27 protein-coding genes are annotated in these 40,380 nt (G+C 72.2%); 17 read left to right on the plus strand and 10 right to left on the minus strand.

All coding sequences use genetic code 11. The features are described from left to right. Positions 1-225 precede the first annotated feature (225 nt). The gene (gene glgX / locus ACZ6Z8_RS32935; protein ID WP_465613699.1) at positions 226-2,412 is read left to right on the plus strand and encodes a glycogen debranching protein GlgX; all 2,187 of its coding nucleotides are present in this window, start codon (positions 226-228) and stop codon (positions 2,410-2,412) included. Here glgX and ACZ6Z8_RS32940 read toward each other — a convergent pair whose 3' ends face one another. Continuing rightward, positions 2,413-3,837 (minus strand): family 2B encapsulin nanocompartment shell protein, encoded by a 1,425-nt coding sequence (locus ACZ6Z8_RS32940; protein ID WP_465613700.1) that lies wholly within the window; start codon positions 3,835-3,837, stop codon positions 2,413-2,415. A gap of 232 nt (positions 3,838-4,069) precedes the next feature. Here ACZ6Z8_RS32940 and ACZ6Z8_RS32945 point away from each other — a divergent pair, with 232 nt between their 5' ends. Beyond that, positions 4,070-5,890 (plus strand): ABC transporter ATP-binding protein, encoded by a 1,821-nt coding sequence (locus tag ACZ6Z8_RS32945; protein ID WP_465613701.1) that lies wholly within the window; start codon positions 4,070-4,072, stop codon positions 5,888-5,890. Further along, positions 5,887-7,740, plus strand: a complete 1,854-nt coding sequence (locus tag ACZ6Z8_RS32950) for an ABC transporter ATP-binding protein (RefSeq protein ID WP_465613702.1) — start codon at positions 5,887-5,889, stop codon at positions 7,738-7,740. Before ACZ6Z8_RS32945 ends, ACZ6Z8_RS32950 begins: the two co-directional genes overlap by 4 nt. A 100-nt stretch (positions 7,741-7,840) precedes the next feature. Here ACZ6Z8_RS32950 and glgP read toward each other — a convergent pair whose 3' ends face one another. Further along, a complete protein-coding gene (gene glgP, locus ACZ6Z8_RS32955) occupies positions 7,841-10,507 on the minus strand; it encodes an alpha-glucan family phosphorylase (RefSeq protein WP_465613703.1) in 2,667 nt (888 codons plus the stop codon). Between the two features lie 1,132 nt (positions 10,508-11,639). Between glgP and ACZ6Z8_RS32960 the strand changes: the two genes are divergently transcribed. From ACZ6Z8_RS32960 to pyk, 7 genes are all read left to right on the plus strand, one after another. Beyond that, positions 11,640-13,595, plus strand: a complete 1,956-nt coding sequence (locus ACZ6Z8_RS32960) for an alpha-1,4-glucan--maltose-1-phosphate maltosyltransferase (RefSeq protein WP_465613721.1) — start codon at positions 11,640-11,642, stop codon at positions 13,593-13,595. Then, complete coding sequence (treS, locus tag ACZ6Z8_RS32965) at positions 13,592-15,316, plus strand: maltose alpha-D-glucosyltransferase (protein WP_402818973.1); 1,725 nt, start codon at positions 13,592-13,594, stop codon at positions 15,314-15,316. The genes ACZ6Z8_RS32960 and treS overlap by 4 nt, the downstream gene beginning before the upstream one ends. A gap of 251 nt (positions 15,317-15,567) precedes the next feature. Further along, a complete protein-coding gene (locus ACZ6Z8_RS32970) occupies positions 15,568-17,058 on the plus strand; it encodes a maltokinase N-terminal cap-like domain-containing protein (RefSeq protein ID WP_465613704.1) in 1,491 nt (496 codons plus the stop codon). Positions 17,059-17,186: 128 nt separating this feature from the next. Next, positions 17,187-19,610 carry a 1,4-alpha-glucan branching protein GlgB gene (gene glgB / locus ACZ6Z8_RS32975; RefSeq protein WP_465613705.1) on the plus strand — a complete coding sequence of 808 codons (2,424 nt, stop codon included), beginning with the start codon at positions 17,187-17,189 and terminating at the stop codon, positions 19,608-19,610. Between the two features lie 230 nt (positions 19,611-19,840). Beyond that, entirely contained in the window at positions 19,841-21,970 is a 2,130-nt protein-coding gene (gene pta, locus ACZ6Z8_RS32980; RefSeq protein WP_465613706.1) for a phosphate acetyltransferase, read from the plus strand. Further along, positions 21,967-23,190 carry an acetate kinase gene (locus ACZ6Z8_RS32985; protein WP_465613707.1) on the plus strand — a complete coding sequence of 408 codons (1,224 nt, stop codon included), beginning with the start codon at positions 21,967-21,969 and terminating at the stop codon, positions 23,188-23,190. Before pta ends, ACZ6Z8_RS32985 begins: the two co-directional genes overlap by 4 nt. A 94-nt stretch (positions 23,191-23,284) precedes the next feature. Next, entirely contained in the window at positions 23,285-24,712 is a 1,428-nt protein-coding gene (gene pyk, locus ACZ6Z8_RS32990; protein WP_465613708.1) for a pyruvate kinase, read from the plus strand. Positions 24,713-24,825: 113 nt separating this feature from the next. Here pyk and ACZ6Z8_RS32995 read toward each other — a convergent pair whose 3' ends face one another. From ACZ6Z8_RS32995 to ACZ6Z8_RS33010, 4 genes are all read right to left on the minus strand, one after another. Further along, entirely contained in the window at positions 24,826-26,283 is a 1,458-nt protein-coding gene (locus ACZ6Z8_RS32995) for a DNA polymerase III subunit gamma/tau domain-containing protein (RefSeq protein WP_465613709.1), read from the minus strand. After that, positions 26,280-26,981, minus strand: coding sequence for a DUF6114 domain-containing protein (locus ACZ6Z8_RS33000; RefSeq protein ID WP_465613710.1), 702 nt, complete (start codon positions 26,979-26,981; stop codon positions 26,280-26,282). Before ACZ6Z8_RS33000 ends, ACZ6Z8_RS32995 begins: the two co-directional genes overlap by 4 nt. Positions 26,982-27,115: 134 nt before the next feature. Then, entirely contained in the window at positions 27,116-27,787 is a 672-nt protein-coding gene (locus ACZ6Z8_RS33005; protein ID WP_396477004.1) for a DUF6230 family protein, read from the minus strand. A 724-nt stretch (positions 27,788-28,511) separates the two neighbouring features. Further along, positions 28,512-29,507 carry a tetratricopeptide repeat protein gene (locus ACZ6Z8_RS33010; RefSeq protein WP_465613711.1) on the minus strand — a complete coding sequence of 332 codons (996 nt, stop codon included), beginning with the start codon at positions 29,505-29,507 and terminating at the stop codon, positions 28,512-28,514. A gap of 560 nt (positions 29,508-30,067) precedes the next feature. Here ACZ6Z8_RS33010 and ACZ6Z8_RS33015 point away from each other — a divergent pair. Continuing rightward, entirely contained in the window at positions 30,068-30,619 is a 552-nt protein-coding gene (locus ACZ6Z8_RS33015; protein ID WP_465613722.1) for a TetR/AcrR family transcriptional regulator, read from the plus strand. A 72-nt stretch (positions 30,620-30,691) separates the two neighbouring features. Here the strand turns inward: ACZ6Z8_RS33015 and ACZ6Z8_RS33020 are convergent, their stop codons facing one another. From ACZ6Z8_RS33020 to ACZ6Z8_RS33030, 3 genes are all read right to left on the minus strand, one after another. Further along, positions 30,692-32,377, minus strand: a complete 1,686-nt coding sequence (locus ACZ6Z8_RS33020; RefSeq protein ID WP_402818937.1) for an acyl-CoA mutase large subunit family protein — start codon at positions 32,375-32,377, stop codon at positions 30,692-30,694. A gap of 187 nt (positions 32,378-32,564) precedes the next feature. Beyond that, a complete protein-coding gene (locus tag ACZ6Z8_RS33025; RefSeq protein WP_465613712.1) occupies positions 32,565-32,903 on the minus strand; it encodes a DUF3817 domain-containing protein in 339 nt (112 codons plus the stop codon). Between the two features lie 76 nt (positions 32,904-32,979). Continuing rightward, positions 32,980-33,552, minus strand: a complete 573-nt coding sequence (locus ACZ6Z8_RS33030; protein ID WP_465613713.1) for a MarR family winged helix-turn-helix transcriptional regulator — start codon at positions 33,550-33,552, stop codon at positions 32,980-32,982. A gap of 498 nt (positions 33,553-34,050) precedes the next feature. Here ACZ6Z8_RS33030 and ACZ6Z8_RS33035 point away from each other — a divergent pair, with 498 nt between their 5' ends. Next, positions 34,051-35,679, plus strand: coding sequence for a M4 family metallopeptidase (locus ACZ6Z8_RS33035; protein WP_465613714.1), 1,629 nt, complete (start codon positions 34,051-34,053; stop codon positions 35,677-35,679). 237 nt (positions 35,680-35,916) lie between these two features. On the opposite strand, the gene ACZ6Z8_RS33040 is transcribed toward ACZ6Z8_RS33035, so the two are convergent. Beyond that, positions 35,917-36,228 carry a DUF3817 domain-containing protein gene (locus ACZ6Z8_RS33040; protein ID WP_465613715.1) on the minus strand — a complete coding sequence of 104 codons (312 nt, stop codon included), beginning with the start codon at positions 36,226-36,228 and terminating at the stop codon, positions 35,917-35,919. Between the two features lie 248 nt (positions 36,229-36,476). On the opposite strand from ACZ6Z8_RS33040, the gene ACZ6Z8_RS33045 reads away from it, so the two are divergent. From ACZ6Z8_RS33045 to ACZ6Z8_RS33065, 5 genes are all read left to right on the plus strand, one after another. After that, positions 36,477-37,280, plus strand: a complete 804-nt coding sequence (locus ACZ6Z8_RS33045; RefSeq protein ID WP_465613716.1) for a DUF2127 domain-containing protein — start codon at positions 36,477-36,479, stop codon at positions 37,278-37,280. A gap of 80 nt (positions 37,281-37,360) precedes the next feature. Continuing rightward, positions 37,361-37,999, plus strand: coding sequence for an AIM24 family protein (locus tag ACZ6Z8_RS33050; protein ID WP_402818919.1), 639 nt, complete (start codon positions 37,361-37,363; stop codon positions 37,997-37,999). Continuing rightward, positions 37,999-38,649, plus strand: a complete 651-nt coding sequence (locus tag ACZ6Z8_RS33055; RefSeq protein ID WP_465613717.1) for an AIM24 family protein — start codon at positions 37,999-38,001, stop codon at positions 38,647-38,649. Before ACZ6Z8_RS33050 ends, ACZ6Z8_RS33055 begins: the two co-directional genes overlap by 1 nt. Before the next feature lie 245 nt (positions 38,650-38,894). Continuing rightward, positions 38,895-39,695: an AIM24 family protein gene (locus tag ACZ6Z8_RS33060; RefSeq protein ID WP_465613723.1), complete on the plus strand. Its 801-nt coding sequence runs from the start codon at positions 38,895-38,897 to the stop codon at positions 39,693-39,695. A gap of 40 nt (positions 39,696-39,735) precedes the next feature. After that, on the plus strand, positions 39,736-40,251 hold the full coding sequence (locus ACZ6Z8_RS33065) for a MarR family winged helix-turn-helix transcriptional regulator (RefSeq protein ID WP_465613718.1): 516 nt from the start codon (positions 39,736-39,738) through the stop codon (positions 40,249-40,251). The last annotated feature ends 129 nt before the right edge of the window (positions 40,252-40,380 follow it).

Below are 40,380 nucleotides of genomic sequence, written 5' to 3' on the forward strand. Positions count from 1 at the left end.
TTTGAGACTCCACTCGTAAAAAGCCCCCCCACCTGCGGGGTCCCCAGACTCAAACCCCCCCCCCCCCCCCCCCCCCCCCCCCCCCCCCCCCCCCCGGCGTCACCCACCCTCCCGAGAGCCCCCCGACCACCCCCAGCCCCCCATCAGCCTGCTTCCTCCCCCCACATTCCGGGAAAGAAAAGGTGAACGGGTCCCGAGACACCCCCGTCCAGGGAGGCAACGACCATGGCGTCAGGGCAAGAGCCGCAAGCCGAGGTGCGGCCGGGCAGCTGGCACCCACTCGGCGCCCGCGTCCGGACGGACCACCTCGGCGTCCCCGGCACCAACTTCGCCCTCTGGGCAGCCGGCGCCGAGGCCGTCGACCTCTGCCTGTTCGACGACGACGGCCAGGAGAGCCGCCACCGCCTCACCGAACAGGACTTCCAGATCTGGCACGGCTTCCTCCCCGGAGTCCGCCCCGGCACCCGCTACGGCTTCCGGGTCCACGGCCGCTGGGACCCGTGGACGGGAGCCCGCTGGAACCCAGCGAAACTGCTGCTCGACCCGTACGCCCGCGCCGTCGACGGCTGTTACACCTCCCACGACGCCGCCTGCTCGGCCGTCCGCAACTGGCCGGAGGCCGACGTCGCCGACACCGTCCGGGACAACCGCGACTCCGCCCCCTACGTCCCCAGATCCGTGGTCGTCCAGGACGACGACGACTGGTACGACGACCACCGCCCCAAGACCCCCTGGTCCGAGACGGTGCTCTACGAACTCCACGTCCGTGGCTTCACCATGCGCCACCCCGACGTCCCGCCCGACCTGCGCGGCACCTACGCCGGCCTGGCCCACCCCGCCGCGATCGCCCACCTGACCCACCTCGGCGTCACCGCCGTCGAACTCCTGCCGGTCCACCAGTTCGCCGACGAGGACCACCTCCAGGCCCGCGGCCTCACCAACTACTGGGGCTACAACACCGTCGGCTACTTCGCCCCGCACGCCGGCTACTCCTCCTCGGGCTCCCGCGGCGGCCAGGTCGGCGAGTTCAAGCGGATGGTCCGCGCCCTGCACGCCGCCGGGATCGAGGTGATCCTCGACGTGGTGTTCAACCACACCGCCGAGGGCGCCGAGCTCGGCCCGGCACTGTCGCTGCGCGGCATCGACAACGCCGCCTACTACCGGCTGGCCCCGCACCGCCCCCGCGGCTACGCCGACTACACGGGCTGCGGCAACACCCTGGACACCCGCCGCCCGCAGGTGGTCCGGCTGATCACCGACTCGCTGCGCTACTGGGTGACCGAGATGGGCGTGGACGGCTTCCGCTTCGACCTGGCGGCCGCCCTGGCCCGCGGCGGGTTCGACGGCACGGACGGCGTCGACATGGACCACCCCTTCCTCTCCGCCGTCTCCCAGGACCCGCTGCTCAGCCGGGTGAAGCTGATCGCCGAGCCCTGGGACATCGGACCGGGCGGCTACCAGGTCGGCGGCTTCCCCCCGCTGTGGGCCGAGTGGAACGACAAGTACCGCGACACCGTACGGGACTTCTGGCGCGGCGCCCGCCCGGACGTGCGCGAGCTGGGCTACCGGCTGTCCGGCTCCTCCGACCTCTACCAGCGCGGCGGCCGCCGCCCGTACGCCTCCGTCAACTACGTGACCGCGCACGACGGTTTCACCCTGCGCGACCTGGTCTCCTACGACCGCAAGCACAACGAGGCCAACGGCGAGGCCAACCGGGACGGCACCGACGACAACCGCTCGTGGAACCACGGCGTCGAGGGCGAGACCACCGACCCGGAGGTCAACGCCCTGCGGCTGCGCCAGCTGCGCAACCTGATGGCCACCCTGCTGCTCTCCGCGGGCGTCCCGATGATCACCGCCGGGGACGAACTCGGCCGCACCCAGGGCGGCAACAACAACGCCTACTGCCAGGACGGCGAGCTCAGCTGGCTCGACTGGTCGCTGCTGGAGCAGCCCGGCTGGCGGGACCTGTGCGAGCTGACCGCCCGGTTGGTGCGGCTGCGCCGGGCCCACCCGGTGCTGCGCCGGCGGGCGTTCTTCTCCGGCCGGGCCGTCACCCCCGGCGGCCAGCCGGACCTCGCCTGGTTCACCCCGCTCGGCAAGGAGATGACCGAGGCGGACTGGTTCGGCCCGACGGCCTGCCTGGGCATGCTGCTGTCCGGCACCGCGATGTCCGAACGGGACGGCGCCGGGCGCCCGTTGGAGGACGACAGCTTCCTGCTGCTGCTCAACGCGGGCCACGAGCCGACGGTCTTCACGCTGCCCGGCGAGCCCTGGGCGGAGCCGGAGGCCGCGTACGGGACGGTGCTGGACACGGCGACCGCGGGCACGGGCGAGCCGTACCCGCGGGGCGCGGTGGTGCTGGGCGGCCGCTCGCTCCAACTGCTGCGCGTGCCCGCCCGGTCGGCGTGATCAGTTGCGGGCGAGCCCGACCTCGACGTTCTCCAGGATGCCGATCGCGTCCGGCACCAGCACGGCCGCCGAGTAGTAGGCGCTGACCAGGTAGGAGGCGATCGCCTTCTCGTTGATGCCCATGAACCGGACGTTCAGGCCCGGCTCGACCTCGTCCGGGATGCCGACCTGGGTGAGGCCGACCACGCCCTGGTTGTCCTCGCCGACGCGCATCGCGATGAAGGAGGTGGTCAGGTCGCCCGCCACCGGGATCTTGTTGCAGGTGAAGATCGGCACCCCGCGCCAGGCCGGCCGCTGCTTGCCGAGGACTTCGACCGTCCCCGGGTAGACGCCGCGCTTGTTGCACTCCCGCTCGAAGGCCGCGATGGCCCGCTGGTGGGCGAACAGGTAGTCGGTGTCACGGCGCATGGCGAGCAGTTCGTCCAGGTCGTCCGGGGTGGGCGGCCCGGAGTGGGTCTGGATCCGCTGGTTGAAGTCCGCGTTGTGGAGCAGGCCGAACTCGGGGTTGTTGACGAGCTCGTGCTCCTGCCGCTCCCGCAGCGCCTCGATGGTCAGCCGCAGCTGCTCCTCGGTCTGGTTCATCGGCTTGTTGTAGAGGTCGGCGACCCGGCTGTGCACCTTGAGGACGGTCTGCGCGACGCTCAGCTCGTACTCGCGCGGCTTGAGCTCGTAGTCCACGAAGGCGCCGGGCAGGTCGTACTCGCCCCGGTGGCCGGCGGAGAGGTCGATCATGGCCTCGCCCAGCTCGTTCTGCGCCTGGGCGACGTCGGCGGCGTAGCCCAGCAGCTGCTCCAGCAGCGCCGGGGAGCCGTCGACCAGCTCCTGGAGCCGCGACGCGTCCAGCGTCATCACGACGCCGGAGGTGGCCGCCTTCACGGTGCAGGGCCAGGTGCCGCCGGGATCGGTGATCAGCTCCTCGCCGATGTGGTCGCCGTCCGCGAGGGTGCCGACCACCGTCTCCTGGCCGTACTTGCCGGTGCCGATCCGGTCGACCCTGCCGTGCGCGATCAGGAAGACCTCCTCGATCGGCGTCCCCTCCTGCGCCAGGACGTCGCCCGGCCCGAAGTCCCGCTGCACGAACCGGCGGGCCAGCTCGGCCAGCACCTCCTGGTCCTCGAAGCCGCGCAGCGCCGGCAGCTCGGCCAGTGAGGGGGCGATCACCGTCACCTCGGAGCCGGTCTTCGAGAAGCTCACCCGGCCGCGCCCGGTGACGTAGGTCAGTCGGCGGTTGACCCGGTACGTACCGGCGCTGACGTGCACCCAGGGCAGCATCCTGAGCAGCCAGCGGGAGGTGATCTCCTGCGTCTGCGGCTTCGACTTGGTCGTCGTCGCCAGGTTCCGCGCGGCGATGGTGCTGAGGCTGAGGGCCCGCACCTGCACAGTTGTGGAACTGGGTCCGGGGGTGGGCTCGATGTCGACCGTCATGTCCACACTCCTGTCACTTGCGCATCAATGAACACCCGTCACGAGTTGTCATCGGCCGTTCGGCAGGCCCTCGCAAGAGGCGCACGGCGCATTCCTCCCTGCACGAACGACAACGCGCGCCCCGCATACCGCTCGCGCCCCGCCCGAGCGGTGGCCGGTTCTCGCCGGGCGGCAGCGACAGGGGCGAAAAACCGGATGAGAAGTGACGGCCTCTCTGCCTACCCTCACCGCGATGGCCGAGAACAGACAAGACGCTGACCACCCCGCCGGGCGCCACCGCTCCACGGTCCGCTCGCTGCTGCGCCTGTGGCCCTACGCCCGGGCGGTGCGCGGCCGGCTCGCCGTCTCGGTGACGGCCGCCTCGCTCGCCATGCTGAGCACCCTCGCCGTCCCGGTCGTCCTCGGCCGGATCGTCGACGGCCCGCTCGCCCGGCACGACCTCGACGCCCTCTGGCCGCCGGTCGGCCTGCTGCTGCTCCTCGGGCTGGTCGAAGCCGCACTGTTCTACACCCGCCGGGTGGTCCTCTCCCGCCCGCTGGGGCGGCTGGAGGCGGCCATGCGCGCCGACCTCTACGCCAAGCTCCAGCGGCTGCCGGTCTCCTTCCACGACCGCTGGGGCTCCGGCCAGATGCTCTCCCGGGCGACCACGGACCTGAACGCCATGCGGATCTTCCTGGCCTTCCCGCTGGTGTTCCTGGTCGTCAACTCGGTGACCTTCCTGGCCGGCACCGTGCTGATGTTCACCCAGGAGTGGCGGCTCGCCCTGATCGTCCTGCTGCCCTGCGCGCCGCTGATGGTGCTCACCCGGCGCTTCGAGTCCGCCTACTCGGTCACCGCCCGGCTCGCCCAGGACCAGAACGGCGACCTCGCCACCGTGGTCGAGGAGTCCGTCCTCGGCATCCGCATCCTCAAGGCCTTCGGCCGGCACCGCACGATGGCCGAACACTTCCGCGAACAGTCCCACCGGCTGCGCCGCACCGAACTGCGCAAGGCCCACCAGCTCGCCAACCTGTGGGCGGTCATCGTCGGCCTGCCGGAGATCGCCCTCGGCTGCGCCCTGGCCGTCGGCGCCTACCTGGTCGCGCACGACGAGCTGAGCGCCGGCACCCTGGTCGCCTTCCTCTCCACCGCGCTCGCCCTGCGCTGGCCGGTCGAGTCGCTCGGCTGGCTGCTCGCCTACGCCAACGAGGCCGCCACCGCCACCGACCGCTTCTTCGAGGTCATGGACGAGCCCGAGCCCGAGGACCCGGGCACTGCCGACGCGCTCGGCGCCCCGGACGGCATCCGCTTCAGCGGCGTCCGCTTCCGCTACCCCGACGCCCCCGACGGCACCCCCGACGTCCTGGCCGGCATCGACCTGCACGTGCGCAGCGGCGAGACGATGGCCCTGGTCGGCGCCACCGGCAGCGGCAAGACCACGCTCACCGCGCTGCTCCCCCGGCTGTACGAGGCCACCGGCGGCCGGATCACCCTGGACGGCCGGGACATCGCCGAGCTGTCCCGGGAGAGGCTGCGCGAACTCGTCGCGGTCGCCTTCGAGGAGCCCACCCTGTTCTCCGCGACCGTCCGGGAGAACGTCCTGATGGGCGCCCCCGGCGCGGACGACCGGCAGCTGGCCTCCGCCCTGGCCACCGCCCAGGCCGGCTTCGTCGAGAAGCTCCCGGCCGGGGTGGAGACCGAGGTCGGCGAGCAGGGCCTGAGCCTGTCCGGCGGCCAGCGCCAGCGCCTCGCGCTGGCCCGGGCGGTGGTCGGCGACCCGCCCTTCCTGGTGCTGGACGACCCGCTGTCCGCCCTGGACGTGCACACCGAGGCGCTGGTCGAGCGGGCGCTGCGCGAGGTGCTGGGCTCCACCACCGCCCTGGTGGTCGCCCACCGCCCCAGCACCGTGCTGCTCGCCGACCGGGTCGCGGTGCTCGCGGACGGCCGGATCGAGGCCGTCGGCACCCACCAGGAGCTGCTGCGGGACTGCCCGCACTACCGCGAACTGATGTCGGGCGAGGCCGCCCTCGTTCCCGAGGGCCCCTTCGTCCCTGAGCAGGGGGCCGTCCGATGACCACCACCGTCGAGCCCGCCGAGACCGGGTCCGCCGGGACCGGGCCCGCCGAGGAGGAGCTGCCCCCGCCGCCGGCCGACGACGAGGACATCCCGGTCCCGCCCGGCGCGCCCCGGGCGCTGCTGCGCTCGCTGCTCGGCCCGCACCGGGCCCGGATCGCCGTCGCGATGGTGGTGATCCTGGTCCAGCAGGCCGCCCTGCAGTCCGGCCCGCTGCTGGTCGCGGTGGCGATGGACCGCGGCATTCCGGCGCTGCGCGCGCACGACTCCGGCCCGCTGATCGCGGTGGTCGCCGGGTACCTGTTCTGCGCCCTGCTCAGCCCCCTGCTGCAGTGGGCGTTCATCAAGATCAGCGCCCGGGTGAACCAGGACGTCCTGCTGGAGCTGCGCGGCCGGATCTTCCGGCACGCCCAGCGGCTCAGCCTGGACTTCCACGAGCGCTACACCTCGGGCCGGATCATCTCCCGGGCCACCAGCGACATCGACGCACTGCGCGAACTGCTCTCCGAGGGCCTGCAGGAGCTGCTGACCGTCCTGCTGTCGGTCTGCTACATCTCGGTGCTGCTGGTGGTGCTGGACTGGCGGCTGGGCCTGGCCTCGCTGGTGAGCTTCCTGCCGCTGGCGCTGGTCGCCCACTCCTTCCGGACCCGCTCCCGCCGGGTCTACCGCCGCTCGCGGACGGCCGCCGCCTCGATGATCGTGCGCTTCACCGAGACCATGAACGGCATCCGCCCGGTGCAGGCCTTCCGCCGCGAGAAGGCCAACGACGCCGCCTTCGCCGTGGTCAACCGGCAGGCCTCGACGGCCAACGCGGCGGGCTTCCTGGAACTCGCCCGGTATGTCGGCCTCTCCCGGGCCACCGCCAACGTCTGGACCACCGGCATCGTGCTGCTGGGCGCCTACCTGGTCGCCGAGGACTCCCTGGAGCTGGGCGTCCTGACCGCCTTCGTGCTCTACCTGCGCCGCCTGTTCGACCCGATCGACCAGCTGGCGATGTTCCTCAACAGCTACCAGGCCGCCGCCGCGGCACTGGAGAAGATCGCCGGGCTGCTCGCCCACGAGCCGACCGTCGCCGAGCCGGCCGAGCCCCGGGAGCTGCCCGAGGCCGTCGGCAGGGGCCGCGAGGTCTCCTTCGAGGCGACCCGCTTCGCCTACCGCACCGGCAAGGAGGTGCTGCCGCCCTTCGACCTGCTGATCCCGGCCGGTCAGACGGTCGCGGTGGTCGGGGCGACCGGCGCGGGCAAGTCGACGCTCGCCAAGCTGCTCGCCCGCTTCTACGACCCGACCGACGGCCGGATCCGGCTGGACGGCGTGGACCTGCGCGACCTCGCCACCCCGGAGCTGCGGCGAGGGGTGGTGATGGTGACCCAGGAGTCCTTCCTGTTCTCCGGTACCGTCGCCGAGAACATCGCGATCGGCCGCCCCGGCGCCTCCCGTGCCGAGGTCGAGCAGGCCGCCCGCGACATCGGCGCGTACGAGTTCATCGCGGCGCTCCCGGACGGCTTCGACACCGACGTGCGCAAGCGCGGCGGCCGGATCTCGGCCGGTCAGCGCCAGCTGGTCGCCTTCGCCCGCGCCCTGCTGGCCGACCCGGCCGTGCTGATCCTGGACGAGGCGACCAGTTCGCTGGACGTGCCCGGCGAGCAGGCCGTCCAGCGGGCGATGCGCACGGTGCTGGCCGGCCGCACGGCGGTCATCATCGCCCACCGGTTGTCCACCGTGGAGATCGCCGACCGGGTCCTGGTGATGGACCAGGGCCGGATCGTCGAGGACGGCTCGCCGCGGCGGCTGATCGACGGCTCGGGGCGTTTCGCCACCCTGCATCGCGCCTGGCGGGACAGCCTGGTGTAGAACAAGCCCTCAGTGGGCCCGTCCAGGAAGCCCCACAGTTGTGCCCGTCCGGGTGCGCCGTCACGCACCCGGGCGGGCATCCCCCTTTCCGGGGGGCGGCTCAGCGCAGCAGCCCCGCGTCCATCCCCGCCGACTCGGCCGGGAGCGCGACCAGCCCCAGTTCGGCCGGTGAGGCCAGCCGGGGGTGCGCGGGCAGCACCCGGACGGTGTAGCCGAACGGCCCGGTGCGGCCGAGCTCCAGCGAGCCCTCGTAGCGGGTGCGGCCGTCCAGGTCCGGACCGCCGACCGGCTTCAGGGCGAGCGCGGCGGCGTCCGAGATACCGTCCGTCTCGTCCACCCGGCCGGAGACCACCTGCACCTCGACGTCCCCCGGCTGCAGCGCGCCCAGCGCGACCTGCACCCGCAGTGCCAGCGAGCTGCCCAGCTCCTGGGCCTCGGCCGGGCAGTCCGCCTCGACGTGCTCGACCCGCACACCCGGCCAGCCCTCCCGGACCCGGGCCTTCCACTCCGCCAGCTCACGGGCGGCGGCGTGCCGGCGGACCGCCAGCTCCCGCTGGGCCAGCGCCGCCGGGGTGTACAGCCGTTCGACGTACTCGCGGACCATCCGCCCGGCCAGCACCTTGGGCCCCAGGGTGACCAGGGTGTGCCGGACCATGGCGATCCAGCGGTGCGGCAGCCCGTCGCTGCCCCGGTCGTAGAACCGGCCGGCGACCTGCTCCTCGATCAGGTCGTACAGGGCGGCGGCCTCGATGTCGTCGCGCCGCTCGGCCTCGCTGCTCTCCGGGTCGAGCACGCCGTCGCCCTCGTCGGCGGTGGGGATCGCCCAGCCGTTCTGGCCGTCGTACCACTCGTCCCACCAGCCGTCGAGGACGGACAGGTTGAGGCAGCCGTTGAGCGCGGCCTTCATCCCGGAGGTGCCGCAGGCCTCCAGCGGGCGCAGCGGGTTGTTCAGCCAGACGTCGCAGCCCGGGTAGAGGTGCTGGGCCATCGCCATGTCGTAGTCCGGCAGGAAGACGATCCGGTGGCGCACCGTCGGGTCGTCGGCGAAGGCGACCATCTGCTGGATCAGCCGCTTGCCTCCGTCGTCGGCGGGGTGGGCCTTGCCGGCGACCACGATCTGCACCGGCCGGGTGGGGTGCAGCAGCAGGGCCCGCAGCCGGTCCGGGTCGCGCAGCATCAGGGTGAGCCGCTTGTACGAGGGCACCCGCCGGGCGAAGCCGATGGTGAGCACGTCCGGGTCGAGCACCGAGGAGACCCAGCCGAGCTCGGCCTCGCCGGCGCCGCGCTGGCGCCAGGAGTCGCGCAGCCGGCGGCGGGCCTCCTCCACCAGCTGGGCGCGCAGGCTGCGGCGCAGGTCCCAGATCTCGGTGTTGCCGATCCGCTCCAGGCCGGTCCAGCGCTGGGTCTCGCCGGTGGTCATCGCCTCCTCGGCGCGTTCGGCGCCGAGTTCGGCGGCGCCCAGGCGCACCACGGCCGGGTCGATCCAGGTGGGGGCGTGCACCCCGTTGGTGACCGAGGTGATCGGCACGTCCGCGGGGTCGAAGCCGGGCCAGAGGCCGTTGAACATCGAGCGGCTGACCTCGCCGTGCAGGGTGGAGACCCCGTTGGCGCGCTGGGCCAGCCGCAGGCCCATCGCGGCCATGTTGAAGAGCTTCGGGTCCCCGCCGCGCCAGGTCTCGGCGCCGAGTGCGAGCACCGACTCGACCGGGACGCCGGGCAGGGCGACGTCGCCGCCGAAGTGGCGGGCGACCAGGTCGCGGTCGAAGCGGTCGATGCCGGCCGGGACGGGCGTGTGGGTGGTGAACAGGGTGCCGGCCCGGACGGACTCCAGGGCTGCGGCGAAGTCCAGCCCGGCCGCCCGGTCGGCGACCAGTTCGCGGATCCGCTCGACGCCGAGGAAGCCGGCGTGCCCCTCGTTGGTGTGGAAGACCTCCGGGGCGGGGTGCCCGGTGAGCCGGCCGTAGGCGCGCACGGCCCGGACGCCGCCGATGCCGAGCAGCATCTCCTGGAGCAGCCGGTGCTCGCTGCCGCCGCCGTAGAGCCGGTCGGTGACGTCGCGTTCGGCGGGTGAGTTGGCCTCGATGTCGGAGTCGAGCAGGAGCAGCGGGACCCGCCCGACCTGGGCCTTCCAGATGTGCGCGGCCAGGGTGCGGCCGCCGGGCAGGGCGAGGTCGACCCGGCTCGGGGTGCCGTCGGCCTCCCGCAGCAGGCTGACGGCCAGTTCGTCCGGGTCCAGCAGGGGGTAGCGCTCCTGCTGCCAGCCGGCCCGGTCGAGGGACTGCCGGAAGTAGCCGTGCCGGTAGAACAGCCCCACGCCGATGATCGGCACGCCGAGGTCGCTGGCGGCCTTGAGGTGGTCGCCGGCCAGGATGCCGAGACCCCCGGAGTACTGGGGCAGTGCGGCGGCGATGCCGTATTCGGGCGAGAAGTAGGCGATGGCGGCGGGCGGAGGGGTGGCGCTGCCCTCCTGCTGGGCCTGGTACCAGCGCGGTCCGGTGAGGTACTCGCGCAGGTCGTCGGCGAGGTCGCCGAGTCTGCGCAGGAACCGCCGGTCGGCGGCGAGTGCGGCGAGCCGGGCGGCCGGGACCTCCCCGAGCAGCCGCACCGGGTCCTCGCCGGTCGCGGCCCAGACCTCCGGGTCCACGGACCGGAAGAGGTCCCTGGTCTCGGGGTGCCAGGACCAGCGCAGGTTGAGGGCCAGCTCGTGCAACGGCTGGAGTTGTTCGGGCAGGACGGTGCGGACGGTGAATCTGCGGATTGCCTTCACAGGCGTGAAGCGTAGCCTCGACGATCGTCCTGACAACGGGTCAAGCGGGTCATTGGGCATCCGTTCGGCCTATTGATGAGATCGCATTCGGCGCATTGGTCTGCACGGGGGGCGCGCGAGGCGCACATTCGGGGGTGCCGCGCTACCAATGCGTGAACTCTGCGGAACAGATCGATTTCCGACTGGTCGCCCGGTCCGGAGAAGGCCCGAAACTACTGTCGTACCGCTGCGAAAAACGTGTCACCGGTGCGAGGATGACCGGAGGTCGTTGATGCTGCGGGGACAACGACGACGGGTGGCGTCCCCCGTGAAGCAGCACGTCCGAATCCTTTTCGCGTTGACCGTTCCCCTTCTTCCTTAACCCGTTCGGCGCTCATCGCGCACCGACGCGTGTCCTCGCGCACGGTCGGCTCGTTCACGGGTCGACCTGGCCGCCCAGGGGCGTGCCCCAGGAGGCGTGCGCCGGGACGCGCACGGGTTCCGGGGCGTCCCGCCACCGGTTCGGCGGGCGCCGGGCAGGTTGCCGGGGACGGCGGCGCGGGCAGGCTTCCGGTCGCACGTCCACCCCACCCAGCAGTCCTCCCGGTACTCCCCTGGCCCGACCCCCCGGCCCGCGGGAGCTGCCGCTGATCTCGGGCAGGAGTTTGGCATGCACGGCGACACGCGGGACCAGTCCACACCAGTGGCCGAAACCGTCGACGCAGCGGTCGCGGAATCCGCCGGACGGATGGATTCTGACACTCGGACAGACCCGGCGATGCCGTCGCCCCGGGCGTCCGGAGCGGTCCGTACCGAATCCTCCGAAGCCCAGGCCTCCACCGCACAGGCCCCCGCAGCACCGCCCGCCACGGCCCAGCCCGACGCAGCGGCCCGACAACCCGGGGCCGAGGAGGGCGGGACGGCGGCACCGCGCCGGCGCACCACCACCACGCGCCGCACCACCGCGACGGCCGCCACCCGCCGGGCCGCCGAACCCGGGGCGGCCGCGGCCGACGCCGAGCCGCCCGCCCGCAAGCGCGCCGCGAGCAAGAGCACCGCCAAGACCGCCGGTACCAAGGCCGCCGGCACCAAGACCGCCACCAAGACCGCCACCACCAAGCCCTCCGCCCGCAAGACGACAGAGAGCGACACCGTGATCGGCCGCATCCCCGTCCTGGACGTCAGCCCCCAGATCGACGCCGGTCGCCGCCCGGCCAAGGCCGTCGTCGGCGAGACCTTCCTGGTCACCGCGACGGTCTTCCGCGAGGGCCACGACGCCGTCAACGCCAACGTGGTGCTGCGCGACCCGCGCGGCCGCAGCGGCCCGTGGACGCCGATGCGCGAGCTCGCCGAGGGCACCGACCGCTGGGGCGCGCACGTCACCCCGACCGCGCCCGGCCGCTGGTCGTACCTGGTGGAGGCGTGGAGCGACCCGGTCGCCACCTGGCGCCGGACGGCCGCGGTGAAGCTCCCGGCCGGGATCGACACCGCGCTGGTCCTGGAGGAGGGCGCCCGGCTGCTGGAGCAGGCGGCCGCCGGGGTGCCGAAGAAGGAGGGCCGCGCGCACGTGCTGGCCGCCGTGGACGCGCTGCGCGACCCGGGGCTGCCGCCGCTGTCCCGGCTGGCCGCCGCGCTCGCCCCCGAGGTGCTGGAGCTGCTGGCCCGTTACCCGCTGCGCGAGCTGCTCAGCGCCTCCCGTCCGCTGCCGCTCCAGGTGGACCGCGAGCGGGCGCTGTTCGGTTCCTGGTACGAGTTCTTCCCCCGTTCGGAGGGCGCGGTGGTGGACCCGAACGGGGTCGAGCCGCCGCGGTCGGGCACCCTGCGCACCGCCGCCGAGCGGCTGCCGGCGATCGCCGCGATGGACTTCGACGTGGTCTACCTGCCGCCCGTCCACCCGATCGGGCGAGCGTTCCGCAAGGGCCCGGACAACACTCTGACGGCCGGTCCGCACGACGTCGGCTCGCCGTGGGCGATCGGCTCGCCCGAGGGCGGTCACGACGCGGTCCACCCGGACCTCGGCACCATCGAGGACTTCGACCACTTCGTCGCCGAGGCCAGGGCGCTGCACCTGGAGGTGGCGCTGGACTTCGCCCTCCAGTGCTCCCCGGACCACCCGTGGGTGAACAAGCATCCGGAATGGTTCAGCCACCGCGCCGACGGCACCATCGCGTACGCCGAGAACCCGCCGAAGAAGTACCAGGACATCTATCCGATCAACTTCGATCAGGACATGGACGGAATCGTCAAGGAAACCGTCCGGATCCTCCGGTTCTGGATGTCCCACGGCGTCAGGATCTTCCGGGTCGACAACCCCCACACCAAGCCGGTGGTGTTCTGGGAGAAGGTGCTCTCCGACATCGCCCGTACCGACCCCGATGTCGTGTTCCTGGCGGAGGCCTTCACCCGCCCCGCGATGATGCACACCCTGGCGAAGATCGGCTTCCACCAGTCGTACACGTACTTCACCTGGCGCAACACCAAGAACGAACTCACCGAGTACCTCACCGAACTCACCGGTGACGCGGCCGCCTACATGCGCCCCAACTTCTTCGCCAACACCCCGGACATCCTGCACGCCTACCTGCAGCACGGCGGCCGGGCCGCCTTCGCGATCCGCGCGGTGCTCGCCGCCACCCTCTCCCCCAGCTACGGCGTCTACGCCGGGTTCGAGCTGTGCGAGAACGAGCCGGCCCACCCGGGCTCCGAGGAGTACCTGCACTCGGAGAAGTACGAGCTGCGCCCGCGCGACTGGACCCGCACCGACACCCTCGCCCCGCTGCTCACCGTGCTGAACCGGCTGCGCCGGCGCCACCCGGCCCTCCAGCAGCTGCGCGACCTGCGCTTCCACCCCACCGACAACGAGCAGGTGCTCGCCTACTCCAAGACCGCGACCACCCCGGACGGCCTCACCGACCAGGTCATCACCGTGGTCAACCTCGACCCGCACCACGTCCAGGAGGCCACCGTGACGCTCGACGGCGACGGGCCCCACGTGGTGCACGACGAGCTCACCGGCGCCGCCTACACCTGGGGCCGGCACAACTACGTCCGGCTCGATCCCTCAGCCGAGCCGGCTCACCTCCTCACGGTTCGGAGGAACCCAGCGTGACAGTGAACGAGCCCGTTCCCGACACCTTCCCCGAGACCTCGAAGAAGAACCTGGACCCCGAGTGGTTCAAACGTGCGGTCTTCTACGAGGTGCTGGTGCGGTCCTTCCAGGACAGCAACGGCGACGGGGTCGGGGACCTCAAGGGGCTCACGGCCAAACTCGACTACCTCCAGTGGCTCGGCGTCGACTGCCTCTGGCTCCCGCCGTTCTTCGCCTCGCCGCTGCGCGACGGCGGGTACGACGTCGCCGACTACAAGTCGGTGCTGCCGGAGTTCGGCGACATCGCCGACTTCATGGAGTTCGTGGACGCCGCGCACGCCCGCGGCATGCGCGTGATCATCGACTTCGTCATGAACCACACCAGCGACCAGCACCCGTGGTTCCAGGCCTCCCGGGCGGACCCGGACGGGCCGTACGGCGACTTCTACATGTGGGCCGACGACGACAAGCAGTTCCCGGACGCCCGGATCATCTTCGTCGACACCGAGACGTCCAACTGGACGTACGACCCGGTCCGCAAGCAGTACTACTGGCACCGGTTCTTCTCGCACCAGCCGGACCTCAACTACGACAACCCGCGGGTCCAGGACGAGATGATCGCCGGGCTCCGGTTCTGGCTCGACCTCGGCATCGACGGCTTCCGGCTGGACGCGGTGCCCTACCTGTTCGCCCGGGAGGGCACCAACTGCGAGAACCTGCCGGAGACCCACGAGTTCCTCAAGCGGGTCCGCAAGGAGATCGACGCCGACTACCCGGACACCGTGCTGCTCGCCGAGGCCAACCAGTGGCCGGAGGACGTGGTCGACTACTTCGGCGACTTCACCGCGGGCGGCGACGAGTGCCACATGGCGTTCCACTTCCCGGTGATGCCGCGGATCTTCATGGCCGTGCGCCGGGAGTCCCGGTACCCGGTGTCGGAGATCCTCGCCAAGACCCCGGCGATCCCGGGCGGCTGCCAGTGGGGCATCTTCCTGCGCAACCACGACGAGCTGACCCTGGAGATGGTCACCGACGAGGAGCGCGACTACATGTACGCGGAGTACGCCAAGGACCCCCGGATGCGCGCCAACGTGGGCATCCGCCGCCGGCTCGCCCCGCTGCTGGAGAACGACCGCAACCAGATCGAGCTGTTCACCGCGCTGCTGCTCTCCCTGCCCGGCTCGCCGGTGCTCTACTACGGGGACGAGATCGGCATGGGAGACAACATCTGGCTGGGCGACCGGGACGGCGTGCGCACCCCGATGCAGTGGACCCCGGACCGCAACGCGGGTTTCTCCTCCGCCGACCCGGGCAGGCTCAGTCTGCCGCCCATCATGGACCCGGTGTACGGCTTCCAGGTGACCAACGTCGAAGCGCAGCAGAGCAGTTCGAGTTCGCTGCTGCACTGGACGCGTCGCATGATCGAGATCCGCAAGCTCAACCCGGCGTTCGGCCTGGGCACCTATACCGAACTGCCGTCCAGCAACCCCGCCGTGCTGGCCTTCGTGCGCGAGTACGAGGGGGACCTGGTCATGTGCGTGAACAACTTCTCGCGGTTCGCGCAGCCGACCGAGCTGGACCTGCGGCAGTACGGCGGGCGGTACCCGGTCGAGCTGATCGGCGGGGTGCGCTTCCCGTCGATCGGTGAGTGGCCTTACCTGCTCACGCTGGCCGGACACGGCTTCTACTGGTTCCAGCTCCGGCAGCCCCCGCGCCTGAGCGGGACCAGGCGGTCGAAGTAACGATCCGCCGCACCCGCCACCGCGGCCCGCACAGCACCACCAGACCCTCCGGGGGCGCGAGTTGGACCCGGCGCCCCCGGAGTTCTCTGCACCACCGCGTACGGAGAACAGCCCAACGGCTACCCACACGAAGGCGTGACACCCGAGCCGTGCTCGCGTGCCGCGACCGCCGCGCCGCTGAAATCCGGAAGACTGACGGACCCCGGCCACGACCCGTCGGGCAGTCCGCGTGCTTCCGGGGAAAGGGAGTCATGTCCGAAACCTCCCGTTCTCAAGCCCATGTGCAGCACGACGCCCCGGCCGGCTCCGCCGCGCACCCGGGCGCGCGGGGCACCGGGCCCCGGAGAACCGCCCTGGGGGTCAGCGAGCTCGTCCAGGCGGCCCTGCCGCTGATCGCCGAGTGGCTCCCCACCCAGCGGTGGTACGCCGGGAAGGGACGGCCCATCACCGGACTGGTCCCGGTGGTCGGCACCCCACTGCAGGTCGGCGATCCGGCCCTGCTGCACCTGCTGCTGCGGGTCGAGCACGCCACCACGGCCGGGCTGCCGCACGGCGACACCTACCAGCTCCTGCTCGGAATCCGCTCCCAGGGCCCCGCGGGCATCGAACCCGGCGCCGTACTCGGCCGGCTCAGCCAGGGCCCGTACGACGGCGCCGCCCTCTACGACGCGGTCCACGACCCCGAGCTGACCGGACGGCTGCTGGAGCACCTCGCCACCGGCGACCGGTTCGGCTCGCTGTCCTTCCGCCGCACCCCGGGCTCCGGGCTGCCCACCAACCTCCCCGGCCGCGCCTCCACCGCCGAGCAGTCCAACAGCTCGGTCATCTACGGCACCTCGTACATCCTCAAGCTCTTCCGGCGCATCCACCCCGGCACCAACCCCGACCTCGAACTCTCCCTCGCCCTCTCCCGGGCCGGCTCCACCCGCATCCCCCGGGTCGCCGCCTGGTTCGAGAGCCGGATGGAACGCGCCGAACCCGCCACCCTCGGGCTGCTCCAGCGCTACCTGCCGGACGCCGAGGACGGCTGGGAGCTCGCCCTCGACCAGGTCGGCCGGCTCAAGGGCGACCGCTCCCCCGGCAACTTCGCCATCGAGGCGCACCGGCTCGGCCGGGCCACCGCCGAGGTGCACCGGGTGCTCGCCCGCTCGATGCCCGTCGCCCGGCTCGACCGCACCCAGACCGGCCGGCTCGCCGGCGCGATGGCCGACCGGCTGGACAGCGCGGTCGCCGCCGTCCCCGGTCTGCTGCGCTTCCGGGCCGCCCTGCGCACCGCCTTCCAGCAGCTCGCCGACGCCCACCCGGACGGCCTGCCGGTCCAGCGCATCCACGGCGACCTCCACCTCGGGCAGGCCATGCGCACCCCGCACGGCTGGGTGCTGCTGGACTTCGAGGGGGAGCCCGCCAAGTCCGTCAACGAGCGCCGCGAGCCGCAGCCCGCCCTGCGCGACGTCGCCGCGATGCTGCGCTCCTTCGACTACGCCGCCGCCCACCTGCTGGCCGGCGGCCCGGTCGACCCGGAACTCGCCCACCTCGCGGCCGCCTGGGCCCAACGCAACCGCACCGCCTTCTGCGCCGGCTACACCGCCGGGGGCGGGGCCGACCCGGCGGCCTCGCCGGAGCTGATGCGGGCACTGGAGATCGACAAGGCGGTGTACGAGGTGGTGTACGAGGCCCGGCACCGGCCCAGCTGGCTGCCCATCCCGCTGGCCGCGATCAACCGGCTCGCCCTGTCCGTCTGACCGACCGCCCCGCCCACCCGTCCCCGACGTCCCGCCCCCCGCCGTCCCGCCCTCGACGCCCCGCCCCGCTGTCCCGCCCCGCTGTCCCGCCACGAGTTCGCCCATCCCCGCCGCTGGAGGACCACGCCGTGACGCCGCTCGACCCGACCGGCCGCCCCACCCGCCCCGTTCCGGCCACCTTCCTGGCCGGGACCTCCGAACGGGCCGAGGCCCGGGAGGCCGACGAGCCCCGGAGGGCCGACGGGCCCCCGGCGGCCGAGACGACCGGGTCCGACGCGCCCGGGCCCGAGGCGTCCGGCTCCGACGCGCCCGGCTCCGACGTCCCCTCGGGCGTCCCGGCGGACACCCCCCTCGGCGCCCTGCGCCTTCCCGAGGCGCCGCTGCCGCCGGCCGAGGTGGACCGGCTGGTGAGCGGGCAGCACCACGACCCGCACGCCCTGCTCGGCGCGCACCCGGTGCACGGCGGCACGGCGATCCGGGTGCTGCGCCCGTTCGCCGAGCGGGTGGTGGTGGAGACCGACCAGGGCCCGGCCGAACTCACCCACCAGCAGGGCGGACTGTTCACCGGCCTGCTGGTGGGCGACGGGCTCCCGGACTACACCCTGCTGGTGACCTACCCCGGCGGCGAACCGCTGCGCCAGCACGACGGCTACCGCACCCCGCCCACCCTCGGCGAACTCGACCTGCACCTGATCTCCGAGGGCCGGCACGAGCAGCTGTGGCAGGCGCTCGGCTCCCACGTGCGCACCGTCGACGGCGTCACCGGCACCGCCTTCGCGGTCTGGGCGCCGAACGCCGTCGGGGTGCGGCTGATCGGCGACTTCAACCACTGGGACGGCACCGGCCACCCGATGCGCTCGCTGGGCTCCTCCGGCATCTGGGAGCTGTTCGTCCCCGGCCTCGCCGAGGGCACCACCTACAAGTACGAGATCCACACCCGCCAGGGCTGGGTGCTCGACAAGGCCGACCCGCTGGCCCGGGCCGCCCAGTGCCCGCCCGGCACCGCCTCGGTGGTCACCTCCTCCGCGTACCGCTGGCAGGACGGCGAGTGGATGGCCCGCCGGGCCCGCGCCGCGCACCACCGGGCGCCGATGTCGGTGTACGAGCTGCACCTGGGCTCCTGGCGGCCCGACCTCACGTCCTACCGCGCCATCGCCGAGGAACTGCCGGGCTACCTCCAGGAGTTGAACTTCACCCACGTCGAGTTCATGCCCGTCATGGAGCACCCCTTCGGCGGCTCCTGGGGCTACCAGGTCTCCGGCTACTACGCCCCCACCGCCCGGCTCGGCTCCCCGGACGACTTCCGGTACCTGGTGGACACCCTGCACCGGCACGGCATCGGCGTGATCGTCGACTGGGTGCCCGCGCACTTCCCCAAGGACGACTTCGCGCTCGCCCGCTTCGACGGCGAGCCGCTGTACGAACCCGCCGACCCGCTGCGCGCGGAGCACCCCGACTGGGGGACGCTGGAGTTCGACTACGGCCGCACCGAGGTGCGCAACTTCCTGGTCGCCAACGCCGTCTACTGGTGCGAGGAGTTCCACATCGACGGCCTGCGGGTGGACGCCGTCGCCTCGATGCTCTACCTCGACTACTCCCGCGAGGGCGGCGCCTGGACGCCCAACCAGTTCGGCGGCCGGGAGAACCTGGACGCGGCCTCCTTCCTCCAGGAGATGAACGCCACCGTCTACCGGCGCTGCCCCGGCGTGATCACCATCGCCGAGGAGTCCACCGCCTGGGACGGCGTCACCCGCCCCACCGACGCCGGCGGCCTCGGCTTCGGGCTGAAGTGGAACATGGGCTGGATGCACGACTCGCTGGTCTACATGTCCAAGGAGCCGGTGCACCGCAAGTACCACCACAACGAGATCACCTTCTCGATGGTGTACGCGTACTCCGAGAACTACATCCTGCCGATCTCGCACGACGAGGTGGTCCACGGCAAGCAGGCCCTGGTCTCCAAGATGCCCGGCGACTGGTGGCAGCAGCGCGCCAACCACCGCGCCTACCTGGGCTTCATGTGGTCCCACCCGGGCAAGCAACTGCTGTTCATGGGACAGGAGTTCGCCCAGGGCGCGGAGTGGCACCACGAACAGGGCCCGCAGTGGTGGGTGCTCGACGAGCAGTGGCCGGCCCACGCGGACCACCAGGGCGTGCGCCGCCTGGTCCGCGACCTCAACCGGATCTACCGCGACACCCCCGCCCTCTGGGAGCTCGACACCACCCCGGACGGCTTCCGCTGGCTGGACGGCGGCGCCGCCGAGGACAACCTGCTCTCCTACGTCCGCCACGCCGCCGACGGCACCCCGCTGGTCGCCGTCTGCAACTTCTCCCCGGTCATCCGGCACGGCCACCGGATCGGCCTGCCCAGCCTGGGCGGCCGCGAGCAGCTCTGGGAGGAAGTGCTGAACACCGACGCCGAGACCTACGGCGGCAGCGGCGTCGGCAACTCCCGCCCGATCAAGGCCGAACCCGTCGAGTGGAACGGCCAGCCCCGCTCCGCCGAACTGATCCTCCCCCCGCTCGCCACCCTCTGGCTCCGCCCGGCCTGAAGACCCCGGGGCGCCCGCCCGACCCCGGGCGGGCGCTCAGCCGGGGGCCGTGACCGGGAATCCGAGCTCCTCGGCGGCCCGGCCGAGCTCGCTTCGGGTTGACGCAAGGCCGAAGTCGGGCCGTTGGTCCCTTGCCCTCCCGCCTGCCCTCTGCTCGCGGACGGGCGTACGGGGTGCGAAGGTATGGTCGATATGACCAGCTTCCGAGGCGACGGGACGGAGACATCCGCGTGGCGCGCAGCGTGTACGTGACCGGGATCGACCGGGGGGACGGCCGGCAGGCGGTCGAGCTCGGGGTCATGGAACTGCTCACCCGCCAGGTGGACCGGGTCGGGGTGTTCCGTCCGCTGGTGCACGCGGCCGCGCCGGGCGAGCCGGGGTCGGACCACGTGGTCGAGCTGCTGCGCGGGCGGTACCGGATCGACCTGCCGAGTCCGGAGCTGTACGGGCTCACCTACGAGGAGGCCGCCGCGCTGCAGGCCGCCCAGGGGCAGGACGAGCTGGTCTCCACCCTGGTCGACCGCTTCCGGGCGGTGGAGCGGCGCTGTCAGGCGGTGCTGGTGCTCGGCACCGACTTCGCGGACACCAACATCCCGGACGAGCTGGCCTTCAACGCCCGCCTCGCCAACGAGTTCGGCGCCGCCGTGCTGCCGGTGCTCGGCGGGCAGGGCAAGGAGCCGGAGGCCGTGATCGCCGAGGTGCGCAACGCCCACCGGGCGTTCACCGACCTCGGCTGCGAGACCCTGGCGATGATCGCCAACCGGGTCGCGCCGAGCGCCAAGCAGCGGATCCAGCGCACGCTCACCGAGAAGCTGCCGATCCCCGCCTACGTCATCCCGGAGGAGCCGGCCCTCGCCGCGCCGACCGTCGCCCAGCTGGTCGAGGCGACCGGCGCCGAGGTGCTGCTCGGCGACGCGACCGGCCTGGCCCGGGACGTGCGCGGCTTCGTCTTCGGCGGCGCCATGCTGCCCACCTTCCTGGACGCGCTGACCGAGGGCGCCCTGGTCGTCACCCCCGGGGACCGCGCCGACCTGGTGATCGGCTCGCTGGCCGCGCACGCGGCCGGCGCCCCGCCGATCGCCGGTGTGCTGCTGACCCTCGGCCAGCACCCCGGCCCGAACGTCATGGCGCTCGCCGCCCGGCTCGCCCCCGGCACCCCGGTCGCGTTCGTCCCCGAGGGCAGCTGGCCCACCGCCGCCACCCTGACCCACCTGGAGGGCAAGCTCACCCCGGCCAGCCCCCGGAAGGCCGAGATCGCCCTCGGCCTGTTCGAACTGCACGTCGACACCGTCGAGTTGACCAACCGGATCGAGGTCGGCCGGTCCGAGCGGGTCACCCCGATGATGTTCGAGCACGAGCTGCTGGAGCGCGCCCGGGCCGGCCGCCGGCACGTGGTGCTGCCGGAGGGCACCGAGGAGCGGGTGCTGCGCGCGGCCGAGATCCTGCTGCGCCGCAACATCTGCGACCTCACCCTGCTCGGCGAGGTCGACGCGGTGCGCCGCAAGGCCGCGGGCCTGGGCATCGACCTCCCCCAGGAGACCCCGGGCGCCGACCGCGCCCAGGTCCGGATCGTCGACCCGACCACCAGCCCGCTGCGCCGCCAGTTCGCCGAGCTGTACGCGCAACTGCGGGCCCACAAGGGGATGACCGTCGAGCTGGCGCTGGACGTGGTCACCGACGTCTCCTACTTCGGCACCCTGATGGTCCAGGAGGGCATCGCGGACGGCATGGTCTCCGGCGCGGTGCACTCCACCGCGGCGACCATCCGGCCCGCCTTCGAGGTGATCAAGACCTCGCCGGGCGCCTCGATCGTCTCCTCGGTCTTCTTCATGTGCCTGGCCGACAAGGTGCTGGTGTACGGCGACTGCGCGGTCAACCCGGACCCGGACGCCCAGCAGCTGGCCGACATCGCGATCCAGTCCGCCGCCACCGCCGCCCAGTTCGGGGTGGAGCCGCGGGTCGCGATGCTCTCCTACTCGACCGGCACCTCCGGCTCGGGCGCGGACGTCGACAAGGTCCGCAAGGCCACCGAGCTGGTCCGCGAGCTGCGGCCGGACATCCTGGTGGAGGGCCCGATCCAGTACGACGCGGCGGTGGACGCCCACGTCGCGGCCACCAAGCTGCCGGGCTCGCCGGTGGCAGGGCGGGCGACGGTGCTGATCTTCCCGGACCTCAACACCGGTAACAACACCTACAAGGCCGTCCAGCGCTCGGCCGGCGCGGTCGCGGTCGGCCCGGTGCTGCAGGGGCTGCGCAAGCCCGTCAACGACCTCTCGCGCGGGGCGCTGGTGCAGGACATCGTCAACACCGTCGCGATCACCGCCATCCAGTCCCAGGACGACAAGGAGCCGAAGGCATGACCGGAGGGACGCGCGTCCTCGTACTCAACGCCGGCTCCTCGTCGGTCAAGTACCAGCTGATCGACATGCTGGACGGCGCCCGGCCGGCCTCCGGGCTGGTCGAGCGGATCGGCGAGTCCACCGGCCGGCTGGTGCACACCCCGCGGGTCGGCGAGCGGCGCGAGCTGCTGCAGGTCTTCCCGGACCACTCCGCCGCGCTGAAGGCCGTCGCCGAGGAGCTGGCCGCCGACGGCCTCGGACTCGACTCCCCCGAGCTGGCCGCGATCGGCCACCGGGTGGTGCACGGCGGCAAGCGGTTCACCGAGCCGACCGTGATCACCGACGAGGTGCTGAAGGAGATCCGCCGGCTGATCCCGGTCGCGCCGCTGCACAACCCGGCCAACATCACCGGCATCGAGGTGGCCCGCGCGCTGCGGCCCGACCTGCCGCAGGTGGCCGTGTTCGACACCGCCTTCCACGCCTCGATGCCGGAGTACTCCGCGCGGTACGCGATCGACAAGGCCGTCGCGGACGAGCACCGGGTGCGCCGCTACGGCTTCCACGGCACCTCGCACCAGTACGTCTCCCGGGCCACCGCCCGGCTGCTCGGCAAGGACCCGGCCGAGGTCAACGTGATCGTGCTGCACCTGGGCAACGGCGCCTCCGCCTCGGCGGTCAGCGGCGGCCACTGCGTCGACACCTCGATGGGCCTCACCCCGCTGGAGGGCCTGGTCATGGGCACTCGTTCGGGTGACATCGACGCCGGGGTGGTGTTCCACCTGCACCGGGTCGGCGGCCTGTCGATCGACGAGATCGACGACCTGCTGAACCGCCGCAGCGGCCTGCGCGGCCTGTGCGGCGAGAACGACATGCGCGAGATCATGCGCCGCGCCGACGAGGGCGACGCGGACGCCCGGCTCGCCTTCGACTCGTACGTCCACCGGCTGCGCAAGTACATCGGCGGCTACTACGCGGTGCTCGGCCGGGTGGACGCGATCGCGTTCACCGCGGGCGTCGGGGAGAACGCGGCGCCGGTGCGTGCCGCGGCCACCGCGGGACTGGAGGAGCTGGGCATCGCCGTGGACCCGGAGCTGAACTCGGTGCGCTCCGGCGAGGCCCGGATCATCTCGCCCGCGTACTCCCGGGTGGCGGTCGCGGTGGTGCCCACCGACGAGGAGCTGGAGATCGCCCGACAGGCCTTCGCCCTGGTGCACCGGGAGGTTGACGGTCCCGAGGGCTGACACACCGTCGTCTCGCTCCTCGGGATACTTCGTCGGCGATTCCCCACGATTCGTGCCGAATGCGCCTATAACACGAACGGATAGACTGATCCATATGCGCCGAGCGAAAATTGTCTGCACCCTGGGTCCGGCGACGGACTCCTACGAACAGCTGAAGGCCATCGTCGAGGCGGGCATGAACGTCGCCCGACTCAACATGAGCCACGGCAACCACGCGGACCACGAGGAGCGGTACCGAAAGGTCCGCCAGGTCTCGGAGGACACCGGCAAGGCCATCGGCGTCCTGGCCGACCTCCAGGGTCCCAAGATCCGTCTGGCGACCTTCGCCAACGGTCCGGTGACCGTCGACAACGGCGACGAGTTCACCATCACCACCGAGGACGTCCCCGGTGACCAGCACATCTGCGGTACCACCTACAAGGGCCTGCCCGGCGACGTGAAGCCCGGCGACCCGATCCTGATCAACGACGGCGTCATCGCCCTGGAGGTCGTCAGCGTCGACGGCCCGCGGGTGAAGACCGTGGTGGTCGAGGGCGGCGTGCTCTCGAACAACAAGGGCATCAACCTGCCCGGCGCGGCCGTGAACGTGCCCGCCCTGTCCGAGAAGGACAAGGAGGACCTGCGCTTCGCGCTGCGTCTGGGCGTCGACATGGTCGCCCTGTCCTTCGTCCGCAACGCGGACGACATCAAGGACGTCCACGAGGTCATGGACGAGGTCGGCATCCGGGTGCCGGTCATCGCCAAGATCGAGAAGCCGCAGGCCGTCGAGGCCATGGAGGAGATCGTCCTCGCCTTCGACGCCATCATGGTCGCCCGCGGCGACCTGGCCGTCGAGTACCCGCTGGAGCGGGTGCCGCTGGTCCAGAAGCAGCTGATCACCCTGGCCCGCCGCAACGCCAAGCCGGTCATCGTCGCCACCCAGATGATGGAGTCGATGATCCACGCCTCGCGGCCGACCCGCGCCGAGGTCTCCGACGTCGCCAACGCCATCCTGGACGGCACCGACGCGGTGATGCTCTCCGCCGAGTCCAGCGTCGGCAAGTACCCGGTCGAGACCGTCCGCACCATGAGCCGGATCTGCGAGAAGGCCGAGGAGGAGCTCGTCTCCCAGGGCCTGCAGCCGCTCAACCCGGGCCGCAAGCCGCGCACCCAGGGCGGCTCGGTCGCCCGCGCCGCCTGCGAGCTGGGCGACTTCCTGAACGGCAAGGCGCTGATCGCGTTCACCAAGTCCGGTGACACCGCGCGCCGGCTGTCCCGCTACCGCTCGCCGATCCCGGTGATCGCGTTCACCCCGGACGTGGCCACCCGCAACCAGCTCTCGCTGAGCTGGGGCGTCGAGTCGTACGTCACCGAGCAGGTGGCCACCACCGACGCGATGGTCGCCCAGGTCGACCGCGAGCTGCTGCGGCTGGGCGAGCTGAGCGAGGGCGACACCGTGATCGTCACCGCCGGTGTCCCGGTCGGCGTCCCCGGCACCACCAACCTGGTGCAGGTGCACCGCCTGGGCAGCCACGGCGAGTGATGCCCCGGTAGGACCGTACGAACGCCGGTGGGGCGGCCCTCCTTCACGGGAGGGCCGCCCCACCGGCGTCGTGGCGTGCGCCGCCTCGTCGCGGCGGCCGCTCGTCGCGGCCGCTACTTGTCGCTGTAGGGCGCGTTGTCGTTGAACAGGTGCATCCCCGGGATGTGCAGGGTGCCGCCGAACTGGCCGGCCTGCTTGGCGGTGACTCCGGTCAGCTCCAGGTCCAGCGGGATCGGCACGGAGCCGATCAGGTCGTAGAGCCAGCGCGGCAGGGTGTCCGGGGTGAGGGTGATCTCGCCCAGGTCGATCGGGATCGGCAGGCCGAGCACCTTGGACAGGTGGCCGGACAGCCGCTCCACGTACATGGTGACCTGGCCGTTGCGCATGGTCGAGGTCGAGCCGGGGGCGCCCTGGACGTGGAAGGTGACGCCGTTGCCCTCCAGGGTCGACATGTCGAGGTTCTCGATGTCCACGCTGTCGACCACGAACTTCAGCACCCGCTTGGTGCCGGTCGGGGTCTTCACGTCGTAGACGCCGTGGAAGGCCGCGCCGTGCAGGCCCAGCCGGCTGCTCTGCAGCGTCCAGTTCTGCTCCGGCACGACGTGCTCGGTGGAGGCCGCACCGGCGGTCAGGCTGCGGGTGTCCACGTCGCAGTTGGGGTTCGCGGTGGGCGAGGCGGACGGGGTCGGGGTGGCCGCCGGGGTCGCCGGGACGTCCGCCGACGGGGTCGCGGACGGGGCCGCCTTGGCGCCCGGCTTCCCGCCGGACGCGGTGGCACCCGGCGAGGGCTGCCCGGCCGGGGGCCGGGTGGCCGAGGACTGCCCGCCGGAGGACTGTCCGCCCGAGGACTGGGTGCCGGTGGCGGGAGCCTGGGGCTGGGACGGGGCGGGCTGCGCCGGGGTGCCGACCCGCGGGGCCGGGGTGGCCGGGGCCTGGGGGGTGGCACTGGGTGTCGCGCTCGGCGTCGGACCGGCCGAACCGCCCGGGTCCAGCAGGTGGTTGATGCCGCCGACGAGGTCGTCGATCAGCCCGGCCCGGCTCGCGGTGGCCGTGCCGTTGCCGGTGCCCTGGTACACCGCGCTCACCGCGCCCGAACCGCCGGTGGCGGTGGAGCGGACGACGGGCGGGGTGGTGGCCGTGCCGGCCGCCGGCGGCTTCACCGGGGCGGTGGTCGGGGCCGGGGCCGGCGCCTGGGTCGGGGCGGTGGTCGGCACCGAGCCGGGGCCGGTCGAGGGCGTCCCCGTCGGCGTACCGGAGGTGCCGGACGTACCGGGCGTGCCCGACGGCGCGGGCGGCGGCTCGGGCAGCTCGCTCTTGGGGACGGGCGTCTCGATCGGTGCCACGTCAGGAACGGTGACCGGTGCGTTGCCGCAGGGCTTGCCCGCCGCGGACTCGGCCACCGCCGGGTTGGGCGTGTAGGCCGCGGCCATCAGCAGCGCGGTGGGCACCGCGGCCATCGCCAGGGCGCGGCCTCTGAGTCTGACCCGCACCGGCGTGCGCGGCGCCGCGTGCCGGCCGGAGCGCTGCGCGGGGACGGCCTTGCCCTCTGCTTGCTCGGCCGGCCCGGTCACCGCGCCTCCTCCTGCTCCCCGGCGGTCGGCTGCTGCGGGACGACGGGCTGGGCGGCGGGCTGGGCGGCGGGCTCGGCGGCGCGCTCCTTGGGGGTGCCCTGGGCGGGCAGCTTGGCGGTGGGCGCCTCGACGGCCTCGGCCTTGGCGGGCTCGGCCCCGGCGGGCGCGGCGGCGACCGGCTCAGCGGCCCCGGCGGCAGCAGCCGGCTCGGTCGCGACGCGCTGCGCGATGGGGTTGTCCGCCTGCTTTCCCCGGCGCGCGCGACGCCCTTCGGCGGGCTCGGCGGCCGGCTCCGGCAGCGGGGCCCAGGCGACCATCAGCCCGCCGCCGATCAGGCCCGGCAGCAGCGACAGACCGAAGCCCGCGAGGTTGGAGACCGGGATCGAGACCAGCGTCAGCAGGATCGTCGCGATGCCCGCGAAGACCCGCACGGCGGGCTGGAACCAGGCGGTCAGACCGAGGATGATCATCAGCACCCCGATGATCAGCGACCCGGCGCCGGCCGTGGTGGACATCGCGATGGTCAGCCCGCCGAACGTCAGGTGGGCGTACGGGAAGTAGAGGATCGGAACGCCGGCGATCATGGCCAGCTTGCCGCCCCAGTAGGGCCTGGTGCGGCGGAAGTCACGCCAGTGCCGCCAGAGCCACCCGATGGGGTTCTGGTGGCCGGGCCGCGTCTCGACCGTTGCGCTGGACATGAACAACTCCTCGATGTCGCTACGAGGTTGGAACAAAAAAGGGGGGTGGCCGAGGAGCGGCGGTGATCCGCCGCCCCCCGGCCGCAGTTGACCCGTCACCCCGGCACGCCGCGCGGCGTGCCGTCAGACAGGGCTCAGAAGCACTCGTTGCCCGCGCCGTCGCCGCTCTTCAGCGCGAGGCTCAGGCCGTTCAGCTTGAACGTGCCGGCCGAGGTGGCCCGCGCGGTCTGCTGGACGCCGCTCAGGTCGGCGACCTTGGCGGACTGGGCGAAACCGGTCGCACCGGTCGGCAGACCGGCGCCGCCGCCCGCCTTGGTGACGCCCGGGTGCGGGGCCCAGCCCTGGGTGGCAGTGCCGGAGAGGGTGGAGGCGTCCTGACCGATGTTCATGTCGGTGAAGGACGCGTCCGCCTTCAGCTGCTCCAGGTCGATCAGCAGGTTCGAGGCCTCGACCGGCTTGGCGGAGTCGGTGCCGGCGTGCAGCTGCAGGGTGATCTTGCCCAGGCCGAACGCGGACAGGTCGGTCACCACCGACTGGCACAGGTTGTTGATGGTGGCGTGGTCGAAGGCCGAGACCGCGACCGGGTGCGGCTTGCCGCTCGCCTCGATGTCCACCGAGCCGAACTGGGCGAAGTTGGTGCCGTGCAGCTGGTCGGTGCTGACCTTGAACTGCTGGCCGGAAATGCTGAACGAGGCGGCGAGCGCGCTGTTGGCGATCGAGACGCCGACCATCGCGGTGGCCGCGACGCTCGGCACCATCACCAGGGCGAAGCGCTTCCAGCGGGTCTTGCCGTAGGTCTTGGACATGCGAGTCCTCCTTCTAGGACGTACATCTCCGGCTCCCCGGCGGCGCGTCCCGCGCCGGTGGGGGCCTGGGATGGGAGAGAGCTACGTCCTCGGTAGCGGAGAGCGCCTTGGGCGTCGTCGGACGCGGGAGCGGCCTGCGTGCTGCGGCACTCCCGTCCCGAAACCGGCCGTCCTTGTGGGACGACGGGTCGGACCGACGACATCGGCGATCACCCCCGAGCGACAACCAGCGACCGCGCAGGGCCGCGCGGCCGGTCGAGGACAGGAACCGCCGTGGGACCGCGGATACCCCCCTGCCCTCCCTACCGCCGGCCGGAGCCGGCGGATCACCCGGTGGGGATCCCGCGCTCCCCGTGACCGACCGGCTGTCGGAGGGTGTGGAGTCTGGGACCGGGCGTGGCCGATCGTGCTTGAAACCCGGGCGAAGCACAAGGGGTGCCTTACTGACGGGTAATGCAACAGCGGGTGGCGTCGATCATGGAATTGGCGCGATTTGCACCCTGCGTGACGCCTTGAAGGATTCGTGGCGACGAAATCTGCCGGAAACAGCAGCGAAACACCCGTGGGTGGTCACTGAACGTGACCACCCACGGGTGAAATCAAGATTTGGTAAACCTCTGTCCGGTTGCCCGGTTTGTCGCCAAATCCCCAGGCGACACCGCAGGTCATCCGCCGTGCCAGGCGCCCGGTGCCAGGACCGGGCCCGACCCCTCCGGCGGTGGGCTCAGAACAGCACGCGGGCCAGCGCCGCACGGGCCGCGACGACCCGCGGGTCCTCCGGGCCGATCACCTCGAACAACTCCAGCAGGCGCAGCCGGGCGGTGTCCCGGTCCTCGCCGAAGGTCCGGCCGACGGTGTCCACCAGGCGCCCGAAGGCGTCCTCGACGTGACCGCCCACCAGGTCCAGGTCGGCCGCCTGCAGCTGGACCGCGACGTCCTTCGGGTCGGCGGCGGCCGCGACCCGGACGGCCTGGAGGTCCAGGCCCTCGACCCGCTTGAGCAGCTCGGCCTGCGCCAGGCCCAGCTTGGCCTCGGTGTTGCCCGGCTGGTCGGCCAGCACGTTCTTGTACGCCTGGATGGCGCCGCCCAGGTCGCCGGCGTCCAGCGCGTCGTGCGCGGCCGCCAGCGCCGGGTCCTCCGGTCGCTGCGGACCGGCGGCCTCCGCGGCCTCGCCGCCCGGGGCGACCGCACCGCCGGAGATGCCGAAGCGCTGCTCGGCGACCAGGATCAGCTGGTCCAGCACCTTGCGGACGTTCGCGGCGCTCTCCGCGCCCTGGAACAGCGGCACCAGCTGACCGGCCACCACGGCCATCACGGCCGGGATGCCCTGGATGCCGAACTGCTGGGCGATCAGCTGGTTGGCGTCCACGTCGATCTTGGCGAGCACGAAGGCGCCGGCGTACTCCTCGGCCAGGCCCTCCAGGATCGGGCTGAGCTGCTTGCAGGGCCCGCACCACTCGGCCCAGAAGTCGATGACGACCGGCACCTCGGTGGAACGCTGGACGACCTCGGTCTCGAAGGTGTCCTCGGTGACGTCGATGACGAGCGGGTAGGTGGGCTGGGGGGCGACTCCGTCCGCTTCGGCGGCGGCCGCCTGGCGGGCCCGCTCGGCCCGGGCCTGCTCGGCCTTCTGGGCGGCCTCACCGGCCGCCTTCACTGCGGCGAGGTCGACCGCACCGCGCAGGGCGGCGCTGTTGAGACGCGAATTCCGTGGCTGCATGGCACCATCCTCCCCCGTCCGCGCTGCTCGCGGGCACCAACCGACGGAAAGTCGCCCCGCGCGGGCTGCGCGGTGCGGGATCCCGGGCCGGGCGCCCCTCCCCCGGTAGCCTGAACCGTTCGGCGCGGATCCCCACCCGCGCCCGCGCCGTTCCCGTCCCACGGGATCCGGCGCCTGGTTGTCACTGCTTTCGCTACAGGTCGTAGCGTAACTGGAGCCGGTGGCCCGGCCGCAAGCCCCACCGGTGGTTCGGGGACGTGAGCTGCCCCACTTTCCCGGGCCGCCCGGCTGCCCGAATCGGCGAACAGTCGCTACCGTTACCAGCCCCACCCAAGTTACTTACCAGTAAATCGCAAGGAGACCCGGTGCCGGCCGCCCAGCCCCCCGCGAGCCCGGACAGCGCCGTCCCGGGCAGCACCCTCCCGGGCAGCACCGTCCAGGGCGGCCCAGTCGAGGGCAGCGCGGCCCCGGACAGCACGGCCCCGGGCAGCGCGGCCCAGGAGGGGACGCCCGCGTCCCGGGCCAAGGGCCGCCCGCGCAGCGCCGCCGCCGACCTCGCGATCCTCGACGCCACCCGCGAGGCCCTCGCCGAACTCGGCTGGGGCGGGCTGACCATGGGCCACGTCGCGAGCCGGGCCGGGGTCGCCAAGACCACGCTCTACCGCCGCTGGCCGTCCAAGAACGAGCTCGTGGTGGACGCCGTCGCCAGCCTCTTCGACGACCTCGTGATGCCCGACCTCGGCAGCCTTCGGGCCGACATCGAGGCCGTGGTCGGCCAGTTCGCCGACCTGCTGGCCCGGCCGGAGACCCAGGCCGCGCTGCTCGCCCTGTTCGCCGAGGGCACCCGCGACCCCCAGCTGCGCCGCCGGATCCGGGAGGCGATCGTCGACCCGCAGAAGCACCTGGTCCGACAGGGCCGGGCAGCCGCCCAGGCGCGCGGCGAACTCGAAGCCGACACCGACGCCGGATCGGCCTGCGAGGAGGTCGACATCATCTTCGACACCATCGCGGGCACGGTCGAGCACCGCGTCCTGGTCAGCGGTGAGCCGATCACCCCGGAGTGGACCCGCCGCTTCACCGACCTGCTGCTCGGGCCGCTCACCACCGGCTGACGGCGCCCGGTCACGGCGGCGCCGCCCCGTACGAACTTCCGTACGGGGCGGCGCCGTTGAAGGATCAGCCGGTCAGAACGCCGCGTTCTCCCGGTACGTCCCCCACTCCTCGCGCAGCGCGTTGCAGATCTCGCCCAGGGTCGCCTCGGCGCGCACCGCGTCCAGCATCGGCGGGATCATCGACTCGCCCGAGCGCGCCGCCGCCAGCATGGCGTCCAGCCCGGCCCGCACCGCCGCGTCGTCCCGGGCCGCCTTGCGCTCGCCCAGCACCCGCACCTGCTCGCGCTCGACCTCGTGGCTGACCCGCAGGATCTCCAGGTCCGGGGTGACGCTGCGCGGGTGGCAGTTGACGCCGACCACGCGCTTCTCGCCCTTCTCCACCGCCTGCTGGTACTGGAAGGCGGCCTCGGCGATCTCGCCGGTGAACCAGCCCTCCTCGATCCCGCGCAGGATGCCGGAGGTGATCGGGCCGATCTCGTGGTCCTCGCGGCCCTTGTCCAGGATCCGCTGGAAGATCGCCTCGGCCTGCTGCTCGATCCGGTCGGTCAGCGCCTCGACGTACCAGGAGCCGCCCAGCGGGTCGGCCACGTTGGTGACGCCGGTCTCCTCCATCAGCACCTGCTGGGTGCGCAGCGCGATCTCGGCGGCCTGCTCGGAGGGCAGCGCCAGGGTCTCGTCCAGCGCGTTGGTGTGCAGCGAGTTGGTGCCGCCGAGCACCGCGGAGAGTGCCTCGACGGCGGTGCGCACCACGTTGTTGTACGGCTGCTGCGCGGTGAGCGAGACGCCGGCGGTCTGGGTGTGGAAGCGCAGCCACTGCGCCTTGTCGGTCTTCGCGCCGAAGCGGTCGCGCATCCAGCGGGCCCAGATCCGGCGGGCGGCGCGGAACTTGGCGATCTCCTCGAAGAAGTCCAGGTGGGCGTCGAAGAAGAACGACAGGCCGGGGGCGAAGACGTCCACGTCCAGGCCGCGGGACAGGCCCAGCTCGACGTAGGCGAAGCCGTCGGCCAGGGTGTACGCCAGCTCCTGCGCGGCCGTCGCCCCGGCCTCGCGGATGTGGTAGCCGGAGACGGACAGCGGCTTGTACGCCGGGATGCCCTTGGCGCAGTGCTCCATCAGGTCGCCGATCAGGCGCAGGTGCGGCTCGGGGGCGAAGAGCCACTCCTTCTGGGCGATGTACTCCTTGAAGATGTCCGTCTGCAGGGTGCCGTTGAGCACCGCCGGGTCCACGCCCTGGCGCTCGGCGGCCACGAGGTACATGCAGAAGATCGGGACGGCCGGCCCGCTGATCGTCATCGAGGTGGTGACGTCGCCGAGCGGGATGCCGTCGAACAGCACCTCCATGTCGGCGGCCGAGTCGATGGCGACGCCGCAGTGGCCGACCTCGCCGAGCGACTTGGGGTCGTCCGAGTCGTAGCCCATCAGGGTGGGCATGTCGAAGGCGACCGAGAGGCCGCCGCCGCCCGCGTCCAGGATCATCCGGTAGCGCTCGTTGGTCTGCTGCGCGTTGCCGAAGCCGGCGAACTGGCGGATGGTCCAGGTGCGGCCGCGGTAGCCGGTGGGGTGCAGGCCGCGGGTGAACGGGTACTCGCCCGGCCAGCCGATCCGCTCGAAGCCCTCGACCGGCTGCCCGGGGGCGGGGCCGTAGACCGGCTCCACCTCGTCGCCGGACAGGGTGGTGAAGTCCGCGTCCCGCTTGCGGGCCTTGTCGTACCGCTGCTGCCAGCGCTGCCGTCCGCGCTCGATCTCCTCGGCGTCCATGGGCCGAACTCCGCTCCGTACGGCCGCCACGGCACCGGGCGGCACAGCTATTAGGACGTCCTACTAATTTACTCGGACGTCCTAGTAGTTGTCGACGGCGGCCCGCCGCGGAACGGGTGACGATCGGAGAACGCGAAGAGCGCCCCGCCCCCACCGGGGACGGAGCGCTCTCGCGGAGCTCGTCGGCTCAGACGCCGGCCGGCTGGCGGGCGCCGCCCGCCGGGAGCTGCTCGGCGGCCTCGCGGGCCACCCTGCGCTCGAAGACGAAGGACAGGAACGGGATGCAGCCCGCCGCCAGGGTCAGCACCAGCCGGCCGAGCGGCCACTTCAGCTTCTGCCCGAGCAGGAAGGTCACCACGAAGTACCCGATGTACAGGTAGCCGTGCAGCATCGCGACGTAGGTGGTCAGGTCCTCGGCGGCACCGAAGCCGTACTTCGCGACCATGAAGCCGCAGAACACCAGCAGTGCGCAACCGGTCGCAATGGCCAGGCCGCGGTACCAGCCCAGCAGGGGGGTCGCCTTCATACTCTTCCTCGCCTCGCTCGGCATTTTCGGCCGGTACGCCCGGATCCGCGCACCGCTCCCACGAGGGTAGCCGCCCTCACGGCCGCTCCCGAGCAGCCCCCTCGACAGTCCGTCCGGCGATCTCGTCGGCGGCCCCGTCGTCCGGCTCCACGAAGTCCCCGGCGGCGACCCGCAGCGGCCTGAGCAGTTCGAACACCTGGCGGCACTGGTCGGGGCCGTACTCCTCCAACCCGAACTCCATCGCCATCAGCTCCCGGGTCGCCTCCTCGACCACCTCGCGGCCGCGCCCGGTGATCGCGGCGAGCACCCCGCGGCCGTCCAGCGGATTGGGGCGGCGGGCGACCAGGCCGGCCCGCTCCAGGCGGTCGACGGTGTTGGTGACGCTGGTCGGGTGGACCATCAGCCGCTCGCCGATCTTGGACAGCGAGAGCTCGCCGGTCCGGCTGAAGGTCAGCAGCACCAGCGCCTCGTACCGGGCGAAGGTCAGCCCGTACGGCTTGAGCACCGCGTCGACCCGGGACAGCAGGATCTGGTGCGCGCGCATGATCGAGGTGATCGCCGCCATCGAGGGCACGGTGCCCCAGCGGCGGGCCCACAGCTCGTCGGCGCGGGCGATCGGATCGAAGTCGAGTGCGAGGGGCTTGGCCACATCCTTACCGTACCGGCGGACGGGACGTGTGCTACCAGCTGTCCTGATGGTGGACAAGCGGGGAGCGGTGGCGGGATCCCGCCAATCGGACGGCCAGGTCCATACCTGGACATTGCGTCGATGTGAATGGACGGCAACACGTCTCCGGCGCACCGGTGTTGTCCGGCCGACGACCGAACGCCCCGCCACCAGGCCTCGACCCGGACCGGAACCCGCCGAACGTCGGGGTGAATTGCCCCCTTTGTCCTTCCGTTCACATTGCTTCGTCTTGGCGGGACTTGGCCAATTCATGAGGAAGACCTGTCATTTGATTTGCTCGATTGTCATGCTTTCCGCCAACCCCGTTCGACAGCCACCACCCCCACCCAACCGGTGGCAGCCGCACGACCGCTCGGGGTCCTCGCACGTCAGCGCCCGTCCCGCCCCTCAGGTGTCGACCCCGGCCCCCGGGACGCGGCGCGACCGCGCCCACACGCGGTTTCCCGGAAGGACTCGTCCGTGAAGCGAAAGCTCGCCGCAGTCGCCGTACTCTCCGCCACCGCCCTGCTGACCGGTGTCGTCCAGGGTGTCGCCGCCCAGGCCGACCCCGCGCCGCACGCCCGGGGCGCCCAGCAGCACGCCGACCTGATCGCCCAGGCGAACGGCCAGGCCGCCAAGGTGGCGCACGCCCTCGCCCTGGGCGGCCAGGAGCAACTGGTGGCCAAGGACGTCGTGGTGGACGCCGACGGCACCCGCCACCTCCGCTACGAGCGCACCTTCGCCGGACTCCCGGTCCTGGGCGGCGACCTGGTGGTGCACCAGAAGGCGGACGGCACGACCACCGCCGTGGACAAGGCCGTCGGCGCCCAGCTCGCGCTGCCCAGCCTCACCCCGAAGATCCCCGCGGACCGGGCCGCCGCCCAGGCGACCGGCGCCGTGCAGTCCACCGTCGGCATCGCCGACGACGAGGACGAGGCCCCGCTGAGCGAGGTCCGGCAGACCGGCACCGCCGCCCTGGTGGTCTGGGCGGCCGACGGCAACCCGCGCCTGGCGTACCGCACCACCGTCGAGGGCCTGCGCGCCGACGGCACCCCGAGCAGCCAGCTGCTGGTCACCGACGCGGCCACCGGCCAGGTGCTCTCCACCCACGAGCAGGTGCAGACCGCCTCCGGCACCGGCAAGGGCGTCTTCGTCGGCACCGTCCCGCTGACCACCACCCAGAGCGGCACCTCGTACCAGCTGAAGGACGCCACCCGCGGCGGCCAGGCCACCTACAACCTGAAGAACAAGACCTCCGGCAGCGGCACCCTGTTCGCCAACAGCACCAACAGCTTCGGCAACGGCCTGGTCTCCAACCAGGAGTCCGCCGCCGTGGACGCCCAGTACGGCGCCGCCGCCACCTGGGACTTCTACAAGAACACCTTCGGCCGCAACGGCATCAAGAACGACGGCGTCGGCGCCGTCAGCCGGGTCCACTACGGCTCCAGCTACGTCAACGCGTTCTGGAGCGACAGCTGCTTCTGCATGACGTACGGCGACGGCGCCAGCAACACCCACCCGCTCACCGCGCTGGACGTGGCCGGCCACGAGATGAGCCACGGCGTCACCTCCGCCACCGCGGGCCTCAACTACTCCGGCGAGTCCGGCGGCCTCAACGAGGCCACCTCGGACATCTTCGGCACCATGGTCGAGTGGTACGCCAACCTGGCCTCCGACAAGCCGGACTACCTCATCGGCGAGCAGATCAACATCAACGGTGACGGCAAGCCGCTGCGCTACATGGACCAGCCGTCCAAGGACGGCCGCTCGGCCGACTACTGGTCCTCCTCGGTCGGCGGCCTGGACGTCCACTACTCCTCGGGCGTGGCCAACCACTTCTTCTACCTGCTCGCCGAGGGCAGCGGCGCCAAGACGATCAACGGCGTGAGCTACAACAGCCCGACGTACAACGGCTCGACCCTCGCCGGGATAGGCCGGGACAAGGCGGCCGCGATCTGGTACCGGGCGCTGACCACCTACTTCACCTCCACCACCAACTACGCGGCGGCCCGCACCGGCACGCTGAAGGCCGCGGCCGACCTGTACGGCGCCACCAGCGCCGAGTACGCGGCCGTCGCCGCGACCTGGACCGCCGTCAACGTCAAGTGACGTACGGCGCACGGTGAGCAGGACGCCCGGGGCCCCGTTGGAGGGCAGGCCCCGGGCGTCCGTCCGTGCCCGCGCCGACGACTCCCGGCCAATCCCCCCGGACGCCCTGTTCTTCCGCGGCGGGCATTGTCATGCTTCTGACCAAACCCCGAATCCACTCCCGGCAAGAAACGGCGACAGGCTGCCGCGGCCCTTTGGGAGAGGAGGCCGCGGCAGCCTGTCGACCGTCCGAGCGCGTCAGGCAGTGGCGGGCCGCAGCTCCCCGCGCTCCTCGCGGCCGAGCATCCGCTCGGCGACGAAGCCGCCGAACGGCAGCACCGAGAGCACGAACAGCAGGACTCCGCGCTTGGCGTCCCACTTCTGCGTCTGCCAGGCCTGGATCCAGAAGACCACGTACAGGATGAACAGGATCCCGTGGACCATGCCCATCACCGGCACGGCGTCGAAGGACGTGGTCCGCTTCAGCACCGAGCAGATCAGCAGCAGGACGAAGGAGATCCCCTCGGGGGCGGAGACCAGGCGCAAGCGGTGGACGGCGCTGCTGTTCACGTTGGATACCTCAATACGGGGGTCGGAGGCGTGGGCACGCTTGTGAAGCGACTCACAAGCCTTCCGGCCATTATCACCGAGCACATGTCCGAGCCCCGGGCCGGGGGTGGCCACCGTGCCGGATGTCACAGCCCCGCGCCAGAACCGCGCCGGGTGCGGCAGCACGCCGCCCGTACCCCCTATCCTGCTGCCCGCGCGCCCACCGGAACCGGGCGCCACCGGCACCGCACACGGGGGGTAGTCACCACATGTTCAAGCGCGACTGGGACCGCAGGACCTGCGCCAAGCGCGGCCACATCACCTACGCGCCGACCGAGCCCGAGCTGGCCTCCCGGCTGCACGCCGCCACCGCCGTCGGCGACGCCTGGCGCTGCCTGCGCTGCGGCGACTTCTCGCTCGGCGCCCCGCACGGCTCCGGCCCGGCGGCGGACGCCCCACTGGTGCCGCGCGGCAAGGCGCTGCGGGACCTGTTCATCCTGCGCTTCCTGGCCGTCGAGCGGGTGCTGCGCGGCGTGATCATCATCCTGATGGCCTGGGGCGTCTGGAAGTTCTCCAACAGCCAGGAGGCCGTGCAGCGGATCTTCGAGCAGGACCTCACGGTCTTCAAGCCGGTCACCGACCACTTCCACTGGGACCTCGACCACGCCCCGATCGTCGAGACGATCCGCAAGACCTTCGGCTACCAGAAGAAGACCCTGCTGATCGTCGCGGGCGCGATGATCGCCTACGCGCTGATCGAGATCGTCGAGGCGGTCGGCCTCTGGCTGGGCCGGCGCTGGGCCGAGTACCTGACCGTGGTCGCCACCGCCGCCTTCCTCCCGCTGGAGGGCTACGAACTGCACGAGCACGTCAGCGCGGTGAAGATCTGCACCCTGCTGCTGAACATCGCCGCGGTGCTCTGGATCATGCTCTCCAAGCGGCTGTTCGGCCTGCGCGGCGGCGTGGTTGCCTTCGAGGCGGAGCGCCACTCGGCCTCGCTGCTGGAGGTCGAGGAGGCGGCCGGAACCGTCCCCGCCCACGGCCGCGGCCACGGGGCGCACGCACGGTCCTGACCCGAACGATTGTCCCGGGTCCGTACCGGTTGGGCCCCGCCCCCTCGCCCGGCCGCCCCGGCGGAAGCTAGATTGCGGCCGTGGCACAGTTCAGACTCCAGGGATCGCGGGTGCTCGCCGTCGAGTTGGGCGGCGACGCCGTCAAGGCCCGGCACGGCTCGATGGTCGCCTACACCGGCCAGATGACCTTCAAGAAGCTGACCGGTGGAGGGGACGGCCTGCGCGGCATGGTCGCCCGCAGACTCACCGGCGAACGGATGACGGTCATGGAGGTGAAGGGGCAGGGCACCTGCTACTTCGCCGACAAGGCCACCGAGATCAACCTGGTCCGCCTCGACGGGGAGACCCTCTACGTCGAGGCGGACAACCTGCTGTGCACCGAGGCGGGCCTGCACACCGGCACCAGCTTCACCGGGCTGAACGGCGTCTCCTCGGGCAACGGTCTCTTCACCACCAAGGTGGAGGGCCACGGCTGGGCCGCCGTCACCTCCAACGGCCCGGCCGTCATCCTGCGGGTCGGCAAGGACATGCCGCTGCGGGTCGACCCCGGCGCGTACATCGCGCACACCGGCAGCCTCCACCGCAGCCTGAAGTCGGGCGCGGGCTGGACCACGGTGATCGGCGAGGGCGGCGGCGAGGCCGTCCAGGTCGAGTTCACCGGCGAGGGCCTGGTGTACGTCCAGCCCTCCGAGAAGGTCACCCTCGGGGGTGACGTCTGATGGGCTTCACCCGGATCAACGGGAAGATGGTCGAGGCCCAGGTGGTGCCCGGCCAGCGGCTGTTCAGCCAGCGCGGGGCGATGCTCGGGTACACCGGCGACGTCCGGTTCACCCCGAACATCACCGGCGGCCAGGGCGGCGTGATGTCGATGATCGGCCGCCGGGTCGCCAACGAGGACACCCCGCTGATGACCGTCGAGGGCCAGGGGCGGGTGATGTTCGGCCACGGCGGCCACCACGTCCACGTGGTCGACCTCACCGGCGACACCCTGTTCGTCGAGGCGGACCGGCTGCTCGTCTTCGAGGGCACGCTGCGGCAGTCCACCGTGTTCCTCGGCTCGCAGGGCGGGGTGATGGGCATGGTCCGCGGCCAGGTCAGCGGGCAGGGCCTGTTCACCACCCGGCTGGAGGGCCACGGCTCGGTCGCGGTGATGGCCCACGGCGGCGTCTTCGAACTGCCGATCACCCCGGGCCAGTCGGTGCACGTCGACCCGCAGGCGTACGTGGCCCACCGCGGCGAGGTGCGCAACAAGCTGTCCACGGCGATCGGTTGGCGCGAGATGATCGGCCGCGGCTCGGGCGAGGCGTTCCAGCTGGAGCTGTCCGGGCAGGGCACGGTGTACGTCCAGGCGAGCGAGGAGAAGCTCTGATGTCCCACCCTCCGCAGCCGCCGCAGCCGCCCTACGGGCAGTCCCCGTACGGGCAGTCGCCGCACGACCAGCCGACCCAGCCGGGCTTCGTAGTGCCGCCGGTGCCGCCGAACCACGGCCGCTCCGCGGACTACCCGCCGCCCCCTCCCCCGCCGCCCGGCCACCAGCCGCAGCCCCAGGCCCAGGTCCAGGTACAGGCCCAACAGGCCTACGCCCAGGAGCAGTTCGACGGCCGGCAGGCCCCGCTGCCGAGCACCCACGGCGGCGAGGGCCCGGTGGTGTACGACGCGTACACCCTGCCGGCCAACGACAACGTCAACCCGTACGCCTTCGCCGTCGACCTGAACGGTTCGTACTTCCTGCAGAAGGGCAAGATGGTCGCCTACTACGGCGACATCACCTTCCGCGGCGTCGGCGCCGGGATGGTCGACCGGGTGCTCGGGCAGCACTTCAACTCCCCGCTGCACGCGGCGGACTGGGTGGTCGCCCAGGGCAGCGGCAAGCTGCTGCTGGCCGACCGCGCCTACGACCTCAACTCCTACGACCTGGACGACGGCAACCTGACCGTCCGCTCCGGCAACCTGCTCGCCTTCGACCCCACGCTGCGGCTCAAGCAGTCGATCATCCCGGGCTTCCTGACCCTGATCGGCACCGGCCGCTTCGTCGCCGCCTCCAACGGGCCGGTGCACTTCGTGGAGCCGCCGATCCGGGTGGACCCGCAGGCCCTGGTCGGCTGGGCGGACTGCCCGGCGCCGTGCCACCACTACGACCACGACTACCTGCACGGGGTGGTCGGCGGTCTGCGGCGGCTGACCGGCATCGGCGGGGCCTCCGGCGAGGAGCACCAGTTCGAGTTCATCGGCGCCGGGCAGGTGCTGGTGCAGTCGAGCGAGCAGCTGATGGCCGAGCGGTCGGTGGGCCGGGTGGACGCCGAGGCGGGCGTCCCGGGAGCCGGGGTGCCGCCCCAGCCGGGCCACGGCGGCAACCACCCCAACGCGCCGGGCCTCGGTAACCTGGGCGAACTCGGGCGGCGTTTCGGCCTGTAAACTTGTACAAGATTGAACTAAATCGGCTATGCTGGACCCCATGGATACGCACACAATCGACACTGCGGACACCCCTGAACCGCGGCCCGAGGAGGAGACTCCCTGGCTGACCTCCAGGGAGCAGCGGATGTGGCGCGCCCATCTTGAGGTCGCCAAGCTGCTCGAATACCAGCTCAGCCGCGAACTCCAGCCCCACAACCTGGCGATCAACGACTACGAGATCCTGGTCGTGCTCTCCGAGGCGCCCGACCACCGGATGCGGATGACCGACCTGGCGACCGCCACCCTGCAGTCGAAGAGCCGGCTCTCCCACCAGATCACCCGCATGGAGAACGCCGGCCTGGTCCTGCGCCAGGAGTGCCCCGGCGACCGCCGCGGCCTCTACGCCCACCTCACCGAGCAGGGCTGGGAAACCATGCAGCGGGTCGCGCCCGACCACGTCCGCAGCGTCCGGGCCCACTTCATCGACCGCTTCACCCCGGAACAGCTCGACGCCATCTACGAGGCCCTCGCCCCCGTCGCCGAGCACCTGCGCGGCCTCCGCGGCCGCTCGTAGCCTTCGGCTCCTGCCGCGCAGGAAGTCGGCCGGGCGACTCTGCTGGCGAAGTATTTGATCTAGGTCAGGCCGCTGTTGCGATGCCGTGTTGGGTGCAGAGTGCGTGGATGCGGGTGGGGCGGCGCTCTG

The sequence above is a fragment of the Kitasatospora sp. NPDC101108 genome (assembly GCF_055584725.1).

Coding starts and splice junctions, on each gene's coding strand:
- ACZ6Z8_RS33005 (WP_396477004.1), bottom strand. CDS start 27,787: ATGTCCAAGACCTACGGCAAGACCCGCTGGAAGCGCTTCGCCCTGGTG.
- ACZ6Z8_RS33000 (WP_465613710.1), bottom strand. CDS start 26,981: ATGTCCAGCGCAACGGTCGAGACGCGGCCCGGCCACCAGAACCCCATC.
- ACZ6Z8_RS32945 (WP_465613701.1), top strand. CDS start 4,070: ATGGCCGAGAACAGACAAGACGCTGACCACCCCGCCGGGCGCCACCGC.
- ACZ6Z8_RS33010 (WP_465613711.1), bottom strand. CDS start 29,507: ATGCAGCCACGGAATTCGCGTCTCAACAGCGCCGCCCTGCGCGGTGCG.
- ACZ6Z8_RS32950 (WP_465613702.1), top strand. CDS start 5,887: ATGACCACCACCGTCGAGCCCGCCGAGACCGGGTCCGCCGGGACCGGG.
- ACZ6Z8_RS33055 (WP_465613717.1), top strand. CDS start 37,999: ATGGGCTTCACCCGGATCAACGGGAAGATGGTCGAGGCCCAGGTGGTG.
- ACZ6Z8_RS32985 (WP_465613707.1), top strand. CDS start 21,967: ATGACCGGAGGGACGCGCGTCCTCGTACTCAACGCCGGCTCCTCGTCG.
- ACZ6Z8_RS33045 (WP_465613716.1), top strand. CDS start 36,477: ATGTTCAAGCGCGACTGGGACCGCAGGACCTGCGCCAAGCGCGGCCAC.
- ACZ6Z8_RS33020 (WP_402818937.1), bottom strand. CDS start 32,377: ATGGACGCCGAGGAGATCGAGCGCGGACGGCAGCGCTGGCAGCAGCGG.
- pyk (WP_465613708.1), top strand. CDS start 23,285: ATGCGCCGAGCGAAAATTGTCTGCACCCTGGGTCCGGCGACGGACTCC.
- glgX (WP_465613699.1), top strand. CDS start 226: ATGGCGTCAGGGCAAGAGCCGCAAGCCGAGGTGCGGCCGGGCAGCTGG.
- ACZ6Z8_RS32940 (WP_465613700.1), bottom strand. CDS start 3,837: ATGACGGTCGACATCGAGCCCACCCCCGGACCCAGTTCCACAACTGTG.
- ACZ6Z8_RS33065 (WP_465613718.1), top strand. CDS start 39,736: ATGGATACGCACACAATCGACACTGCGGACACCCCTGAACCGCGGCCC.
- ACZ6Z8_RS32970 (WP_465613704.1), top strand. CDS start 15,568: ATGTCCGAAACCTCCCGTTCTCAAGCCCATGTGCAGCACGACGCCCCG.
- ACZ6Z8_RS33025 (WP_465613712.1), bottom strand. CDS start 32,903: ATGAAGGCGACCCCCCTGCTGGGCTGGTACCGCGGCCTGGCCATTGCG.